The sequence below is a fragment of the Clostridium sp. DFI.5.61 genome, assembly GCF_024462915.1.
In the GTDB taxonomy this organism is placed as follows: Bacteria; Bacillota; Clostridia; order Oscillospirales; family Oscillospiraceae; genus Lawsonibacter; species Lawsonibacter asaccharolyticus.
The window spans coordinates 160,002-212,755 of the sequence record NZ_JANGBZ010000001.1 but is presented as its reverse complement, the minus strand read 5'-3'; the positions used below and the strand labels follow the sequence as shown (position 1 = coordinate 212,755).

Below are 52,754 nucleotides of genomic sequence, written 5' to 3'. Positions count from 1 at the left end.
CAATACATAGGTAAATTACTCGATAATCGATATGAGATCCTGGAGATCATCGGCACCGGGGGCATGGCCCGGGTGTACAAGGCACGCTGTCACCGGCTCAACCGGCTGGTGGCCATCAAGATCCTTCGGGAAGATCTGGCCCAGGACGCGGAGTTCCGCCGCCGCTTCCACGACGAGTCCCAGGCCGTAGCCATGCTTTCCCACCCAAACATCGTGGCCGTTTATGACGTCAGCCGCTCCTCCGACCTGGAATACATCGTGATGGAACTGATCGACGGTATCACCCTGAAGCAGTATATGCAGAAAAAGGGGAACAAGCTGAACTGGCGGGAGGCACTCCACTTTATCACCCAGATCGTCAAGGCATTGGGGCACGCCCACAGCCGGGGCATCATCCACCGGGACATCAAGCCCCACAACATCATGGTGCTGCGGGACGGCAGCGTGAAGGTGGCCGACTTCGGGATCGCACGGGTGGCTTCAGGCGGGCACAGCACCCTGACTCAGGAGGCGCTGGGCTCCGTCCATTATATCTCCCCCGAGCAGGCCAGAGGGAGCCATATTGACGCCCGCTCCGACCTGTACTCTGCGGGGGTGGTGCTCTATGAGATGATAACTGGCCGCCTGCCCTTTGAGGGGGACACTCCGGTCTCCGTGGCCATCCAGCACATCAATTCCATCCCACTCTCCCCCCGTGAGCTGGACCCTACCATCCCAGAGGCGCTGGAGGCCATCACCATGAAGGCCATGGCTCCCAACCCGGACAACCGATATCCCTCCGCAGACGCGATGCTGGCCGACTTGGAAGAGTTCCGTAAGAACCCCAGCATCAACTTTGACTACGACGTGAGCGAGTTCGTGCCCGAGGAGCCGGAAGAGGGCGCCATGACTCAGATCCGCACGCCCCATACGCCGGTGCGCAGCCGTGTGCCGGAGCCTGAACCCCGCAGGCGCCGCTACGAGGAGCCGGAGGAGGAAGAGGAGGAGCCGGAGAACCGTCCCAGGCGCCGGGACCGCCGGCGGGGAGGGACAAACTGGCCCATCATCGCGGCCATCGTTGTCATCCTGGCCTTTGTGGCGGGACTGTTCTACTTCATGTATCAGTTCTTCATCTCCTCCATCCTGATGCCCTCGCCGGACTATACCATCCCCAAGCTGACGGGCTACACCTATGAGGAGGTCCTTCAGGACCCGGAGCTGAGACAGGAGTTCAACATCGTCGTTGGCCAGACGGTGGAAAGCGAGGAGGCTGCGGGGACGATCCTCAGGCAGGACCCTGCTGCCGGGAGCACCGTGAAGTCCAACAACGCAGAAATCACGGTGACGGTGAGCGGTGGACCCGAGGTGATCCAGATGATCGATGTCACCAACCAGGAATATCTGAAGGCCCTGGCCACCCTGCGGGACATGGGGCTGAGCGTGGAGGCCCCCGAATATCAGTTCGATGATGAGGTGCCCGCCAACTATATCATCTCCTATACCCCTGCGGAGGGGACCGAACTCAAGGCGGGGGACAGCGTCCATCTGGTGGTCAGTAAGGGGCCTGAGGCGTCCAAGGTCACGCTGATCTCTTTCGCGGACATGGCCCAGAGCGACGCGGAGAGCCGGATCCGTCTGATGAACCTGGAGGTGGGTGAGATAGAGCATGTCTCCAGTGAAACAGTACCGGAGGGAAAGGTAGTGGAACAGTGGCCGGAGGCTGGTACAGAGGTGGAAGAGGGGAGCAAGGTCAACCTTACCGTCAGTACAGGGCCTGAGAACCCGGACATTCCTCAGACATCAACCAAGACACTCACCATCAACCTGCCGGTGGTGGATGAGACGGACCCTGTCCAGTCCATCAATGTGATGGTCACCAGCGACGACGGAAAGGAAGTTTATAACCGGGATGTGAACCCTCTTATGGAAGTGGCTGTGTCAGTACCGGTCAGTGGGACAGGGAAAGTGACATACAACGTCTATTTCAATGGGAGATTGGACCACGGCGTCACGGTCAACTTTGACGAGTGATATGGCAGAAGGAATGATTTTAAAAGCCCTCAGCGGCTTCTACTATGTGGACGACGGGACTCAGCTGTTCGCCTGCCGGGGGCGGGGGAAGTTCCGCCATGAGAAGGTGACCCCTCTGGTGGGTGACCGGGTGCTGTTTACCCCGCTGGAACACGGGAGCGGCTCGCTGGACGGGATTCTCCCCAGAAAGAATGAGTTCCAGCGCCCGGCGGTGGCCAACGTGGACCAACTGGTCATCATCGTGTCCCAGGCGGTCCCTGCCACCGATCCCTTCCTCATTGACCGCGTGATCTCCATCGCGGAGCGCCGGGGATGTGACAGCGTCATCTGCGTCAACAAGTGGGACTTGGTGCCGGGGGAGGACCTGTACCAGATCTATACCTCCGCCGGCTTCACCACCCTGAAGGTGAGCGCGGAGACCGGCGAGGGGATCGAAGAGCTGCGGCAGGTCATTTCTGGAAAGGTGTCTGCCTTCACAGGAAATTCCGGCGTCGGTAAGTCCAGCATCCTAAATGCACTGGAGCCTGGGATCGCCCTGCAGACAGGGGAGATCAGCGAAAAGCTGGGGCGGGGTCGGCACACCACCCGCCATGTGGAGCTCTACCGGCTGAGCGGCGGGGCTCTGGTGGCCGACACCCCGGGGTTCTCCTCCTTTGATACGGACCGCATGGAGCTTTGCCGCAAGGAGGAGTTGGAGGGCTGCTTCCGGGAGTTTGCCCCTTACCTGGGAAAATGCCAGTTTACCGGCTGCTCCCATGTGAAGGAGAAGGGCTGCGCGGTGCTGAAGGCGGTGGAGGCCGGAGCGATCCAGCCCAGCCGCCACGCCAGCTATATACGCCTGTACGACCAGGCCAAGCAGATCCCGGACTGGGCGCGATAAAATTTTATCAGTGGAACAGTGACACATCGCCTCCCCGTGCATAGACTGGATTAGCCGGAAAACGGCCAGTCTATGCGGAGGGGAGGCTTTCTTATGGGCATCGTCGTGGTACGTTCTCCCAGATGTCTGCGGGGTCTGCTGCGGAAGCTGTTTGGCCTGAAGTGATCCCGGGGCCCAGGGGGCACTGAGTCCTTTTCTGAGGGTGGCATATTTGTCCCTGCCTGTACATATAGTGGTCCCAAAGCGGAATGGCTGACCCGGCGCGGCGGCCCAGGCCGCGCCGACTCGATTTGTAAGGGAGAGGACGATTATGGAGCTTGAGCTCAAACGAGATGCGATCCACTGCTTTGAGACCGTAGCAGACGTCACCATCTGTCAGGAGGAGACCCAGGAGGCTATCGTTCCGGATGCCTGTCCGGACATTCTGCGCATCGTTGAGGTATGCGGTCAGGCGTGCCTCACAGGAAAACAGGCCCGGGAGGGAATGGCCACCGTCTCCGGCATGGTGCGCGCCTCGGTGCTGTATCTGCCGGAGACGGGGGGATGTCTGCGCCATATGGAGCTCAGCGTCCCCTTCACCTGCCAGGTCGAGGCCCCCGGCCTGACCTCCCAGGGGACCATTTTGGCCGATCCCCGCCTGCGGTGGGCGGAGGCCCGGGTGCTGAATCCCAGAAAGATCCTGCTCCGGGTGGACCTGGCCGTGGAGATCAGGGCCTGCCAGCCCTGTGAGCGCACCATATGCCAAGGGGTAGAGGCGGCGGAGGAACATGGTATCCGCCAGCTCCAGGAGGAGCAGACCACCGATCAGATCATAGCCGTGCAGGAAAAACCCTTTACATTTACAGATGGTGTGGACTTGGGGCTATCAGAGGGTGGTGAGCTGCTCAGCCTCCGGGGAGAGCCATCCTGTGAGGAGAGCCGTCTCATTGGCAGCAAGCTGATCTTCAAGGGCAGTGTGGAGCTCCACGCCCTCCTGCGGGACGCGGACGGGACCCTTCGGACAGCCAGGGAGTCCATGCCCTTTTCTCAGATCATCGAAGTTCCTGGGGCCGGAGAGGACGCGGAATGTGAGGTGCGGGTCGTCCTCACCGATCTGAATGCCCCCGCCATTGGGACAACGGTGGGCTCCGCCGAGGTGACGCTGGAGCTCCTGGCCCAGGCGGTGGTGAGGAGCCAGCGGCCGGTCACCATGCTTCAGGATATTTACAGCACCGGATGGATGCTGGAGGTCCAGACCGAGGAACACACCATGCGCCAGGTGGTGGATCAGTCCATTCGGCCCCAGAGCGTCCGTGAGATCCTGGAGACCACCACCCTGGTACGAAACGCCATAGACGGGTGGCTGTCCCTAGGGGAGATCCGGCAGAGCCGGGAGGGCGACCAGATGATCCTTTCGGCAGAGGTACTCATCACGGCCCTGTATCTGGATGACGGGGAGGAGCTTCAGTCTATCCAGCGCACCGTCCAGACGGACTGCAGGCTGGACTGCCCGGTCCAGGCGGTGTGTCAGTGCTGGTGTACCGCCCCAGGCGAACTGGCCGTGGTGCCGGCGGCCGGCGGACTGGAGGTGCGCTTCACTCTGGAATTCCACTGCCTCTGTCTGGCGGAGCGCAGGCAGGCCGCCATCTCCTCCGCGCGTCTGGGGGAGGAACGGGCCAAGCCGGACGGGACACAGCCCTCGGTGGTGCTGCGTATGGCCGCTCCGGGAGAGCGGCTGTGGGACATTGCGAAAGCGTACGGTACTACCACAGAGGAGATCACCCAAGCCAATGAGCTGGAGGAGGGCTGCCTGCCCACGGGCAGGATGCTCCTGATCCCCCGGGTACGCTGATCTCATCGGCAAGGAGCCGGACCGGGCCTGTCGGCCTGCGGTCCGGCTCCTTTTTCAAACAAAGGCTGGAAAAGCTATGCGGCAAGGTCATATTCCACAGCTTATCCCCATACACTGTAAGGAAATCACCGGCTTGCTCGGCCGAAGGAGGAATTTCAGTGGAAGATCGCAAAATCTACGAGGATATCGCGCTTCGGACCGAGGGCGATATCTATATCGGCGTCGTGGGGCCGGTCCGGACCGGAAAATCCACATTTATCAAGCGGTTCATGGAGACGCTGGTCATCCCCAACATTGAAAATGTGTACCGCCGGGAGCGGGCCAGGGATGAACTGCCCCAGAGCGGCTCCGGGCGTACCATCATGACGGCGGAGCCCAAATTTGTCCCGGAGGAAGCGGTAGCTGTCACAATGGAGGGGGGCGCCGCCTTCCAGGTCCGGCTCATCGACTGCGTGGGCTACATGGTGGAGGGAGCGGTGGGACATCTGGAAGGAGAGACCCAGCGGATGGTGACCACCCCGTGGTTCGATCACGAGATCCCCATGTCGGAGGCGGCGGAGATCGGCACCCGGAAGGTCATTGCGGAACATTCCACCATCGGCATCGTCATCACCACGGACGGGACCATCACCGAGATTCCCCGGGAGGACTATCTGGAGGCGGAGGACCGGGTCATCACGGAACTGAAGGAGCTGGGGAAGCCCTTTCTGGTCCTCCTCAACTCCGCCTATCCCAACTCGGAGCGGGCCCAGGCCATCCAAGCGGACATCAGCCAGCGGTACGGGGTGGCCTGCCGGGCACTCAACTGCCTGGAGCTGAGCGAGGGGGACATCAACACCGTCCTGAAGGATGTGCTCTACGAGTTCCCGGTGAAGGAGCTGGACCTGTTCCTGCCCCCCTGGGTGGACGCCCTGGCTCAGGACCACCCCATCAAGTCCGCCCTGTACACCGCCATCCGGGAGGGGGCCTCCGACCTGTACCGCATCCGGGACGTGGAGCAGACGGTCCGCTCCATCAAGGAGTGCGAGGAGGTGAGCGACGCCCGGGTGACCTCCATCGACCTAGGCACCGGGCTGGCCGCTGCGGTACTGGACCTGCCCAGGGCCCTGTTCTACCACACTCTGTCCCAGCAGTCCGGCTTCCAGATCCAGGACGACGGAGATCTGGTCTCTCTGCTGACCCAGCTGGCTGGAGTCAAGGCAGCATATGACAAGGTGGCAGACGCTCTGAAGGAGGTGGAGGAGACCGGCTACGGCATCGTGGTGCCCTCCATCGATTCCCTGGTGCTGGAGGAGCCGGAGATCGTTCGGCAGGGGGGACGCTACGGCGTCCGACTCAAGGCCAGCGCCCCCTCCATCCATATGATCCGCGCGGATATTGAGACCGAAGTTGCCCCTATCGTGGGTACGGAGAAGCAGAGCGAGGAGATGGTCCACTATCTGCTCCAGGAATTTGAGGGGGACACCTCCAAGATCTGGCAGTCCAACATTTTTGGGAAATCCTTCTACGAGCTGGTGGGGGAGGACCTGAACACCAAGGTCAAGCGGATGCCGGAGGACGCCCGGGAAAAGCTCCGGGAGACCCTCCAGCGCATCATCAACGAGGGCTCCGGCGGACTGATCTGCATCATCCTGTAACAAATAAGAGGGCAGGGCGCTCCAATCGCGCCCCGCCCTCTAATATTATGTCAACTGGGAGAAAACTGCTTCATAGTCCTTTCCAAAATACTGCAGCTAATGTGAGCATGAGCCTTTGCCTTTTGGACCTATCTGCGGTATAATAACATGAAAGCGGCCTCCCGGCCATAGGATGGACGGGAGGTGTATGCCAATATGAAACATGTCATTTCGGTCCTGTGCGTCCTAGCGGTACTGCTGTGTATGGCCCCCTTCGTGTCTCCGAACGGAGAGGGAGAGGCTGTCTCCGCCGCTGCCCGCACGGAGACAGGCCCCTTCATCGTGGATGCCGGCCACGGAGGAGAGGACGGCGGTGCGGTCTCGGCAGACGGCACCCAGGAGAGCGGCATCAACCTGGCCATAGCCCTTCGGCTGGAGGACATCCTGGCTTTCTGCGGTGCCGCCCCCGTCATGCTGCGCCGGGAGGATATCTCCCTGCACGACCCGGAGGCCGGTTCCCTGAAGGAGAAGAAGTCCTCGGACCTGCGCAACCGGACCCGGGCCGTCCAGGATCTGTCCGGCGCCACCCTGATCAGTGTCCACCAAAACAGCTACCCGGAGAGCCGCTACGACGGTGCACAGGTGTTCTACGCACCCACAGAGGGCTCCCAGGCACTGGCCGAATACACCCAGGAGATCCTGCGCCAAACGCTGGACCCGGACAACGGCAGGCAGGCCAAGCAGATCCCAGACACAGTATATCTGATGAATCACATTGACAACCGGGCGATTTTGGTGGAGTGCGGCTTCCTCAGCAATCCACAGGAGGCCGCCAGGCTCCGAGACCCGGTCTATCAGACCAAGATCGCCGCAGCCTTGGCCAGCGCCTGCCTGACCTTTCAGGGGGAGCGGATCACGGCCCATACCACAGAGATTTGAGGATGAAATATGAAGGCCAAGACGGTATTTTATTGTACGGAATGTGGAAATGAGACGCCCAAGTGGCAGGGGAGATGCCCGGCCTGCGGGGCCTGGAATACGGTGGTGGAGCGGCCCGCAGAACAGGCCCCCAGGAAGGGAGGGCCCGCCCGGGGGACATCCGGTATCGGCGTCCCTCTCAGCCGTCCTAAGTCCATGGAAGAGGTGGAGGTCACCGATGAGCTGCGCTTCCGCACCGGGATGGGAGAGCTGGACCGGGTGCTGGGCGGCGGAGCGGTGCGCGGTTCATTGGTGCTGGTGGGCGGCGCACCGGGCATTGGAAAATCCACCCTGATGCTCCAGATCTGCGACAACCTGTGCCGGTTCGCCAAGGTCCTGTATGTATCCGGTGAGGAGTCAGAGCGGCAGATCAAGCTGCGGGCCCAGCGGCTGAACGTGGCCGGCGAGGGGCTCTATCTCCTGTCGGAAACGAACCTGGAACACGTGCTGGACGCAGTCCACAGCCTCCAGCCCGATGTGCTCATCGTGGACTCCATTCAGACCCTCTATCACGGGGATATCAGCTCGGGGCCGGGAAGCATCTCCCAGGTGAAGGAGTGTACCATGTCCCTGATGCAGCTGGCGAAAGGGGAGGGGATCACCGTCTTTGTCATCGGCCACGTGAACAAGGAGGGATCTATCGCCGGCCCTAAGGTACTGGAGCATATGGTGGACTGCGTTCTCTATTTTGAGGGAGAGCGGCAGATGGCCTACCGCATCCTCCGGGCGGCGAAAAATCGCTTTGGCGCCACCAATGAGATCGGCGTCTTTGAGATGGCAGACGCGGGACTGACGGAAGTGCCCAACCCGTCGGAGGCCCTGCTGGCCGGGCGGCCCACCGACGCCCCCGGGACCTGCGTCACCTGCGTGATGGAGGGGGTGCGGCCAGTGCTGGCGGAGGTACAGGCGCTGGTGGTGCCCTCCAGCCTGGGCAATCCCCGCCGGGTGAGCAACGGGGTGGACTACAACCGGGCCATGCTACTGCTGGCGGTGCTGGAAAAGCGCGGCGGACTGATGCTCAGCGGCTGCGATGCCTATGTGAACGTGATCGGCGGCCTCTCACTGGAGGAGCCCGCCGCTGATCTGGCCGCTATGATCGCTTTTGCCTCCAGCTTCCGGGACAGGCCTGTTCCCAGCGACTTGGCCGCCATCGGAGAGATCGGCCTGACCGGCGAGCTGCGGGCGGTGAGTGCCCTGGGACAGCGGCTCAGTGAGGTGCGGCGCCTGGGATTTACCAAATGCCTGATCCCGAAACGGGTCCAAGGAAAGCTGTCTGTTCCGGAGGGCCTGGACGTGATCCGGGTGGCCAACATCCGGGAAGCACTGGCCGCCATTTTGTAAGCGGGGAACAAAGTTGACACAGCCGCTCCCGCCGGTACTCCCGCAGGATGCCGCCCGGGCCAGAGAGCAGTAGCCGTCCTGTTGGTAGACGCAGGGGTCGGTGCAGACGATCAGGCTCAAAAGATCACACCTTTTTCTTTTTGTTTGGCTGAAATGCGGGCCATGATATCATGGTCATCAGTGTGCCCAGATGAGAGATATCTATGCGAAAAGACCGCATCAGAAAGACTCTAGCTTCCTGATGCGGTCTTTTCGTGCGCATGATCTATGCGATGGCCGACCGGCTCTTGCAGGCGTCCCTGGAGGCCAAGGCGGCAAAAGCCGGCCGCAGGGCTTGCGACCGCTCCGCCGGTGTGGTATGATGCAGGGGAAGCACTGCGAAGGGAGGTACTGCGGGAAGACTCTCAGGTCAACAAAATAAAAATTTTGTTGACCTGAGAGGAGGAGCAATAGGAGAAAACCGTGTTTTCACCCATCCCAGGCCCGCAGGCTGCGATTTGGACTACCGCTCAGAATCACCACCCATCCTTCGGGATTTTCTGGTCTATCATGAGACCATCCAGGGCCACTCCCCAAAAACCGTGGACGAATACTTTCTGGATCTGCGCAGCTTTTTCCGCTATCTCAAGCTGGAAAAACGGCTTGTCCCCAAGGATACGCCCATGGAATCGATCCCCATCGATGATGTGGACATCCAACTCATCCGCTCCGTCACTCTGACCGACGTCTACGCCTATATGAGCTATCTCAGCCGAGACCGCGCGGCCCATCCGAACAGCCCAGACACCAGCTATGGATTGTCTGCGTCCTCCCGGGCACGCAAGGTGGCGACCATCCGCTCATTTTATAAGTACCTCACCAACAAGGCCAAGCTGCTGACTGAGAACCCTATGCAGGATCTGGATTCCCCCCGCCTCAAGAAGTCACTGCCCCGTTACCTGGATCTGGAAGAGAGCGTGGAATTGCTGGAGTCGGTAGACGGAGCTAACTCTGTGCGGGATTACTGCATCCTGACCCTGTTTTTGAACTGCGGCCTGCGGATCTCAGAGCTGGTCGGCCTGAACGTGACCGATGTCCGGGGCGATCAGCTCAGAGTCCTGGGCAAGGGCAACAAGGAACGGGTCCTCTTTCTCAACGAAGCCTGTCAGCAGGCTCTCCAGGATTGGCTGACAGAGCGGAACATGCTGGCACTGATCGATAAGGAGGCCCTCTTCATCACCCATCAGAACCGCCGGCGCATCTCCCGCGCTGCGGTGCACAAGCTGGTGAAAAAGCATCTGGCCGCTTCCGGGCTGGACAGCACCCAGTATTCCGCCCATAAGCTGCGCCACACTGCCGCCACTCTGATGCTTCAAAACGGCGTAGACGTACGCACTTTGCAGGAGGTCCTGGGCCACGACCACCTGAACACGACCCAGATATACACCCACGTGGACAGCGATGATCTGCGCACCGCAGCCCGTGCCAATCCTCTGGGGATGGTAAAGAAGAAAAAAAGGGGAAGTGAGGACGAGACATGAACCGATATTCCTGGCTGGAGGGCTATCTGCTGTCCATGCCCGGTGCCGTCACCGACTACAAATTGGAATGGCAGTGGCAGCGTTATTTGGTAGGCGGGCGGATGTTTGCAGCCGTCTGCACCCCAGGACCGGAACACGCCGCCCATGCTGGGCGGACTATGGTGATCCTGAAGTGCGATCCCAGGCTGGCCGAGGCATTTCGCGAGCAGTACCCGGAGGTAGTGCCCGGTTTTTACAGCGATAAGCGGAATTGGAACTCGGTCTATTTGGACGGGGCTCTCCCGGACGACGTGCTGCGGGACTTTTGCGGCATGTCCTATGAACTGGTATTCCAGAAGCTGACCAAGCGGGCCCAAAGAGAGATCATGGAACAGGAAGAAAAAAGGAGTTCGTGACCCATGTATTATGTACTGTTCGTCTTTGCCATGCTCACGCCGGTCCTGATGGCGGTGGTGGGGCTGATTTGGCGCATCCATCCCCCCAAGCGGGACGGTGGCTTTCTAGCCTACCGCACCGCCCTCTCCAGCAAAACCGAGGAGACCTGGGCCTTCGCCCACCGGCACATCTCTAAGCTCTGGCTGCGCATCGGACTCCTTCTCAGCATCCTGTCCGCAGTGCTTATGGTTGTGTTCCGGGAGAGTGCCTCCTCCTTTGTACTGTGGCTGATCGGCGGACAGATGGTATTTCTGTGTATCTCCGCATTTCTGGTGGATGCCCTGCTGAAAAACACCTTTGATGAAAATGGCCTCCCCATAGAGCGTTAAAGCGATAGACCTCCCAAAACCAATTAGGAGGTCTATCGCTTATCTGGGGCGGACCCCCAGAATATGGATGCCCCGCAGGGCTTGATATGGGTAGGTGCTCAACGGCCGGAAGTCGGCGTCCTGGCTGTGGGCGGCCACCAGAATGGTGTCGGGAAAGGCCGGCTGCCGGATCTCCACCACGATAGGATCATGGGCAAAGACGCCGCCGGCAAAGCTGAGCTGGATAAAATCCCCCGGCTCCAGTTCACCCAGTCCGGCTTCCGTGCCAAAGGGCCCCGGCCTGCTGTCCTTTCGGGTCAAAAAGTTATAAAAGTAGGGCACGCCGCTCCAGGACGGAGATTTCTGATTTCCGCTGATGTAGTACCATCCGAAGGTAGGCGTATGGTCCATCACGCCGCTCCCAGCATAAAGGCATTGGGATGCGAAGTTGGTGCAGTCTCCCCCCAGTTCAGAGAAATCGTAGTACGCCGGATTCCGATCATACGCCCACCGGTGGGCATAGCGCACCGCAGCCCCGCGGTCATAGGGCAGGATATCGTGCAAAGGACCTCTCCCCTCTCCTGCCCCCATTCTATGCAGAAAACGGTCCCGGGTTCATCTCACCTGAAAGTTCTGTCTCCTTCTTCTCACCATGGGCCTACGGGGCGGCTTTGGCGAACTAGGTATGAAAAAAGGGAGCGCCGAAGCGCTCCCTTTTCAAAAGGCAGAAGTTCGATCAGGCCTTGCCGTCGCAGCCCAGCACGTTGATCAGCTTATGCTTGACCAGCTGCTTGATGTTCTCACGGGCGGGCTTCAGATACTGCCGGGGGTCAAAGTCGGCGGGATGCTCGGCAAAATACTTGCGGATGGTGCCGGTCATGGCCAGACGCAGATCGGAGTCGATATTGATCTTGCACACGGCGCCCCGTGCGGCCTGACGCAGCTGATCCTCGGGGATGCCCACAGCGTCAGGCATCTTGCCGCCATTCTCGTTGATCATCTTCACAAACTCCTGAGGCACGGAGGAGGAGCCGTGGAGCACGATGGGGAACCCAGGCAGGCGCCTGACGATCTCATCCAGGATGTCGAAGCGCAGCGGAGGGGGAACCAGCTCCCCCTTCTCATTGCGGGTGCACTGAGCGGCAGTGAACTTGTAAGCGCCGTGGCTGGTGCCGATGGCGATGGCCAGGGAATCACAGCCGGTGCGGGAGACGAACTCCTCCACCTCTTCAGGACGGGTGTAATGGGAGTCTTCGGCAGACACATTGACCTCGTCCTCCACGCCTGCCAGAGCGCCCAGCTCGGCCTCCACCACTACGCCGTGGTCGTGGGCATACTCCACCACCTTCTTGGTGATCTCGATGTTCTCCTCAAAGGGCTTGGAGGAGGCATCGATCATCACGGAGGTGAAACCGCCGTCCACGCAGGACTTGCACAGCTCGAAGCTGTCGCCGTGGTCCAGGTGCAGGCAGATAGGCAGGCCGGTCTCAGCGATGGCGGCCTCTACCAGCTTGATCAGATAGGTATGGTTAGCATAGGCCCGAGCGCCCTTGGAGACCTGGAGGATCAGGGGGGCGTTGACCTCTTTGGCCGCCTCGGTGATCCCCTGGACGATCTCCATGTTGTTGACATTGAACGCGCCGATAGCGTATCCGCCGTCATAGGCCTTTTTGAACATTTCAGTGGTCGTTACCAGTGGCATAATGACCATCTCCTTCTTCAAATTTACATGTTATATTGTACCATTTCCAATTGCGAAATACAATAGGACATGGTATGATTTACTTTGGAATTTTCAATAAAGAAATGTGCAGTTTTCCAATCCCGCTGCAAGATTTTTGAAGGAGGCAACCAACATGAATCAACTGACTGGAGCCTGTATCATCGGCCAGTCCGGCGGCCCCACCGCCGTCATCAACGCCAGTGCCCAGGGCGTCATCCAGACCGCCCTGAAGACTCCCTGCATCACTCAGGTGCTGGGCGCCGCCCACGGCATCAAGGGTGTGCTGGAGGACAAGCTGTACGACATGGCTCAGGAGGACCCCGCTGAGCTGGACCTGATGAAATACACCCCCTCCTCTGCCCTGGGCTCCTGCCGCTACAAGCTGGCGGATCCCGACGTAGATGATACCGATTACCAGCGTATCCTGGAGATCTTCAAGAAGTACAATGTCCGCTATTTCTTCTACAACGGCGGCAACGACTCCATGGACACCTGCAACAAGATCTCCAAGTATATGCAGAAAGTGGGCTACGAGTGCCGCATCATGGGTGTTCCAAAGACCATCGACAATGACCTGAACGGCACCGACCACTGCCCCGGCTTTGCCTCCGCGGCCAAGTATATCGCCACCTCCTGCGCCGAGGTGTGGCAGGACGCCCACGTGTATGACACCGGCATGGTCACCATCATCGAGATCATGGGCCGCCACGCCGGCTGGCTGGCCGGCTCCGCCGCCCTGGCCTCCCTCACCGGCTGCGGTCCCGACCTGGTCTATCTGCCCGAGACCGACTTTGACATGGACCGGTTCCTCTCCGATGTGAAGGCCGTCTACGATAAGACCGGCAAGTGCATGGTAGCCGTGTCCGAGGGCATCCACTACGCCGACGGCACCTTCGTCTCCGAGGCTAAGACCTCCGCTACTGACGGCTTCGGACACGCCCAGCTGGGCGGTCTGGCCTCCATGCTGGCCGAGACCGTGAAGCAGAAGCTGGGGGCCAAGGTCCGCGGCATCGAGCTCTCCCTGCTCCAGCGCTGCGGGTCCCATCTGGCCTCCAAGACCGATGTGGAGGAGGCATATCTGGCCGGCCAGGCTGCGGTGGAGGCCGCCGCTGAGGGCTTTACTGACAAGATGGTGGCTTTCCAGTGCACTCGGGATGGCAGCTATGAATGCAAGACCGTCCTGGAGCCCCTGGATATCGTGGCCAACTTTGAGAAGAAGGTCCCCCGCGCGTGGATCAACGAGGCCGGGAACGGTGTGACTCAAGAGTTCATCGACTATGTGCTGCCCCTGATCCAGGGAGAGACCGATGCCCCCAAGGAGAACGCCCTCCCCCGTTTTGCCCGCCTGAAAAAGGTGCTGACCACCAGCCTGTAATAGGTTTCCAGTAAAGAAGCCCTGCATGGCATTGCCATGCAGGGCTTCTTTCTATCTCGCTGAATCAGGCCATATGCCGCGCCAGAAAGGCGTCCACCGCGGGCCAGTACAGCTCCGGCGCCACGGCGGCGGACTCCGCGTGAGCGGCGCCGGGGACGGCCAGCTTCTCCTTCTCGCAGGAGGCGGCCTGATACAGCTCCTCCAGCATCCAGAAAGGAACAAAGGTGTCCTCCTCTCCGTGGATGAAGAGCGTGGGGGTGACAGAGCGCTCCACCTGTCTCAGGGCACTGGCCTCTGTGATGCTGTAGCCGGCCCGGATACGGCAGACCAGATCCGCAGCGTTGAGAACGGGGAAGGGCGGCAGGCCGAACAGCTCCTTCAGCTGGCCAGAAAATTCATCCCAGACAGAGGTATAACCGCAGTCCTCGATCACACACCGGACCTGGACAGGCAGATCCGCCTCACCGGAGGCCATCATCACGGTGGCAGCGCCCATAGAGACGCCGTAAAGCACGATCTCCGCCTCCGGGTCCTCCGCGATCAGCTGTTGACACCATCGGACCACATCCCGGCGCTCCGGCCACCCCATCCCGATGTAGTCTCCCTCGCTCTCTCCGTGCCCTCTGGCGTCGGGGAGCAGCACCGTGTAGCCCAAATCAAACAGATGTTTGCCATAGGAGGCCATGCCGGTGGCGTTGTTTTGATAGCCATGGCAGAGGACAGCGTAGCGGTGAGGGACGCTTCCGTCCACCCGGTAGGCGTGGAGCTCCAGGCCGTCATCACTGATGAGGGACACGTCACGGCTGTCCTTCAGCAGCCAGCGGGTGTACTCGCTGTCCACGATCCCGGCGGCGGAGCCGAAGCCGCCCTTGGCGTTAGGGTCCAGGGCAAAGGTGTAGAAATAGTTTCCCACAAGGATCAGGGCACCCAGTGCCAGCAGGATCAAAAGGAAGACGATCACCAGGGCCGCCCTGAGGCCGCAAATCGCTGTTTTATTCACAGGGGGTCACTCCTTTGGCCTGGAGAGAGGCCCGGTCCGTCCCAGATACTCCTGGGTCTCCACCGGGAGCTTCCGCTTCCCCAGCCCATAGCGTACCAGACGGTTGACCACGCTGTAAAACATGGCAAAGACCGGGACACCCAGCACCATGCCGGCGAATCCAAACAGCCCGCCGAACAGCAGGATCGAGAACAGCACCCAGAAGCTGGCCAGTCCCGTGGAGTCCCCCAGGATCTTGGGGCCCAGAATATTCCCGTCAAACTGCTGGAGCACAAGGATAAAGATCACGAAATAAACACACTGGATAGGACTGATGATGAGGATCAGCAGGGCGCATGGAATGGCACCGATAAAGGGGCCAAAAAAGGGGATGACATTGGTCACACCGATGATGACCGCCAAAAGGGCGGGGTATGGGAAGTTAAAGAGATTGCAGCACACCAGCGCGATGATCCCAATGATGAGGGAGTCCAGCAGCTTGCCGTTGATAAAGCCGCTCATGATGCGATAGGCATTGCGCACCTCCTCCACGATCAGGTCTGCCCAGCGGGTCTCACACACACTGTACACGATCTTTTTGGCCTGGGCAGAGAAGATATCCTTTCTGGCCAGCAGATAGACGGAGACGATAACGGCGATCAGCAGGTCCTTGGCCAGCATCAGCAGGGCGATGAACACAGCGGACACACTGGAGAACATGGAGGTGAGCCGGGGAACGATCTCCTGCTGGAACCAGGACAAAGAGCTGTTGACGGACTCCAGATTGGGGAGCAGATCGGACTGGAGCCACTCCTCCACCGACACAGCTACCGAGTTGTAGTAAGGCATGACCGCTGTCTGAATGTCCGGGTTATTGGCCAAAAATTCCATCAGCCGCTCCTGGAGGGTCATAAAATAGCCGGGGATGGACTGGACCAGCCCTACCACGCTCTCATAGACCTGGGGCAGGACCATGGCCAGCAGGATATAAATGACTAGGGCGGCGAACAGAAGGCTGAGGATGATGGCCACTGCGTTGAGAAAGCTCAGGTTCCGCCGGTCTGACAGGCGGCTGTCCGGGGTGAGTCCGGTGAGAAATCTTAAAATGGCCCGGTGGATGGGCAGCAACAGGAAAGCCAGGACCGCTCCGTAGTAGATGGGACGGAGAATGCGGTTGACCGTGGAGAGAAAGCTCAGGATGCCCTTGAAGTGAAAGACGGCAAAAAAGACGAGGATAGCGGCGGCGATGACCAGAAATGCAGTCACGCCGGCAAAAAAGTATGGATTTTGCGGCTTCTTGTTCACGTGGGCAGCTCCTTTTTCTCAGACTTTCAGCTCTGTGTCCTCATCCTTCAGGCAGTCCTGATATTTGGCCAGAGCGGGGGCGACCTGCTCCTTCAGGAACTCCTCCACCTGCTGGGGGCAGCGGCCGATGTAGCGGCTGGGCTCCAGATGGGCGGTGAGCTCCTCCCGGCTCATACCAAAGGCCGGGTCCTCTGCGATCAGATCGATCAGATTGTTGGGCAGGCCCAGGTCCTTTACATTCCGCCCGGCCTCCTGGGAGAGCACGCGGATACGCTCGTGGAGCTCCTGGCGGTTGCCGCCTCGCTTCACCGCATCCATCATGATGTTCTCGCTGGCCATGAAGGGCAGCTCCTCCAGAACGTGGCGCTCAATGACCTTGGGATGGACCACCAGACCGGAGGCCACGTTCAGGTAGATGTTCAGGATGGCGTCCACAGCCAGGAAGGCCTCTGGCACAGACAGGCGCTTGTTGGCGGAATCATCCAGGGTGCGCTCGAACCACTGGGTCGCGGTGGTGACAGCGGGGTTGCCCGCGTCCACCATGACGTAACGGGCCAGGGAGCAGATACGCTCGCAGCGCATGGGGTTGCGCTTGTAGGGCATGGCGGAGGAGCCGATCTGGTTCTTTTCAAAGGGCTCCTCCACCTCCTTCAGGTGGCAGAGCAGCCGCATGTCGGTGGCAAACTTGCTGGCGGACTGAGCGATGCCGGACAGGGTGGACACCACGTTGTAGTCCATCTTCCGGGAATAGGTCTGGCCGCTCACCGGGACCACGGCGTCAAAGCCCATCTCACGGGCTATCTTCCGCTCCAGCTCCTTGACCTTCTCGTGATCCCCCTCGAACAGCTCCAGGAAGGATGCCTGGGTACCGGTGGTCCCCTTGGAGCCCAGCAGCTTCAGGGTGGAGATGCGGTGCTCCACCTCCTCCAGATCCATGAGCAGCTCGTTCATCCACAGGGTGGCCCGTTTGCCTACCGTCACCAGCTGGGCAGCCTGAAAATGAGTAAAGCCCAGGGTGGGCAGGGCCTTATACTCCTCTGCGAACTTGGCCAGCCGGGCGATGACCTTTACCAGCTTGGCCCGGACCAGCTCCAGTCCCTCCCGCATGAGGATCACGTCGGTATTGTCCCCCACATAGCAGCTGGTGGCCCCCAGATGGATGATGGGCATGGCTTTGGGGCACAGCTCACCGTAGGTGTGGACATGGGCCATCACGTCATGGCGCAGCTTCCGTTCCCACTGGGCCGCCTTCTCATAGTCGATATCAGTGATATGGGACTCCAGTTCATCCACCTGCTCCTGGGTCACCGGGAGCCCCAGCTCCATCTCGGCCCGGGCCAGCGCGACCCACAGACGTCTCCAAGTGGAGAATTTCTTGTCAGCGGAAAAGAGATACAGCATCTCGTCGCTGGCATATCGGGAGGACAGCGGACTTTCATAGGCGTTGGTCGGCATTTGCATCAAACCTCATTTTATTTAGAATCTGGGCAGCTCTCCCCTGCCCGCTTGTATCAAATATTATAACGTACTCCCCGGGGGATTGCCAGTGCTTTCCCAAATTTTCACGAAAACTTAAGAGAGGAAAGCGGGAGCGCGGACATGGGTCTGTCCGTGCTCCCGCTCTGTTTCGTCATGTTTAGATGGTCTCGCCCTTCAGGAAACGCTCCAGCCGGTTCAGGCCCTCCTTGATGTTCTCAATGGAGGTGGCATAGGACCAGCGAACAAAAGTGGGGGCACCAAAGCCAGTACCGGGCACCACAGCCACCTTGCCGTACTTCAGGAAGAGGTTGCCGAAATCGTCCGCGTCCCGGATGACCACGCCGTGGAGCTCCTGGCCGATGAGCTTCTCGATGTTCATCATCACATAGAAAGCGCCGTGGGGCTTGATGCAGCTGACGCCCTCGATGCTGTTCATCCGCTCCACCATGTAGTCACGGCGGCGCTCGAAAGCCTTGCGCATGACCTCCACACTCTCCTGGGAGGCAGTGAGGGCGGTCACAGCGGCCTTCTGGGAGATGGAGCTGGGGGAGCCGGTGCAGTGGCTGAGGTAGTTGGCGATCACCTTGGAGACCTGGTCGTTAGCGGCCACATAGCCGATGCGCCAGCCGGTCATGGCATAGGACTTGGAAACACCATTGACCAGCAGGGTGCGTTCCTTGATCTCCGGGCTGATGGAGGCAAGGCTGACGAACTCCTCTCCATCATACACCAGATGATAATAGATCTCGTCGCAGATCACGTAAATATCCTGTTCTACGCAGACCTTGGCGATCTCCTCCAGCTCCTTGCGGCTGTACATCATGCCGGTGGGGTTGGATGGGTTGTTCAGGATCATGGCCTTGGTCTTGGGGGTGATGGCGTCCCGCAGCTCCTGGGCGGTGAGCTTGAAATGGTCCGCCTCCCGGGTCTCCACAATAACAGGCACGCCGCCGGTCATCTTGATGAGCTCAGAGTAGCTCACCCAGTAGGGAGAGGGCAGGATGACCTCGTCCCCGGGGTTGATGAGGGCCCTCAGGGCCACATAGACGCAGGGCTTGGCGCCGTTGGACACGGAGATCTGCTGGGGGGTGTACTCCACGCCGCAGTCGGCCTTCAGGCGCTGGCAGATGGCCTTGCGCAGCTCCACCGTGCCGCTGGAGGGAGTGTAGCGGGTCTCGTTGTGCTCGATGGCGGCAATACCCGCCTCTTTGATATAGTCCGGCGTATTGAAGTCGGGTTCTCCGGCTCCAAACCCGATCACGTCCTGCCCCTCGGCTTTCATCTGCTTGAACAGAGTGTCGATGGCCATGGTGCTGGACGGCTCAACAGCCAGTGCGATCTTGGAAAGCTCTTTCATATCAATGTTGTCCTCCTTCTGGCGAATCACGCATGGCATATTATATGCGCCGACTTGCAGGATTGCAAGTGGTTTCCGGTTATTTTCCTGAAATTCTGAACAATTTGGCAGGGGACGGTGCAAGTCAGGGGTAGAGCTCCCTCCATTCTGTGCTTTTTCACCAAATTCTCCTCTGCCCTGTTCCCACTCCCGTTCCTCCAGAGGGCAAAAGGACCCGGGGCCCCCCTCCCGGATCTGGCTTGGGGGTCCCGGGTCTGTGTGTTTTCTCTGAGTCAGAGCTTTTCCCGGATGCGCCGGCCCATCTCCCGGGTCCCGATGGGGATGACGCCGGGCTCGGCGATGTCGGCGGTGCGCCAGCCCTCAGCCAGCACCGCGTCCACGGCGTTTTCGATGGCCTGGGCCTCCGCGGCCAGGTGGAAGGAGTAGCGGAACATCATGGCCACAGACAGGATGGTGGCGATGGGGTTGGCCTTGTCCTGGCCGGCGATGTCCGGAGCGGAGCCGTGGATGGGCTCATACAGGCCGGGGGCGGCGTCCCCGATAGAGGCGGAGGGCAGCAGGCCGATGGAGCCGGTGACCATGGAGGCCTCGTCGGAGAGGATGTCCCCGAACATGTTCTCGGTGACCACCACGTCGAACTGGCCGGGGTCCCGGACGAGCTGCATGGCGCAGTTGTCCACCAGCACGTCCTCATAGGACACGTCGGAGTATTCCTCCGCCAGCCGGTGCATCACCTTCCGCCACAGGCGGCTGGTCTCCAGCACGTTGGCCTTGTCCACGCTGGACACCTTGTTCCGGCGCAGGCGGGCCAGCTCAAAGGCCCGGCGGCCGATGCGCTCGATCTCCTGCTCTGAGTAGGCCATCAGGTCGGTGGCCTCCTCCCCCCTGTCCTCAGTCTGATAGCGGTCCCGCTTGCCGAAGTAGATGCCGCCGGTGAGCTCCCGGACCATCATCAGGTCGATGCCTTTCTCGGCGGTCTCCTTCTTCAGGGGGCAGGCGCCGGCCATGGCGGGACGCAGGGCGGCGGGGCGCAGGTTGGCGTACAGCCCCAGGTCCTTTCGGATGGCCAGCAGGGCCGTCTCCGGGCGCTGTTCCGCTGGCTTGTCGCTGCCCCACTTGGGACCGCCTACGGCGCCCAGCAGCACCGCGTCGCAGGCCCTGCACTTCTCCGCGGTGCCTTCGGGGTAGGACACCCCCACTGCGTCAGTGGCGCAGCCGCCCATCAAAATGTCCTCAAAGGTAAAGCTGTGGCCGAACTTCTTCCCCACGGCTTCCATGACCTGGACCGCCTCACCCACTACCTCTGGGCCGATGCCGTCGCCCCGGATCAGCGCGATCTTGTAGTTCATTTCGCCACCCCCCGGTCCTTCAGGGAGTTGAGCAGGCCGCCGCTTTTGATAATTCCGTCAATAAACTCCGGGAAGGGGGCCGCCTGGTAGGTCTTGCCGGTGGTCTCATCGGTGATGACACCAGTGGCAAAATCCACCTCCACCTGGTCCCCGGCCTGGATCTCCTCCGCCGCTTGGGCGCACTCCATAATGGGGAAGCCAATGTTGATGGCGTTGCGGTAGAAGATGCGGGCAAAGGAGGGGGCGATGACGCACTTCACACCGCAGGACTTGATGGCCAGAGGGGCGTGCTCACGGCTGGAGCCGCAGCCAAAGTTAGGACCGGCCACGATGATGTCGCCGGGCTGGACGGTGGAAGCGAAGTCCTTATCGATGTCCTCCATGCAGTGGGAGGCCAGGGCCGCGGGAGAGGGGTCGTTCAGGTGCCGGGCGGGGATGATGACGTCAGTGTCCACGTTGGCACCGTATTTGTAAACCTTCATTGGTTCGTCGATCCTTTCAAATTAAGAATTAGGAATGAGGAGTTCGGGACCTTATATTCCCCATTGCGCCTGAGGCGCCGTTCGCTTTAGATGCGGGGGTCGGCCACGCAGCCGGCCACTGCAGAGGCGGCGGCCACGGCGGGAGAGGCCAGGATGACTTCCGACTGCACATGCCCCATGCGGCCCACAAAGTTGCGGTTGGTGGTGGAGACGCAGCGCTCCCCCTCCGCCATGACGCCCATGTGTCCACCCAGGCAGGGGCCGCAGGTGGGGGCGGAGACAGCGCAGCCGGAGGCGATGAAGATCTCCAGCAGCCCCTCCTTCATGGCTTGGAGGGTGATCTCCTGGGTGGCGGGGATGACGATGCAGCGCACATTTTCCGCCACCTTTTTCCCCTTCAGAATAGCAGCGGCCTCCCGCAGGTCCTGGATGCGCCCATTGGTGCAGGAGCCGATCACCACCTGGTCGATGTGCAGGCCGGCCACCTCGCTGACCACCTTGGTGTTCTCGGGGAGATGGGGCATGGAGACGGTGGGTTCCAGCTTGTCCAGATCGATGACTACCTCCCGTGTGTAGACCGCATCGGGATCGGCCTCAAAGGCCTCGCAGGGACGGCCCACCCGGCCGTTGATATACTCCATGGTCTTCTCGTCTACGGGGAAGATTCCGTTCTTGCCGCCGGCCTCGATGGCCATGTTGGAGATGGTGAAGCGGTCGTCCATGGACAGGGAGGACACGCCCTCCCCGGCGAACTCCAGGGACTGATACAGGGCACCGTCCACCCCGATCTCGCCGATCAGGTGCAGGATCACATCCTTGCCGCTGACGCAGGGCTGGAGCTTCCCCTTCAGGGTCACCTTGATGGCAGAGGGGACCTTGAACCACAGCAGGCCGGTGGCCATGCCCGCAGCCATGTCGGTGGAGCCGATGCCGGTGGAGAAGGCACCCAGCGCGCCGTAGGTGCAGGTATGGGAGTCGGCCCCCACGATGACCTCTCCCGGGGCGGCCAGCCCCTTCTCGGGGATCAGGGCGTGCTCTACGCCCACCTGGCCCACGTCGTAGAAATGGGTGATGCTGTGCTTATGGGCAAACTCCCGTGCCTGCTTGCACAGCTGGGCAGACTTGATATCCTTGCAGGGGGTATAGTGGTCCAGCACAATGGCGATCCTGTCCTTGTCAAAGACCTGGGTGAAGCCAGCCTTCTCAAACTCCGTGATGGCCACAGGGGTGGTGATATCGTTGCCCAGGACCAGGTTCAGCCTGGCTTCGATCAGCTGGCCCGGCTGGACTGAGGACAGCCCGGCGGCCTTTGCCAGAATTTTTTGTGTCATCGTCATTCCCATGGAATGTGCCTCCTCACTTTTGTGGGTGATTTTTTCCTGTCCAGTATGACGGTTCTCTTGCCAAAAGAATGTTAACTATGATACAATTAAGAGGATTTCTTGGGAAAAGAGGAGAGATCGATGGAATACGCCAACACCTTTTCGCTGGACTTCCCTGTGGAGCTCTGGCGTCCCTTCGCCCAGGACCGCCCCTCGGTCCGCTGCTCCTCCGGCTATCTGATCTACCTCCAGGGGACAGAGGCCACCTGCTTTTATTATTTGAAAAAGGGAAAGGTAAAGAGCTTCATCCAGTCGGAGGACGGGGCGGAGCGCACCCTGAACCTGTATCAGCAGGGCTCCATCTTCGGGGAGGCATCCTTTTTTGACGAACTGCCCCGGGTGTCCTCCGCCGTAGCCCTCACCCCCTGCGAGATCGTCCCCATCGACCGGGAGCAGGTCACGGCGGAATTTACCCGGAATCCAGGCATGGCCATGGCCATGCTGAAATATCTGGCCCGGACGGTGCGGCTGCTGTCCGCCCATGTGGACGACATGGCCTTCCGCCCGGCAGAGTGGCGGGTGGCTCAGTACCTGCTCTCCGCAGCATCTGGGCAGGATCAGGTGTCCTGCACCCAGGAGGAGATCGCCTCATCCATCTCTGTTAGCCGGGTGACCGTCAGCCGCATCCTGAACCAATTCTCCCGCAGGGGGCTGGTCGCTCTGGGATACCGGAGCATTTCTCTTTTGGACCGCAGGACTCTGGAAACGCTCTGCACACCCTAAAGCTGGAGCGGCGCATTTCTGATGCGCCGCTCCAGCTTTTTAGGTCTCTAATGTATCCATAAGCTGCAGAAGCTGCTCCAGCTCCGGCTGACAGCCATAGTCCTCTAAGTCCCAGGGGTCCAGCTTCTCACAGAGCAGCGCACGCCCCAGCTGCCGGGCCGTGTCCGGATCACGCGGCGTTCCGATCCCCAGAGCATAACATCGAATCAGGCGGCAGCGGCAGTTGACGTTTCCCTTTTCCGCACCCGCCTGGTAGAGCGCAAACGCCTGCTTCGGGTCCTGCTCTACTCCAATTCCGATCTCATAAAAACGCCCCAGTGCCCAAAAGGCAGCCTCATCCCCGGACTGCTGGGCCTGTCGGTAGCAGTCCAGCGCCTCTGCGATGCGGCCCGCCTGTTCTGCATGCCAGCCCATGTTATAGAGCGCACAGACACTCCCTGCCTCCGCTGCACGCTGATACCAAAACATAGCCTGTTCGAAATTTCGGGGCCCTCCCCTTCCATTTGCCAGCATCTCCGCCAAATTGTTCATGCTGGAGGCATTCCCCTTCTCTGCCGCACACCGGTAATATTCGACTGCCCTGGCGTAATCCTGTTCTGTCCCGATGCCGTATTCATAAGACCAGCCCAAAAGCCCCAAGGAGTCGGCATCCCCCACTTCGGCGGACTTGTGAAACCAGATCAACGCCTGCTTCAGGTCCTCTGCAACTCCAATGCCGCCCTGACAGCACCGGCCCAGTTCATACATGGATCGGACGGAACCCCGCTCTGCTCCCTGCCTGTACCAGCTTACCGCAGCTGCCGGGTCTTTTTCCACACCTTTTCCCTTTTCATAGCACCAGCCCAGATTTCCCATCGCAACAGTATTTCCGGCCTGTGCCGCCCGCCGATACCACTCCACGGCCTGCTTCCAGTCCTGGGGAACACCGTGTCCACGCTCATAGCACCACCCCAGGTTGCACATGGCGTTGTCCTGCTCTTGTTCCGCAGCCCTTCGCAGCCAGATGACTGCCTGCTTGTCATCCTTCCCAATGCCGCTGCCGTGGAGGAGCCGGTATCCAAAGCTGCTCATAGAGCGGGGGTTGCCCGCTTCCGCGCCTCTGCGATACAGCTCTGTTGCCTGGACCTGGTCCTGCTCTACCCCGATCCCTTCAGAATAGCACCAGGCCAGATTTCCCATGGCGCGGATGCTGCCCGCCTCCATTGCACGGCGGTACAAAGCTGCGGCCTTTTTCCCGTCCTGATCCACGCCCTGCCCTGTCTCATACAGCCACCCCAGGCAGCGGCTGGCTTCCGCGTCTCCGGCCTCAGATGCCTGTTCATACCAGTGCGCGGCAAGAGGGAGGCTGGCCTCTACGCCCTCCCCATGCTCATAGTCCCAGGCCAGGCAGTACATGGAACGTACGTCTCCAGACTCGGCTCCACGCTGGAACCACCGGGCGGCTTCGGCGTGGTCCTGCTCCACGCCTTTTCCGTTGTCATAGCACCAAGCCAGGTTGCCCATGGCCCGGCCGCTCCCGGCCTCGGCGCTCCGCAGATACCACTCCGCCGCCTTCTCCCAGCTCTGCTCCACGCCCTGGCCCGCCTCATAGAGCCAGCCCAGGTTGCACATAGCATCGCTGTCCCCTCCGTCCGCAGAGCGGCGGTACCAGTAGGCGGCCTGAGCATAGTCCTGTCCGATCCCCCGGCCCTTCTCACAGCACCATCCCAGATCATACTGGGCCGTGGAGTCCCCCTTCTGAGCCCCCAGGGTCCACCAGCGGACCGCCTCCTGGTCATTCTGAGGGACCCCATCCCCCTTCAGGCACATCTGTCCCAGCTCGCAGGCCGCAGACTCGGCCCCCAGCTCCCATGCCCGGACCAACAGGTCCCAGGCCCGGTCTGGGTCCCGGGGCATCCCGGTCCCATTGAGGCAGCAGATCCCCAGAAGCAGAGCGGCCCGGCTGTGCCCCTGCTCCGCCGCCTGCGAATAGAGCTGGACCGCGCCGTCCGCGTCCTGCTCCACCCATTTTCCGTGTTCCATCAGCCAGCCCAGACAGCACTGTCCGTCCGCATCCCCTGCCTGAGCCGCACGGCGGTACCACTGTACGGCCTGCTTGGGGGAGATCTCCGTCCCGATGCCAAACTCATAGTGCCGGGCCAGCTCCGCCTGGCTGGAGGCGTCCCCCTGAAGGGCGGAGGTCCGCAGCCATTCCAGGGCAGCCTTTTGGTCCTGGGGCAGTCCCAGCCCCTGTTCCAGACAGCGGGCCAGCAGCCTCTGCCCCCGGGAGGAGCCGTGCTCCGCCGCTCGCCGGAACAGCTCCACCGCCTTTTTCTGGTCTGAAGTGGTGCCGATCCCCTGCTCATAGCAGACGCCCAGATTGCACACCGCCGACAGGCTCCCCATCTCCACGGCCTGCTGATAAAGCCAGAAAGCCTGGCGGGGGTCGGCCTCCACTCCGAGCCCCTGTTCCATACAGATGCCCAGGTTGCAGGTCCCCCAGCCGCTTCCCATTCCGGCGGAGCGGCGGAAGCAGGCCAGTCCCCTCTCTTTCCTATCGGGCCGGCTGATCCAGAAGACACCAAGGGCGGACCAGTCATCTCCGGTCATCTCCCCCTCCGCCGCCTGGAGCATCCGCTTGCCGCAGCGGGGACAGAACTCCGGCAGCCGGGGCCCCTCTCCAAAATAGCCGCACCCCTGGTCTGAACAGCGAAAAATCATACTGCTCTCCTTTCTCTGGCCAGCCTACTCCAGGCCCTGCTCCAAAATTCGATAGATGGCCTCCATGTCCAAGCTCCGCCGCAGCATGTCAGCCAGCCGGTCATACTGCCGTTCCTTAAAGGTACGGGCGTCCTCGGTGCAGGACTGTTCTCCGTTCCACTCCACCCCCTTCTCATCCAGGAGCAGATCCACCAGCCCGCAGGTGAACGCACCGCTGTCAAACAGTCCGTGGAGATAGGTCCCAAGCACCCGGCCCTCCACGGTGAAGATGCTCTCTCCCCCGCTGGTCCCCATATGGATCTCATAGCCCTCCAGAGGACACCCCCTGAGCCGTCCATAAAATCCGTCAGGTAGATCCGCTTGACAACACTTCTGTTCTCTAGACTTTTTACGAGAAAAGGTGGTGGCCACCGGCAGGAGTCCCATCCCATGCATGGAGCCGCCTCCCTCCACGCCCTGGGGGTCCTCCAGAGTGCGGCCCAGCATCTGGAATCCGCCGCAGATCCCGATAACTGGGACACCCTTTCCCACCAGCCGGAGGATCGTCCCCTCCAGCCCGCTCTGCCGAAGCCAGGACAGGTCGGCCAGGGTGCTCTTCGTACCTGGGAGGATGACCAGATCCGGCCTTCCCAGTGCCTGGACCCTGTCCACATAGCGCAGTCCTACCGCCGGATGGCGCTCCAGAGGGGCGAAATCGGTGAAGTTGGAGATGCGTGGCAGGCGGATCACCGCCACGTCCAGGGGCTTCCCCTCCCGTCTAGCAGAAAAGTGCTGGGAGAGGCTGTCCTCTTCATCCAGATCCAGCTCCATCCAGGGCACCACCCCTACCACCGGCACATGGGTCAGCTCCTCCAGCTGGGTCAGACCGGGGCGGAGGATCTCCACGTCGCCCCGGAATTTGTTGATGATAGTCCCCTTCACCATAGCCCGCTCATCAGGCTCCAGCAGGGCCATGGTCCCGTAAAGGGCAGCAAAGACACCGCCCCGGTCGATGTCACCCGCCAGCAGCACAGGCGCCCCCGCCATCCGGGCCATCCCCATATTCACGATGTCCTCCGCCTTCAGGTTGATCTCTGCGGGGCTGCCGGCCCCCTCCAGTACGACGATATCGTGGGTCTGGGCCAGGGCGTGGTAGGACTCCAGAATAGTGGGAATCAGCTGCTTTTTGTAGGACAAGTAGGCAGCGGCGGACATGCTGCCCACCACCTCCCCGTTGACGATCACCTGGCTCCCCACATCGCTGGTGGGCTTGAGCAGGACGGGATTCATCCGCACAGAGGGCTCCACGCCGGCCGCCTCCGCCTGCATCACCTGGGCCCGCCCCATCTCCAGTCCCTCCCGGGTGATGAAACTGTTCAGCGCCATATTCTGGCTCTTGAAGGGAGCCACAGAGTACCCGTCCTGCCGGAAGATACGGCACAGCCCCGCCGCCAGAACGCTCTTTCCCGCATTGGACATGGTCCCTTGGATCATAATGGATCTAGCCATGGAAAGCCTCCCTCTCCTGCTGAATGGCCTGGATCAGCCTCTGATTTTCCCCGCGGCTCCTGACGCAGACGCGGTAGAAGCCAGGACCCAGCCCCTGGAAGTCGGCGCAGCTCCGGATCAGGATGCCCCGGTCCAGCAGGCGCTCCCGCCAGCCCTCCTCCCCCTGGAACAGCAGGAAATTGGAGTCGCTTGGGTAGACGTGGAACCGCAGCCTGCTCAGTTCCTGAGAGAGATAGCAGCGCTCCTCCTCCAACTGCTGGTGGACGCGAAATGGCCAGTCCGGCGCATTCTGTAAAGCAGATATCCCTGCCTGTTGTGCCAGCTGTGACACCGGCCAGGGCGGGCCCTCCTCCGCCATAGCGGCCAGCAGCGTCCGGTCATCGGACAGGCAGTAGCCCAGCCGCAGCCCGGCCATGGCATAGCTCTTGGTCAGGGCCCGCAGCAGCAGCAGCCCTCCGCCCTCCAGCTCCCGAACCAGCCGGTCCGGCTCCCCTGGAGACAACTCCAGAAAGCACTGGTCCACCACCAGCAGTGCTCCGGCCTCCCGGCAGCGGGCCAGAAGGACCCGCAACAGCTGGTGAGAGATCAGTGTGCCTGTGGGGTTGTTGGGATCACAGAGGAACACAGCATCAATTTCCTGGGAAATTTTTCCGAGCAGAGCGCTGGAAAAGCGGAAATCTTCGTGCATATTTGCGTAATGGAATTTAACTTTACAATTATTTTTGTACAGGGCCCTGTGGTACTCCGAAAAGGTCGGGGCCAGGACCAGGGCGTGGTCCGGACGCAGGGCTCGGACCAGCCGGTCGATCAGGTCAGAGGCCCCGTTCCCACACAGCACCCAGTCCTCTGGAACGCCGTCCCGGGCGGAGATGGCCCGCCTTAGGCCACGGCAGAGGGGGTCAGGATAGGCGGGAGAGCGCTCCAGCGCCTCCCGCGCCGCCTGGATGGCGCAGGGCGGCACCCCCAAGGGGTTCAGGCTGATGGACAGATCCAGCACAGACCGCTCCAGTCCATAGATGTCGCCACCGTGGGTCCTCTCCTCCATTTCGCTCCCTCCTATCTGAATATGTGAGAACACAGCACTGCCGCTGCGGCGCACAGGGCCAGACACAGGACCTCGGTCCCGTACATCAGTCGGTTGGCCGTCGGGATGTCCTCCGGCCGGATGGGCCGCTCCACCTCCCCGATGGTGGGCTTTCGGACCAGCGTCCCAAAATAGCTGGCATCCCCGGCCAGCTGGACCCCCAGCGCCCCGGCACAGGCCGCCTCCGTCTGAGCGGAGTTGGGGGACTTGTGCTTACGCCGGTCCCTGCGCCAGATCCGCAGTGCGTCCCGCCCCCGGAATCCAGGCAGCAGAGCGGCGGCCAGGCACATGAGCAGGGCGGACAGCCGGGCTGGCAAATAATTGGCCGCGTCGTCGGTGCGGGCCGCAGCCCTGCCGAAAAAGAGGTATCGCTCGTTTCGGTATCCCACCATGGAGTCCATGGTATTGACAGCTTTGTACACCATGCCTAGGGGCAGCCCGCCCAGAGCCAGCCAGAACAGGGGAGCGATCACGCCGTCAGAGGTGTTTTCTGCCACCGTCTCCACTGCGGCCCGGGTCACGCCGTCCCGGTCCAGGCACTGGGTATCCCGTCCTACAATGCGGCCAACCGCCCTCTGCGCGTCCATGAGGCTCCTGCCGGTCAGGGCCCGATACACCGCCATACTCTCATCCCGGAGGCACCGGGCGGCCAGCAGCTGATAGCTGAGCCAGACCTCCGCCGCAGTCCCCGCCGCCGGAGAGAGGGCATATAGAGCGGCCAGGAGCAGCAGGCTCCCCCCTCCGAAGAGCAGGACCATGGTCAGCACCAGCACCCCGCCAGCCAGCAGTTCTCCTCCCGGCGTCCTGGGAAAAAGCCGCCGCAGGCCGGTCTCCAGGCGGCTGATGGTCCATCCCATCAGCCGTATGGGGTGGGGCATCCACGCCGGGTCCCCCAGGAGCCAGTCCAGCGCGGCAGCGGCCAGAAGGACCCACAGGCGGCTCACAGCGTCTCAATCAGGGTGAAGGCCATGTCCTCCCCCTCCTCCACCCGGACCAGATATCCGCCGCAGTTGCTGGGCAGCCAGCTGTAAAAATCCTGATGTGGCACCGCAAAGCCGGACATAGCGGACATCAGGGTCCCGCCGTGGGCCAGAATCCCGGGCCGGGACATGCCCAGGGCACGGGCCTGCTCCACCACATGGGCCACCCCTCGGCGGCAGCGGGCGATGTGCTCCCCCAGCACCTCTCCTCCGGGAAAGGCGATGTGGGGGTCCCCCGCCAGCCACGCCTGATAGATGGGGTCGTCCTTCAGCTCTGCCCAAGTCTTGCCCTCAAAGGTTCCGAAATCGCACTCCTTCAGCGCGTCCACCAGCCGCTGCTCCACGCCGGGAAACAGGATCTCAGCCGTCTGCCGGCACCGGAGCATAGGTGAGACCCACAGCCCATCGATGGGAGGCATCTCCCCCCGGCGGCGCTCCGCCAGCGCCACGCCCTCCGGGGCCAGGGGGTGGTCCTGGGAGCCTACATACTGCCGCAGCAGATTCCCTCTGGTGGAGCTGTGGCGGATCATCAGCAATTCCATGTCTATTCCTCTCTGTCTGTTCTATTTTAGTCTTATAGCCAGCCCGCAGGAGATCCGGTACACCGCCTCGGCCCTCTCCGCCAGCTGGCAGCAGAGGCGGCCCACCGCCTCCCGCCGCTGCCGTTCCTCCGCCTGGATGGGGACCAGGCCGCAGCCCACCTCGTTGCAGATCACTGCCCGCAGTCCCATCAGCTCCTCCAGATCCGGGAGGGGGTCCAGCGCATGGAGGTCGTAGAGCACCTGTGTCCCAGGCCCCAGGACCGGGGACAGCTCCTCCTCCCGGACCCCCAACTCACGCCGGGCGAAGTCCCGTTTTCCTGCCCCAAGGCCGCCCACGATCAGGATCATATCAACACCTCCGCTATCTCTCTCGCCAACACCATCGCCGCCAGACAGCCCAATTCGCACACCTGAAGGAACCACCCCGCCAGGTCACCCGTCAGACCGCCGAACTCCCGACGGGCCATTTGGATATACCAGAGATAGACGAGGATGGCGGCGGCCACAGCGGCGCAGCCCACCCCCAGCATCCCGATGGCCAGCGCCAGCAGAGCGCACAGAAACAGCAAAAACCGCTGCCGCCCCCTCCCCTGCTCCTGCTCCGTAAAGGCGGCCAGCAGGCCGTCCGCCCTGGCCCCCGGCTGGGTCAGCGCCCCGTACCCCGACATGGCCCGGGAGAGCACGGGGACCAGAGCCAGTACCCACAGATCCTCCTTCTCCCAGCCCGGCTGGCACCACAGGGCGTATTGCAGGAGGAGATAGGACACACAGCCCAGCACCGCGAAGGCCCCCACGCGGGAGTCCTTCAGGATCTCCAGCTTCCGGGCCCGGTCCTGGTGGGAGGCCAGCGCATCACAGGTGTCGCAGAAGCCGTCCATATGGATACCACCTGTGTAGGCCAGCGGCAGGAGGACCGCCCCCGCTGCCCGGAGCTGCGGCGTCAGCGTCAGCAGATCCGCCAGCGCGGACCAGGCCAGCAGGAGCAGACCCAGGACAGCCCCCACAAGGGGAAACGCGCACAAAACCCAGGCCCGGCAGTCGTCGGACCACCGGACCCAGGGCATGGGAAGACGGGAGTACATGGAGAAGGCCATAGAGACCGCCCGCAGATACCTCAACAGCACTCCTCCTTCCAGATCACCGGCAGTCCGCAGACCACCTCTATTACCCGGCCGCACCGCCCTGCAGCCAGCCGGTGCAGGCGGGCCAGCCCGTCCAGATAGACCGCCGTCTCGGGAGAACAGGGGACCTCCTCTCCGAACACATCGGCGCTCACCACCACCAGGTTCTGGGCCTGGACGCTGAGCCGCTCCAACCCCTCCGCCGTCCGGAGCAGGGCCCCATCCGGGTCGAAGCCCGAAGGGGAAAACAGCTCATTGGCCCACAGATTGCCCAGATCCTCCAGCAGCACGCTGCTCCCCACCGGGATGGTCAGCCCGCCCAGGTCCCGCGGGCACTCCAGGGTGGAGAAGCCCTTGTTCCGCCGCAGGGCCCGGTGGCGCCGGACCCGCGCCCGGCTCTCCTCATCCATCGCCTCCATGGTGGCCAGATAGATCCGAGGCCCCTCACAGGACAGTGCACACAGAAGATCTTCCGCGTACCGGCTCTTGCCGCTGGCCGCGCCGCCGTAAACCAGTGCCTCCATCTCAGCTCTGGCGGCGATAGGGCGGGATGCCCAGGCCCTGGAAGGTGGCCATGTCCCGATAGATGGACATGGCCATATCCAGCATGGGCATGATGGTCACGGCGCCGGTCCCCTCTCCCAGCTTCAGGTCCGCCGAAACAATAGGGCGCAGCCCCAGGGCGTCCAGGAGCAGGCCGCTGGAGGGCTCCGCTGACCTGTGGCTGGCGATGAGGGCCTTGGCCGCGTCCGGGCAGAGCCGCACAGCCAGCAGGGCGGCCGCGGCGGAGATGGCGCCGTCCAGTACCACAGGCACATGGTGGAGGGCGGCCCCCAGATAAAAGCCCGCCATACCGGCGATATCCAGCCCTCCCACCTTGGAGAGCACATCCAGCGGGTCCCGGGGGTCAGGGGCGTTGACTTCGATGGCCCTGCGGATCACGGCGATCTTCCGCTCCAGCCCTTCATCTGACAGGCCGGCGCCCCGGCCCGTCACCTCCTCCACCTGCCGCCCCAGCAGCACTGCTGTCACGGCGGCGGCGGTGGTGGTGTTGCCGATGCCCATCTCCCCTGCCGCCAACAGGCGATATCCCCTGCCCTTGAGCTCCTCTGCCAGCGTGATGCCGGTGACCACTGCGGCCACCGCCTCGTCCCGTGTCATGGCAGGGCCCTTGGCGATGCTCCTGGTCCCACGGGTCACGTGGCGGCGCAGCAGGCCGCCCTCCTCCACCGGGTGGGCGATCCCGATGTCCACCGGGAACACCTGTGCTCCAGCGGTCCAGGCCATGCGGCAGACACAGGCCTCCCCCCAGGCCATGGAGGCCGCCACAGAGGCCGTCACCTCCGGCCCGGTCTGGGTGACCCCCTCCTCAGTCACACCGTTATCTGCGCAGAAGACGGCCAGCGCCTTTCTGTCCAGACTGACATCCGCGGTCCCCTGGACTCCGGCGGCCCGGATCACCGCCTCCTCCAGAAGACCCAGGCCCCCGATGGGCTTGGCGATGGAGTCCCAGCGGCGGGCCGCCTCCGCCATAGCCCCCTGATCCGCCGGCGTGATGCCGGAGATCGCGATACTCAATACGCTGGTCGTCATAATGCTCCCTCCTGAAATCGCCCGCACGCCGCCACGAACCGGGACGCAAAGGCCGGATTTGACCGAAAATACAGGTGCGGAAATCCCGCGAACAGGGCTCCCTCACACCGGACACAGAGCCACGCTTCGCCTGTCACAGGCTTTTGCGCCCGGCAGGCCGTTCCGTTGTCCCCACTGTCCCAGCGGTGGAACTCGTGGGCTGCGATGGTCTCCCCCCGAGGAAGATAAGGGGTGTCCTGCTCCGCCGTCAGGGAGATATAGCCGAAGCGGCCGGTTCCGGATGCCCGTTTCCCCCTGCCGGACAGGACCCCCGCCATGGGCCAGAAGACACCGTTTTCATCCTCCAGCTCTTCCTGGAGATAGAGAAAACCGCCGCACTCCGCCAGCACTGGCATCCCGGCGCGGGCTGCCGCACAGATCTCCGCCCGCAGAGCCCTGTTCCGGCTCAGCTGCCGGGCATACAGTTCCGGATAGCCTCCGCCCAGATACAGGCCCTTTACCCCGGAAGGCAGGTGCCGGCTGGTCAGGGGGCTGAACTCCACCAGCTCCGCCCCCAGCTCCTCCAGCAGTTCTAGGTTATCCTCGTAATAAAAGGAGAAAGCCCGGTCCCGTGCTACGGCGATGGGTATCCCGCCGCCGCTCCGGGGCCTCGCTGTCTCCAGCGATGCAGTCAAAGGGGGGGCTGAAGCCGCAATGGCGAACAGGGTGTCCAGGTCCACGCTCTCCTCCATCTGGCCGGCCAGACGCAGGATCTTCTCCTGAAGCCCCTCTACCTCGGCCGCCGTGATGAGGCCCAGGTGGCGGCTGGCCAGCGCACAGTCCGGCATCCGCGGGATATGCCCCAAAACCTGCAGGCCGGTCTCCCTCTCCAAAATGGGTGTGAGATGGCGGCAGAGCTTCGGGGAGCACTGATTCAGGATGACGCCCTGTATCATGTCGGGCGCCCGGAATGACCGCAGCCCCTGCAAAACAGCAGCCAATGTGAGGGAGGTGCCCCCTGGAACGACGGTGAGAACGACCGGCGTATCCGTAGCCCTGGCCAGGTGCCAGCTGCTGGCCCGTTCCGTTCCGGCGATCCCATCATAAAAGCCCATGCAGCCCTCCAGAACGGCCAGGCCATGGCCCGCACCGGCACGGGCCATCAGCCCCCGCACCGTGGGCTCGTCCGAAAAAAACAAGTCGAGATTGCGGCTGGGCAGACTCAGCACCTCCCGGTGGAAGAGAGGGTCAATATAGTCCGGGCCGCATTTGAAGGCACAGGGGTCCACTCCCCGGTTCAGGGCGGCCTGGAGCAGCGCGCAGGTCAGAGATGTCTTCCCGCTGGAGCTGGCAGGGGCCGCCACCATCACTCTGGGGAGCGATACGGTCTGATGTTCCATGGATCAAGTTCCTCCCAGTGGGTTCCTCGGATTCTCATTATAGCGGCTCTCCAGACAAAATGCAATCTGAGAATCCAGACATTCCTGCCCTTTCCAGGCCCGATCCAGAAAGCTCCTCGAAAAAAAGAGGGCGATCCGCCGCGGACATGCTCTGGGACGCCTGTGTCCCGCCGGGGCCGCCGCTCTCCCCACGGCATAGGATGGTGCGGAGGAGCAATCCTCCAATCCACACAAGGAGGAATCCTGCATTGAACAAAGAAACTTGCAGCGCGGCCGGATCGGCCAGCTGCCCGGACTATTTCGGCACACTCCCCTCTTGTGCCGGGCTGGCTGTCCCCTATGTCCCCTTTCAGCAGAATGGGTCTCAAAAATATTCTCAGGGGGATGCCCTGAGTAACGGTACGCTGTTTCCCGGTCTGAATCTGCCCTTCCATCTGAAAGTGGAAGGCAGCACCCTTCCCTCCAATCCGCTGGTAGAGCTCCAGGCACTGGAGTTCGTGGTGCTCGAGCTGGGCATCTATCTGGATACCCATCCGGATGACATGGAGGCATTCCAGCTGTTCCAGCAGTATGCTGCCATGGAAAAGTCCGCCAAGGCGGCCTATGAAAAGCGGTTCGGGCCGCTGATGAAAAGCACGGCGGCCACGGAGGACACCTACCGTTGGCTCCAGGACCCATGGCCCTGGAACTACCAGCAGAATGAGGTGAAGTGACATGTTTATTTATGAAAAAAAGCTCCAGTTCCCGGTAAAGATCGCCACGCCTAATCCCAAACTCGCCGCTTTTATTATCAGTCAGTACGGAGGACCAGACAACAATAGCCTATAAAAAATAATGCCGCAGTCAGATGTTGACTGCGGCATTACCTATTCAATGTTCAGACATAAGCCTGCTTTTCATAGAACTTGGCTTTCCCCTGGAACAGATTATTCAGATATGTGGTCTTGAGCCAGGTGGCGACCTGAGACTTCTGCTCGGCGTTCAGCTCGTCGGTGCTCACCAGCTTGTCGCCGATGTGGACGAACGACACCGTCTTGATTTTCTTCTCTGCCACCTGAATCACCACCCATTACACTCTATTCGGAAAGGCCCGTTTCATTTCATATTTCCATAATGCTATTTTATATTACCGATCGGTAATTTGCAAGTAAAAAATAGGAGGGGCAGAAAATCCCCCTCCTCTCAACTAGTCATGCTTTCAACCTTGACGATCCCATACCGCTCCGGGAAACCCGGGTCCTGCTCCGCCATCCATAGCAACCTGAGCGAAGGCCCGTTTGGGATGTTCTGTCCAGACTCCCATGCCTCTACAGTCTTTTTCGATACGCCCATGAACAGAGCGAATACCGCCTGGGTCATATTCAGTCGGTTGCGTATTCCCTTGATTTCTTCTGCACTGTACTCTTGGAGCGGGGCTGTGTCAAATCGCTTCATGTTGCTCTCCTCTTCAGATATCCTTGGGTCATGCAGGAACACCCTTGCTGTAAAGTTCAGCAGGGTCGATGTCAATATCACCATCGTTCCATACGGTCACACCATAGTCGATATAAACCCCGTCGAATACCGCTCTGTCGGTCAGAGGGGCAAACGCTGGGAAAGAAAACAGGGGCGAAAAATCGAAGATCTTCGCCTCGCCTGTGTTGAAACGCACCCAGAGTTTATGCCCATCAATCGGCCTGACGCCGCACACACGGATGGCGGGAGTGGTTTCCCCGGCATATGCAATACCATCTTTGATATACATTTCTTCTCCTCCTTATCTTAGCGGCTCAATCTTCCCAAACGGGATGTTTCTGACCGCATTGTTCCAAGCCTTGTAAAGCTCATCCTCATGGATAGCCGCCCATGCTTGGACTAGCTTCAGCTGTTTTACCGGCAAGCTACCTGCCAGCAGTTCTCCGTCTACGCCTACGGATGCTTCGTATTCGGCAAAGTACACGTGGAAATGCGGCTTGTTGTGTTGTCCGTTGTCGCTGTAAATCATTTTGATGATGATGTTGTAGAACCGGCAAAGTTCAGGCATTTTAGTTCCTCCTGTCTTGTTCTTCATACTTATCTTACCCTATTAAATAGGGTTTGTCAATAGTGATTTCACTCTAGGCAGAAAAAATGGGCCGGGGAACCCCCCGGCCCGGCAGTCTCACTCTTCGGTTTTCAAGGTGCCACACCGCTTCTTCATATCGTTGGCAGCATAGATGGCATCGACGACCCGGCAGTCTCCAGAAAGCAGATCCAGTTCGTCGGCCACCTCACGGATTTCGTCCCAGAGGACGTAGAACGCATATGTCCCCCTGTTCAGCCTCTCTTGTTCCTCCGGCATAACCTCGAAGTCGAGGTAGAGCTGTTCGATGGAGTGCATCAGGGCGTCAACCTTCCCGATGCCGAAAATCGCCTTATCAAGATGTTTGTTCATTGCCTTTTCGTCCTTTCGGTTAGATGTTATAGACACCCAACCACCGGAGTAAAAGGCCTCATAAATCAGGCAATGAAGGGTGGGGAGCTTTACGGTCCCGTGTGGGCATCTGGGCATCAGCCCTTGTGCTTCCCGCCACCATATTTTACAACTTTTTTCCATATCGTCAAAGGTATAACACCTTTCTGAATCTGACTGCAATCGACTCTGCTCTGTCCCACTCTTCGCTCATGCAAAGCTCCAGAACATATAGGCTGTCCCTGGTGGTGAAGCTTCTGCGAGGAGTTGTGTCATCGTGGATCATCGTGAGTAGCAGTTCTTCCACATCATACTTCGATGCGCCTACCGCTACCGCCGCTTTTCGGATGGAAGATACAAGCTCCCGGTCAATAGCCGGAATCGCTTCTCCGCAATTCAGCATGACATAGAACTCTAGGAGGAGGACCTTCAGTTCATCGGCATGACGGCCCTCCAGATTCAGGATCTCGGACATTTGCCGGAGATCCCGCATATATTCGACCATCAATCCCGCCCGCAAATGCCTTGCACTTGCCTTGGACAGTTCTGCGAAATCTCTGGTGCTCCCCTTCCCCGTCATGACTGCTCCCCTCTTCTAATCTTCGTCTCCAGCTTTGAAGATATCATCACCTGAGTTTCATTATATCAGTTGTCCTCGCTTTCGCAAGCCTTTCTTAAATCGCATGGCCGCCTGGAGGAACGGGTTTCCGTCTCTCCTGGTGTTGTGGGATGGTCTATCGTACTGGGCTCTTGTGCGGCCTCTGAGCGGCTTTCCTGGGGTAACTCTGGGGCGAATCTCAGCGTGGCCGTTCTCGGGCCTCCAAAGCAAATTTCAAGGCTGCCGATCCCAGGCCCGTTGAAATCAAGGTAATCCTTGCGGTCACTCATCTCCATCCTCGAAGTAGTCCCGGACGAAATCTCCGGCGCCAAAGTCCTTCAGCTCTTCGTAGGTGAAGATCTCCGCCAGGGCATCAATGATGTCGGCGTCGTTATGGCAATTCTCCAAACCGAGCTTGATGTATGCGTCAATGAGCCGGCTCACCTTATCGCGCAAGCAGGTGCCCGCCTTTTCTTCGCTTGTCTTCCTCCCATCCATTACCGCTCGAACATCATCCTGGAACCTGACCCATTCCTCGCCGTAGTCAGCAAGCCCATGTTTTTCCCTTTCAAGCCATTCCGAGATGTCCCGGTCGAAGCACCACAGGGTCTTGTCGCTGCAATTTTTCAGCATGGGCCGGATCACGTCCATGACTAGGCCGGGCATATAGGACATACGGCCAAGGGCGTACCGAACGGCGCAGTTCAGAACAGCGCCTCCGAAATCGTCTTCTCTCTCAATCTTCATATTTGCTCTCCCTCTTTTTGTACTGCTTCGGCGCAGTCATCACAAATAAACTGATTTTTCGCCCCTTTGATTAGTGCCAAGTTTGGGAAATAGTCATCATCAAATTTCTTTCCACAAACAAAGCATCTGTCCAGCCCGCTATTTTTAAGTCCTTTCCGCTCTCGTGCCGAGATGGTATCTCTTACGGTCATGCCCCATTTTACGCAATCGTAAATATCGTAGGTTTTCGTGATTGTTTTCTTAATTATCATCTATTGTCCTGCCCTTCTAGTTCATCTTCAAGTTCCTGGCAGTAAACCATTCTCCTGCCACATCTGCCGCACCACGCTTCATCAATCCCAGCTCGGCCGGACGCCCACGTTACTCGTGTCCACCCATGGCAATATGGGCATCGCCATCTATCGGACAGCTCTCCGGCATATTTGCGTTCAATATGTCGGTATCTATCCCCGGTCAAGTTCCAAACCCTCAATTCCAGATTCTCAATTTCTTCTTTGTGTTTGGCTGCCCTCTTTTCCGCTTCTTTCTGCTCATGCGCCTCTTGCCTCCATTTAAGCTCCTGCGGTAAATAGGTGATATTTGAGTACATACCTTCGGAAATCTCCTCGTCTCCATTCCAGGAGCAGCACGGCGGCTCAATGGGGCCGTTCGGGCCACCAGTCCACCCTCCCGGGCAGTCGTTCCCATAAAGCGGGCAGCCATCACAATCTTCAATCTCTCTGGCTATTTTCTCTTCGTCCATAATGCCCTCCTAAAACCGCTGGAAATTGCCGGAGAGGAGTAAGTATTGCTACGATCCGCTGGAACCGCTGGATTCGGGTGATTCCGGCTTTGCACCGTCGAAAGCCTCTGCCAGCTCCCGATACTCCTCCAGCGATATATACCCACGCTTTCGCTGCTGCTTCCAGTAGTTCATTATCCTGTCGTACTGCTCTTTCAGGGCAATATACTTGGCGAAAACGGGGTTTAGCTCCCGGCAGACATCGTCGAGAGCCTTCTGTTTCTCTTCAAAATTTGAGAGCAATTCAAAGCTCGGTGCCCTGCCGATGTTCTTGGAGCCGCAGGCACAGCAGAACTTCGGCGTTTTCCCCTGGACACTGAAATCGCTCTTGCAGTCCTTGCAGATCCATTTCTGCTGTCTGCCCCTCGCCATTTACACCGCCTCCCTTCTATTTCTTTTTGGCGTTATCTTCAAACCATCTGCACTTGAGGCAGTGACACCCTGGGGTTCCCTTTATGGTCATTTTCCCGAGGCAGATACCCGGGCGATATGCCTCATAGCAATCAGGTTTCTTCTTGCGGGTTTTCTCTTTCATGCTCCATCACCCTTACCTCCGATGATCTCGTCAAGGGTGTAGAACTGGCCGGGTTGAAAAGATAAGAACAAATTCACATCTACATGGGCTAAAAGTTTTCCTTCTTTATCCCAAACACGAATAAGCGGATCAGCCTCTTCCAGTCGGTAGGCGGCTGGATAAATCAATTTGATAGCCTTCGCCCTCTCCACCTCCTGCTCCGTCCAGCGGGGCTTACGGATGATGCGGTCGGGGTGGTTGATGGCATTTATGAGAACGGAAGTGGCTGTAATTTTGCACGAAAGAGAAGAAATTATGACCCGACCATCTTCACAAACGCAAAGATTTTCTTCCGATCCGTCCGTGTGCCGATATTTAACGTCTTCTCCCACCTCAACCCCCAGCACCCGCGCAATTCTTGGTTTATCCATGTTGGCCTCCTCCTTAATGGTAGAAAAATGGTTTTTCTCCATTTCTTTATCCATTTCTCCCTCATTTAATTGCGGATCTCGCATTTCCTCCACCACCTCGTAGCCCATCAGGTGGGCGGCTTCGTGGGGATGATTGAGTATCCACGCCTGACATGACTGGTTATCGTGTTTGAGAACGTCCGCTATTATCGGACAGTTATCACACCCGCTTTTGCAAAGTACAGGAATAATATCCCGGTATCTAAGCACTTCCCCCGTCTTACTCCGAAACTTCATGATCGTTCTCCTTCCTCTCCCACTCCCTGCACCGCTGATCCGGTTCTATGAAGTCGGCGCGGTGTGGGGAATCTCCGTTACAGCACACGCCCTGGAAGTCCTCGTACCATGTGCAGTTGGCGCAGCACTTAGTCATGCTCGTCCTCCTTGTCCATGCGAACGCCGCACCACGGGCAGAAAGTAGCGCCCTTGTCTCCATCGTCGCTGTACTCTTCGCACTCCGAACAATACGGGATTTTTCCAGGTTCAAAAACCCATCTTCCGTGCCGCACCTCCGCAACCTCGTCGGCGGGGATAGACGTAATATCCTTGACAATATGTAGTCGCTCATCTACTCCAGGGTAATATTCCTCCAGGACTTTCAGCACGGCCGCCCTCTCGATATATGTCTTCATATCAATACCCCTTAATGCTCCTTCAAATAAAGTGCAATTTGAATAAGGCCGACTCCAAAAATAAAAACAGCTGCTGACCAGTTAATGGCAGTATTCCCATTCCCTTTTAGACCGAAATAAACATTTATTGCCGCCAGGAAGAAATTCACACCAGCGTAAAATATCATTCTGAGCTTCCTCCTTTTTCATCCTGCCCCCTCCGTAGTGCGGCCCGGCCCAGTTCGCGGAGGTGGTCAATGGCGCTGAGAGCACGATATTGCTCCAGCTCTTGCTTGTCCACTTTCAATCCGAAAACCTCACCCTTGAGTTGTTCGATTTCCTCCGGCTCCAGTCCCGTGTCTTCGTAGGCGGCGAGGCGGTCAGCATGTTCCCCGTAGAGGTATTCTGTGGGCGCATCACCCATCCCGGCAGAGCAGATTACCCATTTGGTTTCCCCGTTCTGTTTCAAAGGGATAACATTTTGTCTGTCTCGCTTTTTTGTCAGCCGTTCCATGTCAGTCCTCCTCGTGCCAATTTTGTAATGCATCTTTTAGGGTCTCATTCTCCCGATTCACCTGCTCCAGCTCGGCCTGCGTAGCATGGCAAACCGCCTTTTCTTTCTGATACATTTCCCGCAACCTCTCGTTTTCGGCCTTGAACCCGCTGGCCGCATTTCTAAGTGCCTGATTTTCAATCTGGAGCGCGGAGAGGGCGGTGGCGGCATATCCACAAAGGTTTTGGCATTCTTCTTCGCCATATTCTAATTCGCATTTATTACACGCCTTTGAGTTATCATCGGCACAACATTTTAGGCAACGCTTAAGTTTCTCAATGTCCATCAGGTGTCCTCCTCTGCTGGCTGCTGGAGCCAGAAGCGCATATAATCCGTGCTCGGTATCCCGTCCTCGCATAGTTCTTCAAACAGAGGTAGCAGTTCTGTTCCCATCTCCTCGTCACTCATGGCCCGGATGCGGTCGGCGTTGGTCGGCGGTTTCTCCGGTTTCTGTATCCAGTTCCCACACGTCTCCCACCCATTCCAATTGTGGTCACATACAGGATCACAAGCACAGTTATGGCATGTTTTCATGTGTCCTCTTCTCCCTCCGGCGGGCGGCGGTAAAAGTACCCAAAAAGGTTTTCCACTTTATGTGGCTCGCTTCCAAACACCAAAACTGACCCTCTACGTACCAATACCCAACACGGAATATAATCCCACCAGACGGGGGTTGACTGCTCCATCTCTCGCAGTTCCTCCAGCGTCAGCGGCTCGTTCGGCGGGGTGAGGGTAGTATCTCCCTCCAATGCAGAGATCAGCATATCAATGATTTGAGCCGCTTGATGATATGTGTCAGTGGTCCTCCATGCATCAGCAGCTTTCTTTGCCAGCCGAATAGTTTCATTGTTCCGGTCCATCTTTTAGCGCCTCCTTCTCTCCACTTTAACTCCATACTCTTTTTCAACGGCTCTGATGTGCATGGGGCAGTTTGGATTTACCTTACAATTAAGGCATCGTCCTGTTTCCTCATACATTTCTAGGCGGGTAAATGCCTCGTCATAATCACACATCTTTGTCATATAATGCCTCCAATCTCTTCATCTCCATCTCCTCCGCGCTCAGAATCGGCGCGTGGGTGTGTCTACATCTTGCCGCTTCCAAACATTTTTCGCATTTCTGATACTCCCCAGGGAGCCATTCATCAAATAGGGTGCATTTCGGAACCCGCCGCTCCACCGGAGCTTTCTTTCCGTGGGTTCGATCTCGGTGGGTGTGGTACTTGCAAACATCCTTTCCCCAGAAATCTCCGGGGTAAAGGCACTCCCCTTCCATCCCCTTTTCGCACGGGACCTCATGCTCGACGAGTATCTTCATTGCCTATCACCTTCCTTATTTCTCTGTTGCCTATCAAGTCCCAATAAAAATACCAGAGTAGACCGGCCCTTCGATAAAATAGTGGCAGAACTCAAGCCCCTTCGGGACGCCCTCCCTGTCCAGCTTTGTCGGTCTGAGGACAAGAACGTGGTTATCGACCATGATTTGGTACTTCCCGTCGGGGATGAGCCTCTTTGCTTCGCTGCTCACTGGCGTAGCAACTCTGCGCTCTGTGATGTAGTTGCACAGGCATTCAGCTGGTATTCCCTGTTCCGGAAGCAAGTCGAAGATGGAAATTTGACCTATCATCTCGGCCCCTCCTTCTTTCTGACCTGCCCACGAGCCACCTGTACTGCTCCATACAGCCATCCCTCAATATACTCCCTGGTCCCTCTCTGGACCTGGTTCTCTGGCTCCGTCCCGCCGTAATAGGCGGCATAATCATCCCGGCCAACCTTCAGGATCACTACCGGCTGATAGTGGAGCACAAACGCCTGGTAGTTCCTGAACTCGTTTGCAATGTCCTTCATCTTGCACACCCTCAGTTGTCGATGAACTCGCAGAGATAGAACTGGACTGTATTGCCGTTTACCTCATGCTGGCAGCATCTCCATCGCCCCTGGAACAGGAACCATACGGTTCCATCGAAGGTGTTGAGGTAATCGTACCCGTGCTCCTGAAGAAAACTCCGCAACAGGTCATTTGTGGATTTCCGCTCGTCGTTCCATTCAGCTTTGAAGAAGGGAATCCGGCCGATTACTTCTCCTCTTGGATGGCGCTTGTCAAAGTCTTTGCAGAACTGGTCGAAATTCACTCCTGCTGCCTCCCCTCCAGAGCCTTCTGGATGATTACTTCCATGTTCTTCTCCAGCAGGAACATCATGTCCTGCCGTTTCTGGGACAAGATCTGATTCAATTCCGCATGGACTGTTGCCCGGTTCACGACTCTGCACTGGTGTACGGCCAGAATCAGGTCATCGAAGGTAATCCCGTCGAGAATGTTGTCCTCCGGATACAGGTCCTCGCCAAGTTTCCATTCACGCTCCATCTTCACCTCTCCAATCTCCCAATCTTTCTTCCGGTCAGCTCCTCGTAGAACCAAGCCCGCTCCACGCAGGTCATTGTCCCGGCGGTGATATTCCGCAGGACGATGTAGTGGCAACCGGTTCCGCCGGAACCGACCCCAGCGTCCAACAGGTCAATGCCAACGAACTCATATTCGTATTCATCTCCCAGCTTCGACTTTGCGGTAAATCTGTCTCCAGTTTTCAAAACGTCCATTTCCGAAACCTCACATTCTAATTCCAAGTGGTAATTTTGGTGTAACTTTACGATACAATACCTACCGCCTAAGTCAATAGATTCAGCGAAATTTGTTGAAAATATTTAATTTTGTTGATTTCAGAAGTCGAAACCGCACATGGCCTCCACCGCCATCAGGTCTTCCGACCGAATCTCGTAACTGATCCACCGTTTCCCACAGTCGGTGTGCCTCTCGGTCTGACAGGCGAGCCACACGGTTTTCCCCAAGAAGCTCAACTTGGCGACCTTCTCGACGGGGCCCCGTTCCACCTTGGCGTAGAGCCAAGTGTCGTTCTCACCAGTGAACCCGACTTCATCAGCGGATTTCAGCAGCCATTCCTTCCACCCATAGTAATCGCGCAGGCGGAGCTTCATAGCCTGTTCGCCAGCCATAGCCCCGATGGCCTCCCAACTGAACGGGGCAATCTTTTCCGCTACGGTGTCAGAGTATCCCGGGGCTTTGACGATGGATTCCCGGAACAGCGGAGAGCCATCCTTGCCTACGATATGGAGCTCCAGGCCCTCCCGCATAGGGCAACTGGCCTCGTAGCCGCCGATCCATTTGTTGGAGGTGAGCCAGCGCACATATTCCTCGTCGCACTCCTGCCGGATATATACTTTCCCGGTTTCCTTACAGCGGTACAGGTCTTCTCCAACACCTCTCTGGTCGGCCATGAACACCACAGTTCTGATGCTATCCATCTCTTCTCCGCCTCCTTAGTACCAGACCAGGTTGATACCGCCAATGGCAGCCACCCGATTCTGCATCTTATTTACATCGGCGCCTTTCTTTGGGAGCCTATCATCTCCGTTCCAGGCCAGGATCATCCACTCAAGCTCCGGGTCCTTTTTCGGGACACAGAAAGTACCAGCGAAGTTGTAGACCGGCCCATCCGTGACCTCCTCAAAGATGCTTTCCTCGCCAGCTAGAATTCGCGCTCTCTTTTCTCCATAGTAGTTCACGTCCACCAGATATACAATTCCGTAGATCTGCCTCATGGCGGCGATCTCTTCCCGGTTTAGGTCGTCGTTGACCGCATCGGCTTCTCTCAGTGCCAGGTAGCCGCCGCTGCCGGCTATATGGAGGTACTGGAGCTTTTTGGCGAGAGCGAGGCGCACATGGCCCTCCAGTACATCCACCCACCGGTTCGTTCGTAGATCCAGCTTACCGTAGTTAGCAAAACTGTAATCCAGCATACCGTTCACATCGCTGTTCTCGAAGCTCCAGAACGGATCTCTCCAGATGTATCGGTCCGGGATATTGACTTTACCATACTTCATAAGGTCATGCGCTTCGGATCTGGTGTAGTGGGTAGGCTCCCGATCCACCTTGCGGTTATGCTCGGCATCATCTGGAAGATAGAACAGCACCGTGTTCTTGTCCCGATCCTTCCGGTGGTAGTCCGGTCGGTATGCGACCACCCCCAGCCTGGAAGCGATCTCGTCCAGCGTCCGCTGCTGGATGTCGTACCGCCAGTCCGCCGGCTCCTTTTTGCTCCAGTTCATTTTTGGCACCCCCTCAATACCATTTCAGCTTCCGCATGAACGGAAGGGCAGTCTTCATCCGCTCTACTTCAAGCTGCCTGTTTGGCTTCTTTTCATTCTTCTTGATGTACCGCTCCATCTCATCCAGCGTCTCGGGTCCCCATCCGGCAGCGGCCAAAATTTCCTGGGCGCCTTCACACTTGATAGCTTTCAGGGTGTCTACCTCGATGCTTCTTCCACCCGGAAATGGCTGCACCGCCGCCAGTCTACACAGCGGAAGGTATCCGTCTGCCATGTTCTCCCCGATGTTCCAGATCGAATATCCGAGCGGAACACGATCCACCAACTCGAAGGTGTGGCTCACACCAAATTGCGGGCCTACTACGGTGAGCCATTTCCCGTCTTCTGATAGGACTGCCACAGGCTTTTGCTTGCTCATCCCAAATCCTCCATTTCCACTACTTCTGCGTAACCTGCTCCGGCCATTTTCTTCCTTCCGCAGATTTTAGCCTCCCGGACATATCGCATAAGTTCACTGACGCCTCCAATCCGAAGGGCGCCCATGAAACACCAATACATCCACCGTTCCTGCTCCTCTCCATATTCGGCACCTGCCTCGGTGTATCTTCGGGCAACGATTTCCTTGGCTTTCTCAACCGCCGCTTTTTCCTCATCTGACAGGGCAATACATTCAATTGTGGCGCCCTTATCATCAAAACTGCTCACTATCTGCATCGCCATCCTCCTCCGGTTCTAACGCCCGTTCAAATGTCGGCTCATACTCTTCCTCATAGTAGGGAAGCTCCCCGTCATACCCATTCACATGGGTAAAAATAGGCTTTTCACTGTCATCACGGTAAACGAGGGTTCTCAGGCCCTTCGGGTCATCGTACTCAACGCTGCACAAAAGCGATTCGCTTTCGTCCTTCCTGACCAGCGTTACATCAAGTGCGCTCCAGTCATCCGGCCCTGCCTCAGCCCCTTCTCTACCAGTTCCGGTCGTCTCGACTTTGATATAGGAGCCGTCCGGCAATGTAAAGGCAATCGCCCTTTCAACCTTTAACATTTCTGACTTCATCCTTCCTTTTCTTTTCAAAACACTCCTGGGTCAACACATTCGGCCGTCTGCCGGTATCTTCAAAGAGCCGGCAACACGGAAACGGATTGTATCCGTGCCCGTTCTGGTCAACCATCCGTCGGTAGAAGTGCCGGCACTTCGGGCACTTCATATGCCGTACCCCACAAACGGGTCGAGCCACCCGGCCTGATACCGTTCGATGTATGCGGAAAGCTCGTCATCGGAAAGCTCCCCCAGCTTTTCCAACCAGACTTCGGCCCGTATCTGGCAGAGGCCGCACATTGAGTCTGCCGTTTCGAGCCGTTCAAAATCCTTCAAAAACGCCCCGAATCCGGTGCATCTGGAATTCTCCAGTACCCTATTTTTCAGGGCCTTCATCACCGCTCCTCCTCATGGGCATCACTATCAGTTTTCAGTTCCTGTTCCTCTGTATAGCACTCACATCCGCAGCTAAGGCATTTGAAGTGGCAATCCGGCAACTCTTTCCACTCTGTTTCCCCACACGCAGGACAGGCCGCGAGGATTTTCATGTGTGCACTACCTCCTCAATACTCAAAGTGTCTGGGCGTAGGCTTCACGGCGGAGATAGTGCCCAAACGCCCAGCCTGCTTCATCCAGCTTTTCCCGTCCCGAATAGCTGACGCTTCACTCTTGAAGACATCGCCACTCCGACAGCAGCAGCATGAATATGGCTTTCCGGTGGCCGGGTCCTCCAGATAGGCCGGATCTCCGGCATCCGGTGTGAACAGCCACTCAAAGCCTTTCACGTTGGAGCCGACATATCCCCAGCCGAAACTCTTCATGCTACCCTCAAACATCTTTCATGCCTCCTTAATCTCCAATGCTGAAATAGTTCGAGTAGACCGTATCATCTTCCTCGCAGTAGTAGTAGGTTCTGTCGCCATAGGCTTCCTGGTCGTAGAAGAGATACACCAACTTCTTCCCGGCCTGTTCTGCCTTATAAGCCGATGTGGAGCTGTACTCGTGCTGCTTCAGGAACTCCTGGAGGGCTTCCCGGTTGGGAAGCCCATCCTTCGGGATGATGACGCTCATGGTCACCCCTCCTTCCCGACTATCAAGTCATACAGCTTTGCCTTGAGCCGAATTATCTCGGCCTCAGCTACCTCGGCCCTACACTCAGCATCATCTCTTAGACTGACCAGTTCGCTCTCCCTATCCAGTAGGTCGGCCACCTGACATTTGAGCGCATCTCGCTCAGATTCAATCATCTGAATGGTCGCGTTCTCCTGCTCCTGGGTCTTCTTGATTGCCTTACCAAGTTCCTCACCGCATTCCTTTTCCTTCCGGAGATCGGCCTTCAGCCTATCGACCTCTTCCTGGAGGTCTTTGGCTCTTTTTCTCTCGGTCTCGTATCGATCTTTCATGCAGAGGGCGAAGTCGTTCTCAATGTTCTCCCGGGCATCCTCGAAGCACCCGTCAAAGGCGGTGGCGATATAGCTGTCAGCTCCAAGGCTGTCCACGATCTTCTTGATCTGCTCCAGGGCCTTCCGCTCCTGTTCCTTCGTTACCATATCTGTTACTCCTTTTCTTATGGCCGGGGGGGCTTTCCAGAACTGTTGCTCCGGCTACCTCCCGACCGGTATTGATTTACCGTAACTTAACTATACATTACCGTTTGGTAAAGTCAAGATAATTTTCAGTATTTTTAGAAATTTTTTTACTTATAAACGATTTAGATGATTATGCTCATAGAAGCCCTTAGAATCAGTTTTGGCGGGTTTTCCGTCCGGTGGTATAAGTATATCTGGAGTTTCTAAAATGCCCGTGGGAACATTTTGTAGAGGCGGGCTTCCCATTTTTGTGCAGAATGTAGAGCTTATAGAAAAAGCAAATCTCCCTCTCGACCGTAGCCAAGAGGGAGTTCAGCAGATCATATTCGGTTCTGGTCGCTTTCTTCGGCAGCCTTCGGGCCACGGTGTAGATCGGTTCCATACTTGTCGATGAAGACGGCCGCATCCCTGGCGGATACCGGCGTGATCCGATCCTTCACGCCTTCCCAATTCGTGTATTCGGCGAAGAAGTAACGGCCTTCATCGTCTACATACAGCTCCATAGCCTTCCCGTCGGTGTATTCGTTCACACCGTCGGCATAGAAGTTGTTCGCAAGGGCGCTGGCGGCCTCAGTGTCGTACTTCACCTTATCCACCATGGCACGGACGCGGCGGCCCGCACCGGCGATATGGGTCTTCAGGGCCTCACCGCTCTCTCTCACGGTAAAGGTCACGTCGATCCCGATGGCGTCCATAAAGTCGAGGAATTCATCAGCCCTCATGGAGTTCCGTATAAGCCGGCCGCTCAGTTGCTGCGCCGACCAGCCGAGCCTGGTGGCCGCTTCGGCCTGCGTGGTCCCCGTCGCCTTCAATCCGGCGATGATCGCTTCCTTTGATGTCATTGATACACCTCCGTTCGATGCTGCATTTTCTGTATCATACACCGAAACGGAAATAAAATCAACAATTTCCTCGACAATGCCCATTCGTTTATTCTTCTCCGTCGTCTCCTGCAATCTTCGGAATCGAGCCTTTGTATAGGCCCATAATCTTGAGCTTTTTCAGAGCGATGATCTGCCTCTCTGTTACCGCCGGAGCCTCACACCCGCTGGTCCACACCGCAATAGCGCCAGACATCTTCAGGAGCCAGACCATATAGTCAAGGTAATATTCTCTCGGGCACATCGCCACGAGCTCATCCCGGGATAATCCGTGCTTCTCGCAGGCTAAAGCGATGGCTTTCTCCTGATGTGACGGGATGGCATATACGACGGTCCCGTCCTCCAGAATCAGCACCTCTAGGTAGTTGCTGTACTTGGCTTTGTGTTTCTCCGCATCAAACGGACGGTAGATGTCGTACTCATTCTCCATTTTTAACGCCCCCCGCAATTATTGCCATATCTGCGAGCTTTTCCACGACCATTTCATACATTTTTCGATATGTATCCCTCTTCACCCGAAGAGCTATCATTTCTTCGCTTTCCTTCTGCGTGTTTCCCATCGGAGGAACGTAGGCCGGATTCGACTTCACGGTTTTATCCTCCTGAAGACCGAGAGATACCCGGATGCAGCGGTCGATTTCACGCATTTCCTTTTCTGTGCAGCGCCCGATATAGTTCCCGAGGCGGCTGATGTCCACAGTGGTCACCTGCTCACAGAGAACCGTGCTCTCATATGGCGTGCTCAAAACAGTTGTATGGGTCGGCAGATTCGGCTTATACCGAGTGGTACAGTACACAACCTCCACTGTCTCGCTATGAAGGTTGTTCTGGTCGTTCGATACGATGATGCCAGGCCGCCCAGCCAACTGCTCCCGGCCCGTAACGAACGGGGTCAAGCCGACATAGAAGATGTCACCCCTCTCGATTCGCAGATCGCTCACTCTATCCGCTCCCCTCTCCAGATTGCGCTTCGCTCTTCAAGTTCCTCTTCACTGCTCGGCCAATTAGGGTCAAGGCCCCGGCGCCGGCGGCTTCTTTGCCAGCCCTGGTAGACCTTCATGTCTCTCTCATCAATGCTGTACCCACAGCCTCCAGATGTCCGGTCATATATGATGAGGGGCCGGGGATAGCCCTTCCGCCGTGCCCGCAGCACCTCATACTGCCCTACCAGCTGTTCCAGTATCCAACCGCTCTGCATCAGGTATGCCTTTAGATCCCTGAGCATCCCATGGCGCACTGTGATTCTGTTCTTCAAAACGGCATCAGCTCCTCTTCGCATTTCTTGCATAGCCTGCCTCTCCCGGGCTTCGCCTATTTTTTACAGGTTGGAGAGTACATTCATTAGGGGACCTCTGTTTTTCCCCCGGCGTCGTTTCCTTTATGCAAGCAGGGCAAAGGGATTTCTTCCCAAGCCTCCATCCAGCGGCCCGGAGACTCTTTTCCATGTCGCTCCTCTTCCCTTTGCTCCAGATCCACAGCCTTTTCTGGCCGCAGCGGTCGCACATTACCCCTTTTACCATCGGCATATCAATCATCCTCCAAATACTTCCGGGCGAGGTCATCCTTGCCCCGGTCGGTGAAATAGCCAAACAGGAACTCTTTCTGTGCCTTCGTGAGCCTCACGCCCTCCTCCGGGGTTATGAAGGCCACACCCATGCCTGGGTTATGCAGAAGCACCCACCCCTTGCTCGCCAGGAAGTCTCCAGCGCCGTCAAATAGGACGGTCTTGCTCCAGGATTGGAAATCCTCGGCCCAATCCGGGCGTTCCTCTGTGATGTACCGGTGCGCCCATCCCTGGTGCTCCGCAAATTCTACCGGGTGGAACGTCCCGTTCGGCTCCAGCCAGCCATAATTGTCGTCGTGCTTATCTTCGATCTCCCGCTGCTCCAGGAAGCTCTTGAGACGCGGGTTCATGTCCATCTCCTGCGGCCGCCGATCCTCAAGTAGCCACTCGCAGTCTTCGTCGATGATCCGGTCCATCAGGTTCTCCATCTGGGTCTCCAGACTCCGTCTCCCTGCCTTCTCGACCTCCAGCCTCTTCATCAGGCTTTCGGCCGCCACGATTGCATACTCCCCGTCATCCGCTACCATACAGTAGCTCCCGTCGGCAGTGTCCCCGGTGAATTTTGCCCTTCCAAGCACTACATCCCGGGCAAGCGAGACAAGTTCTTCCCGGCCCTTATCCGTCCCGCACATACAGGCCAGAAGGAATTCTTCGACTTTCTCCCATGGCTTGTGCTCGTCCCAAAACCATTCCCTTGCGGTCTTGGTCACAAATGCTCCAGTTACTGTGAAGGATAATCGCTTGCTGCCCATTAAATCACCTCACTCATAATACCCGCACACCGAATCCTTGCAGTTGGCCGACCGGTCGTGCTCCTCGCACCAGCCATCACCCTCTGTATCCTCGTCAACAAAACGCTGACAACTGCCACAAATCATGCACTCCGGTGAATCCAGGGCGCTCAGGGCCATCCAGATCGCCTCAATCTGCTCATCGGTCATGCTGTCACGGAAACCGTATGTATCTTTTTCCAGGATCTCATGGATGATTTTTACTGCATCAGACCTTTTCATTCTGCTCACCCTCCCTAATTGCGTATCTGAAAGCCCCTCTCTGAATCTGTTGTGCTACCCACCAAAATCTCCAAGATCCAAACCATCCGCAGTGGTATATCTTTCCGTAGAAGTAGATGTGCTCCTGGCGGGCCACCTCATCGAGAGATACGATTTTGCCTCCCGGCTTAAACTTCCGCTTCCCCATCGTAATGGTCCTCCAGCACCCACTCCATCTGGTATTTTTTGATTTCCTGCTCTGTAAGGCCGATTTCCTTGCGTAAAGCACGGCGCAGCGTCGGCTTCGGCAGTTCATTGGTGAGATAGGTGAAGCAGGAGTTCAGCAGCTCGTGCTCCCGGTCTGTCGCTCCAAGGTCAGCGGTCAGATCCTCAATCAGTCGAGCCGCCGAGTGATACCCGTCCCGGTACAGAATCTCGACGACCTTCTGCGGCGGGAGCGAGGCTCCGGTTCCCCACCCGGTCAGGTATCCGTCCATCCGCAGCAGCATATTCTTGGAGTCCCCCAACTTCTGGGCCAAGGGGGAATATGGATTAAGCGGTGCCCGCCGCTCGCTCAGGATGCAGGCCGCAAACTTCAGATCCGTGGTCTCACTCAGCTCTTTTATCGTCCACCGTTTCATTTTCTTCTTCCTCCTTCATCTGCTTTCTCAGCTCATCCATGTTGATGCCGATGCAATGCGTTCGGTTGTGGATAGTGTCAGCAAGGCTCTTCCCATGGTCGTCCAAGACCATGTAAATCGAATTTGCTGCGGTCCTCATGGCGGCTACTACAAACGGCAAGTCTGTGTAGTCATACCCATGTGCCACATCCAGGAATTTCGTCACCATCTCTCCAATGCACTCAGCCGCAATTCGGTCAACCGCTTGGCGGTCTCCAGATAGAATTGCAAGGGTCATTTTCATAGAAAACGGCATTTTCGGTTTATTCTCCATCGCTATCGTCCTCCTTGTCTTCATCATCCTCCTTCGGGTACCAGTGGTAGTAGCAGTCAGGGTTCTCGCACCGGCCATTCCAGAGTGTTTCTCCGCAAAGTGGGCAGGGTTCAGCGTAGTACATCCCGCCACCTATGTAGCTCATTCAATCACCCTCCTGGTAGTCATAGTCGATACACCCGTCGGTGTGTTGATGCGGGGCTTTCTCTCGTGTACCAGGGCAAACCGGCACTCCCCGCCGTGATTGAACTGGCAGGAGGTCGATTCGCACTCGATGCAGAGGTTTTTCAGGTACACCAGCTTACTGAACTGGTCAGTGCGGTCGATGCCGTCCCGGTACAGCAGGTAGGCTACCCCTTTGCTGTGGCGCTTGTCGAACCAGTGCCACAATTCCTCCCGGTTTGTCCCGGCGGGGAAGCCCAAGAACGGCTCCTCAATGCACTCAGTCTCGGGGTCCATTGGCACATCCCCAAACTCTTTCCATATTTCTTCAAGTGCGGCGTCTCGGTCGCGGGTCGTTTCCATTCCGCTCCGGCTATCTTCTGGTGACCTCAACAACTTTCCATCTGCCGGTCTCCAGATGTGCAGACAGAATTCGTGTTGATTTACATATTCGCTATGTTTCGGGTGGAATTCCACCGCCTCTTCATCCGGGAAAAAGAACAAGTCCTTAATTGCGGACATCTCCTCCCAGGTGGGGCACCACTTCTGATTCTTCGGTGTCACACTGACATGCTCCCACGCTACTCCATCTCCGATTTGGTCAACGCTGGCGAGCACATGGAACGAGCGGCCATTGACATAGACCTTGAACGCCCCGGATTTATCAGTCTGGGGCCATATCGGATGTTTTACCCGGTATTCATCTAATTCTCGTAGGTTCTTCATAGGTTTTTCAGAGCCTCCTCCATAAACCAAATTCCTTTCGGCTTCAAAAAGTCCCCGT

At 58.6% G+C, this 52,754-nt stretch carries 76 protein-coding genes and 1 pseudogene (2 of these 77 cut by a window edge); 13 read left to right on the top strand and 64 right to left on the bottom strand.

What is annotated here, in order from left to right:
• From pknB to NE584_RS01415, 9 genes are all read left to right on the top strand, one after another.
• On the top strand, positions 1–2,010 hold the 3' portion of the coding sequence (pknB, locus tag NE584_RS01455) for a Stk1 family PASTA domain-containing Ser/Thr kinase (protein WP_108981211.1). Its footprint begins 6 nt before the window's first position; 2,010 of the gene's 2,016 nt are visible here — the last part of the coding sequence; its start codon lies off the left edge, out of view; it ends in the stop codon at positions 2,008–2,010.
• A gap of 1 nt (position 2,011) precedes the next feature.
• Positions 2,012–2,890 carry a ribosome small subunit-dependent GTPase A gene (rsgA, locus tag NE584_RS01450; RefSeq protein ID WP_050624824.1) on the top strand — a complete coding sequence of 293 codons (879 nt, stop codon included), beginning with the start codon at positions 2,012–2,014 and terminating at the stop codon, positions 2,888–2,890.
• A 310-nt stretch (positions 2,891–3,200) separates the two neighbouring features.
• Positions 3,201–4,721 (top strand): SPOCS domain-containing protein, encoded by a 1,521-nt coding sequence (locus NE584_RS01445; RefSeq protein WP_256181491.1) that lies wholly within the window; start codon positions 3,201–3,203, stop codon positions 4,719–4,721.
• Between the two features lie 158 nt (positions 4,722–4,879).
• Positions 4,880–6,358 (top strand): stage IV sporulation protein A, encoded by a 1,479-nt coding sequence (gene spoIVA / locus NE584_RS01440; protein WP_050624822.1) that lies wholly within the window; start codon positions 4,880–4,882, stop codon positions 6,356–6,358.
• Between the two features lie 195 nt (positions 6,359–6,553).
• The gene (locus NE584_RS01435) at positions 6,554–7,276 is read left to right on the top strand and encodes an N-acetylmuramoyl-L-alanine amidase (RefSeq protein WP_050624821.1); all 723 of its coding nucleotides are present in this window, start codon (positions 6,554–6,556) and stop codon (positions 7,274–7,276) included.
• A gap of 9 nt (positions 7,277–7,285) precedes the next feature.
• Positions 7,286–8,656 (top strand): DNA repair protein RadA, encoded by a 1,371-nt coding sequence (gene radA / locus NE584_RS01430; protein WP_108981213.1) that lies wholly within the window; start codon positions 7,286–7,288, stop codon positions 8,654–8,656.
• A 497-nt stretch (positions 8,657–9,153) separates the two neighbouring features.
• Positions 9,154–10,176, top strand: a complete 1,023-nt coding sequence (locus NE584_RS01425; protein WP_050624819.1) for a tyrosine recombinase XerC — start codon at positions 9,154–9,156, stop codon at positions 10,174–10,176.
• Complete coding sequence (locus NE584_RS01420; protein WP_050624818.1) at positions 10,173–10,571, top strand: MmcQ/YjbR family DNA-binding protein; 399 nt, start codon at positions 10,173–10,175, stop codon at positions 10,569–10,571. The genes NE584_RS01425 and NE584_RS01420 overlap by 4 nt, the downstream gene beginning before the upstream one ends.
• A 3-nt stretch (positions 10,572–10,574) precedes the next feature.
• Positions 10,575–10,940 carry an SdpI family protein gene (locus tag NE584_RS01415; RefSeq protein WP_050624817.1) on the top strand — a complete coding sequence of 122 codons (366 nt, stop codon included), beginning with the start codon at positions 10,575–10,577 and terminating at the stop codon, positions 10,938–10,940.
• A 39-nt stretch (positions 10,941–10,979) separates the two neighbouring features.
• Here the strand turns inward: NE584_RS01415 and NE584_RS01410 are convergent, their stop codons facing one another.
• Positions 10,980–11,483, bottom strand: coding sequence for an amidase domain-containing protein (locus NE584_RS01410; protein WP_108981214.1), 504 nt, complete (start codon positions 11,481–11,483; stop codon positions 10,980–10,982).
• A gap of 172 nt (positions 11,484–11,655) precedes the next feature.
• Positions 11,656–12,621, bottom strand: coding sequence for a class II fructose-1,6-bisphosphate aldolase (gene fba / locus NE584_RS01405; protein WP_050624815.1), 966 nt, complete (start codon positions 12,619–12,621; stop codon positions 11,656–11,658).
• Between the two features lie 154 nt (positions 12,622–12,775).
• Between fba and NE584_RS01400 the strand changes: the two genes are divergently transcribed.
• Positions 12,776–14,017, top strand: a complete 1,242-nt coding sequence (locus NE584_RS01400; RefSeq protein WP_256181488.1) for a 6-phosphofructokinase — start codon at positions 12,776–12,778, stop codon at positions 14,015–14,017.
• Between the two features lie 64 nt (positions 14,018–14,081).
• On the opposite strand, the gene NE584_RS01395 is transcribed toward NE584_RS01400, so the two are convergent.
• From NE584_RS01395 to leuC, 7 genes are all read right to left on the bottom strand, one after another.
• A complete protein-coding gene (locus tag NE584_RS01395) occupies positions 14,082–15,017 on the bottom strand; it encodes an alpha/beta hydrolase (RefSeq protein WP_108981215.1) in 936 nt (311 codons plus the stop codon).
• Between the two features lie 6 nt (positions 15,018–15,023).
• Complete coding sequence (locus tag NE584_RS01390; RefSeq protein ID WP_050624812.1) at positions 15,024–16,301, bottom strand: AI-2E family transporter; 1,278 nt, start codon at positions 16,299–16,301, stop codon at positions 15,024–15,026.
• An 18-nt stretch (positions 16,302–16,319) separates the two neighbouring features.
• Positions 16,320–17,756: an adenylosuccinate lyase gene (gene purB, locus NE584_RS01385; protein ID WP_256181487.1), complete on the bottom strand. Its 1,437-nt coding sequence runs from the start codon at positions 17,754–17,756 to the stop codon at positions 16,320–16,322.
• A gap of 181 nt (positions 17,757–17,937) precedes the next feature.
• Positions 17,938–19,137 (bottom strand): pyridoxal phosphate-dependent aminotransferase, encoded by a 1,200-nt coding sequence (locus NE584_RS01380; protein WP_050624810.1) that lies wholly within the window; start codon positions 19,135–19,137, stop codon positions 17,938–17,940.
• Between the two features lie 272 nt (positions 19,138–19,409).
• A complete protein-coding gene (leuB, locus tag NE584_RS01375) occupies positions 19,410–20,486 on the bottom strand; it encodes a 3-isopropylmalate dehydrogenase (protein WP_050624809.1) in 1,077 nt (358 codons plus the stop codon).
• Positions 20,483–20,968 (bottom strand): 3-isopropylmalate dehydratase small subunit, encoded by a 486-nt coding sequence (locus tag NE584_RS01370; RefSeq protein ID WP_050624808.1) that lies wholly within the window; start codon positions 20,966–20,968, stop codon positions 20,483–20,485. Before NE584_RS01370 ends, leuB begins: the two co-directional genes overlap by 4 nt.
• 86 nt (positions 20,969–21,054) lie before the next feature.
• Positions 21,055–22,311 carry a 3-isopropylmalate dehydratase large subunit gene (gene leuC, locus NE584_RS01365; RefSeq protein ID WP_050624807.1) on the bottom strand — a complete coding sequence of 419 codons (1,257 nt, stop codon included), beginning with the start codon at positions 22,309–22,311 and terminating at the stop codon, positions 21,055–21,057.
• 120 nt (positions 22,312–22,431) lie between these two features.
• Between leuC and NE584_RS01360 the strand changes: the two genes are divergently transcribed.
• Positions 22,432–23,073 (top strand): Crp/Fnr family transcriptional regulator, encoded by a 642-nt coding sequence (locus NE584_RS01360; RefSeq protein WP_050624806.1) that lies wholly within the window; start codon positions 22,432–22,434, stop codon positions 23,071–23,073.
• Between the two features lie 39 nt (positions 23,074–23,112).
• Here the strand turns inward: NE584_RS01360 and NE584_RS01355 are convergent, their stop codons facing one another.
• The 10 genes from NE584_RS01355 to NE584_RS01310 are packed head-to-tail and all read right to left on the bottom strand — an operon-like array spanning position 23,113 to position 33,960.
• Entirely contained in the window at positions 23,113–25,773 is a 2,661-nt protein-coding gene (locus NE584_RS01355; protein ID WP_256181484.1) for a sel1 repeat family protein, read from the bottom strand.
• 24 nt (positions 25,774–25,797) lie between these two features.
• Complete coding sequence (locus tag NE584_RS01350; protein WP_256181483.1) at positions 25,798–27,261, bottom strand: cobyric acid synthase; 1,464 nt, start codon at positions 27,259–27,261, stop codon at positions 25,798–25,800.
• Positions 27,254–28,306 carry a histidinol-phosphate transaminase gene (locus NE584_RS01345; protein ID WP_256181481.1) on the bottom strand — a complete coding sequence of 351 codons (1,053 nt, stop codon included), beginning with the start codon at positions 28,304–28,306 and terminating at the stop codon, positions 27,254–27,256. Before NE584_RS01345 ends, NE584_RS01350 begins: the two co-directional genes overlap by 8 nt.
• 11 nt (positions 28,307–28,317) lie before the next feature.
• Positions 28,318–29,280: an adenosylcobinamide-phosphate synthase CbiB gene (cbiB, locus tag NE584_RS01340; protein WP_256181513.1), complete on the bottom strand. Its 963-nt coding sequence runs from the start codon at positions 29,278–29,280 to the stop codon at positions 28,318–28,320.
• Between the two features lie 5 nt (positions 29,281–29,285).
• Positions 29,286–29,867, bottom strand: coding sequence for a histidine phosphatase family protein (locus NE584_RS01335; protein WP_256181479.1), 582 nt, complete (start codon positions 29,865–29,867; stop codon positions 29,286–29,288).
• A gap of 21 nt (positions 29,868–29,888) precedes the next feature.
• A complete protein-coding gene (locus NE584_RS01330) occupies positions 29,889–30,215 on the bottom strand; it encodes a bifunctional adenosylcobinamide kinase/adenosylcobinamide-phosphate guanylyltransferase (protein ID WP_256181477.1) in 327 nt (108 codons plus the stop codon).
• On the bottom strand, positions 30,212–30,985 hold the full coding sequence (locus NE584_RS01325) for an adenosylcobinamide-GDP ribazoletransferase (RefSeq protein ID WP_256181476.1): 774 nt from the start codon (positions 30,983–30,985) through the stop codon (positions 30,212–30,214). Before NE584_RS01325 ends, NE584_RS01330 begins: the two co-directional genes overlap by 4 nt.
• Positions 30,982–31,512: a bifunctional adenosylcobinamide kinase/adenosylcobinamide-phosphate guanylyltransferase gene (locus NE584_RS01320; RefSeq protein ID WP_256181475.1), complete on the bottom strand. Its 531-nt coding sequence runs from the start codon at positions 31,510–31,512 to the stop codon at positions 30,982–30,984. The genes NE584_RS01325 and NE584_RS01320 overlap by 4 nt, the downstream gene beginning before the upstream one ends.
• A gap of 1 nt (position 31,513) precedes the next feature.
• Entirely contained in the window at positions 31,514–32,581 is a 1,068-nt protein-coding gene (cobT, locus tag NE584_RS01315; RefSeq protein WP_256181473.1) for a nicotinate-nucleotide--dimethylbenzimidazole phosphoribosyltransferase, read from the bottom strand.
• Entirely contained in the window at positions 32,578–33,960 is a 1,383-nt protein-coding gene (locus NE584_RS01310; protein ID WP_256181472.1) for a cobyrinate a,c-diamide synthase, read from the bottom strand. The genes cobT and NE584_RS01310 overlap by 4 nt, the downstream gene beginning before the upstream one ends.
• Positions 33,961–34,208: 248 nt before the next feature.
• Between NE584_RS01310 and NE584_RS01305 the strand changes: the two genes are divergently transcribed.
• Positions 34,209–34,673: a spore coat protein CotJB gene (locus tag NE584_RS01305; protein WP_050624796.1), complete on the top strand. Its 465-nt coding sequence runs from the start codon at positions 34,209–34,211 to the stop codon at positions 34,671–34,673.
• 1 nt (position 34,674) lies between these two features.
• Positions 34,675–34,773, top strand: a pseudogene (locus NE584_RS01300) (manganese catalase family protein); the annotation flags it as partial.
• A gap of 64 nt (positions 34,774–34,837) precedes the next feature.
• On the opposite strand, the gene NE584_RS01295 reads toward NE584_RS01300, so the two are convergent.
• From NE584_RS01295 to NE584_RS01075, 45 genes are all read right to left on the bottom strand, one after another.
• Positions 34,838–35,014 (bottom strand): hypothetical protein, encoded by a 177-nt coding sequence (locus NE584_RS01295; RefSeq protein ID WP_256181470.1) that lies wholly within the window; start codon positions 35,012–35,014, stop codon positions 34,838–34,840.
• A gap of 128 nt (positions 35,015–35,142) precedes the next feature.
• Positions 35,143–35,394 carry a DNA-binding transcriptional regulator gene (locus NE584_RS01290; protein WP_256181468.1) on the bottom strand — a complete coding sequence of 84 codons (252 nt, stop codon included), beginning with the start codon at positions 35,392–35,394 and terminating at the stop codon, positions 35,143–35,145.
• Between the two features lie 28 nt (positions 35,395–35,422).
• Entirely contained in the window at positions 35,423–35,704 is a 282-nt protein-coding gene (locus NE584_RS01285) for a DUF2442 domain-containing protein (RefSeq protein ID WP_256181466.1), read from the bottom strand.
• A 12-nt stretch (positions 35,705–35,716) separates the two neighbouring features.
• Positions 35,717–35,983 (bottom strand): DUF4160 domain-containing protein, encoded by a 267-nt coding sequence (locus NE584_RS01280; RefSeq protein ID WP_256181464.1) that lies wholly within the window; start codon positions 35,981–35,983, stop codon positions 35,717–35,719.
• Between the two features lie 117 nt (positions 35,984–36,100).
• Entirely contained in the window at positions 36,101–36,373 is a 273-nt protein-coding gene (locus NE584_RS01275; protein WP_256181463.1) for a hypothetical protein, read from the bottom strand.
• 166 nt (positions 36,374–36,539) lie between these two features.
• Positions 36,540–36,866 (bottom strand): hypothetical protein, encoded by a 327-nt coding sequence (locus NE584_RS01270; protein WP_256181462.1) that lies wholly within the window; start codon positions 36,864–36,866, stop codon positions 36,540–36,542.
• A gap of 405 nt (positions 36,867–37,271) precedes the next feature.
• Complete coding sequence (locus NE584_RS01265) at positions 37,272–37,736, bottom strand: hypothetical protein (protein ID WP_256181461.1); 465 nt, start codon at positions 37,734–37,736, stop codon at positions 37,272–37,274.
• Positions 37,733–37,987 carry a hypothetical protein gene (locus NE584_RS01260; RefSeq protein ID WP_256181459.1) on the bottom strand — a complete coding sequence of 85 codons (255 nt, stop codon included), beginning with the start codon at positions 37,985–37,987 and terminating at the stop codon, positions 37,733–37,735. Before NE584_RS01260 ends, NE584_RS01265 begins: the two co-directional genes overlap by 4 nt.
• Positions 37,984–38,478 (bottom strand): hypothetical protein, encoded by a 495-nt coding sequence (locus tag NE584_RS01255; RefSeq protein WP_256181457.1) that lies wholly within the window; start codon positions 38,476–38,478, stop codon positions 37,984–37,986. Before NE584_RS01255 ends, NE584_RS01260 begins: the two co-directional genes overlap by 4 nt.
• Positions 38,479–38,526: 48 nt before the next feature.
• Positions 38,527–38,889, bottom strand: coding sequence for a hypothetical protein (locus tag NE584_RS01250; RefSeq protein ID WP_256181456.1), 363 nt, complete (start codon positions 38,887–38,889; stop codon positions 38,527–38,529).
• A 159-nt stretch (positions 38,890–39,048) separates the two neighbouring features.
• Positions 39,049–39,738, bottom strand: coding sequence for a hypothetical protein (locus NE584_RS01245; protein ID WP_256181454.1), 690 nt, complete (start codon positions 39,736–39,738; stop codon positions 39,049–39,051).
• Complete coding sequence (locus NE584_RS01240; RefSeq protein WP_256181453.1) at positions 39,722–39,874, bottom strand: hypothetical protein; 153 nt, start codon at positions 39,872–39,874, stop codon at positions 39,722–39,724. The genes NE584_RS01245 and NE584_RS01240 overlap by 17 nt, the downstream gene beginning before the upstream one ends.
• Entirely contained in the window at positions 39,867–40,133 is a 267-nt protein-coding gene (locus NE584_RS01235) for a hypothetical protein (RefSeq protein WP_256181451.1), read from the bottom strand. Before NE584_RS01235 ends, NE584_RS01240 begins: the two co-directional genes overlap by 8 nt.
• Before the next feature lie 11 nt (positions 40,134–40,144).
• Entirely contained in the window at positions 40,145–40,300 is a 156-nt protein-coding gene (locus tag NE584_RS01230; RefSeq protein WP_256181449.1) for a hypothetical protein, read from the bottom strand.
• Positions 40,297–40,626, bottom strand: coding sequence for a hypothetical protein (locus tag NE584_RS01225; protein WP_256181448.1), 330 nt, complete (start codon positions 40,624–40,626; stop codon positions 40,297–40,299). Before NE584_RS01225 ends, NE584_RS01230 begins: the two co-directional genes overlap by 4 nt.
• Before the next feature lies 1 nt (position 40,627).
• On the bottom strand, positions 40,628–40,951 hold the full coding sequence (locus NE584_RS01220) for a hypothetical protein (protein WP_256181446.1): 324 nt from the start codon (positions 40,949–40,951) through the stop codon (positions 40,628–40,630).
• Complete coding sequence (locus NE584_RS01215; protein ID WP_256181445.1) at positions 40,951–41,199, bottom strand: hypothetical protein; 249 nt, start codon at positions 41,197–41,199, stop codon at positions 40,951–40,953. The genes NE584_RS01220 and NE584_RS01215 overlap by 1 nt, the downstream gene beginning before the upstream one ends.
• Entirely contained in the window at positions 41,196–41,525 is a 330-nt protein-coding gene (locus NE584_RS01210; protein ID WP_256181443.1) for a hypothetical protein, read from the bottom strand. Before NE584_RS01210 ends, NE584_RS01215 begins: the two co-directional genes overlap by 4 nt.
• 3 nt (positions 41,526–41,528) lie before the next feature.
• Positions 41,529–41,687, bottom strand: a complete 159-nt coding sequence (locus NE584_RS01205; RefSeq protein WP_256181441.1) for a hypothetical protein — start codon at positions 41,685–41,687, stop codon at positions 41,529–41,531.
• A gap of 328 nt (positions 41,688–42,015) precedes the next feature.
• A complete protein-coding gene (locus NE584_RS01200) occupies positions 42,016–42,291 on the bottom strand; it encodes a hypothetical protein (protein ID WP_256181439.1) in 276 nt (91 codons plus the stop codon).
• The gene (locus tag NE584_RS01195) at positions 42,288–42,512 is read right to left on the bottom strand and encodes a hypothetical protein (RefSeq protein WP_256181438.1); all 225 of its coding nucleotides are present in this window, start codon (positions 42,510–42,512) and stop codon (positions 42,288–42,290) included. Before NE584_RS01195 ends, NE584_RS01200 begins: the two co-directional genes overlap by 4 nt.
• 11 nt (positions 42,513–42,523) lie before the next feature.
• A complete protein-coding gene (locus NE584_RS01190) occupies positions 42,524–42,796 on the bottom strand; it encodes a hypothetical protein (protein WP_256181437.1) in 273 nt (90 codons plus the stop codon).
• A complete protein-coding gene (locus NE584_RS01185; RefSeq protein WP_256181436.1) occupies positions 42,793–43,029 on the bottom strand; it encodes a hypothetical protein in 237 nt (78 codons plus the stop codon). The genes NE584_RS01190 and NE584_RS01185 overlap by 4 nt, the downstream gene beginning before the upstream one ends.
• A gap of 2 nt (positions 43,030–43,031) precedes the next feature.
• Entirely contained in the window at positions 43,032–43,262 is a 231-nt protein-coding gene (locus NE584_RS01180) for a hypothetical protein (protein ID WP_256181435.1), read from the bottom strand.
• A 120-nt stretch (positions 43,263–43,382) separates the two neighbouring features.
• Positions 43,383–43,985, bottom strand: coding sequence for a hypothetical protein (locus NE584_RS01175; protein WP_256181434.1), 603 nt, complete (start codon positions 43,983–43,985; stop codon positions 43,383–43,385).
• A gap of 15 nt (positions 43,986–44,000) precedes the next feature.
• Positions 44,001–44,789, bottom strand: coding sequence for a hypothetical protein (locus NE584_RS01170; RefSeq protein ID WP_256181433.1), 789 nt, complete (start codon positions 44,787–44,789; stop codon positions 44,001–44,003).
• Between the two features lie 13 nt (positions 44,790–44,802).
• Positions 44,803–45,207: a hypothetical protein gene (locus NE584_RS01165; RefSeq protein ID WP_256181432.1), complete on the bottom strand. Its 405-nt coding sequence runs from the start codon at positions 45,205–45,207 to the stop codon at positions 44,803–44,805.
• Complete coding sequence (locus tag NE584_RS01160) at positions 45,204–45,503, bottom strand: hypothetical protein (RefSeq protein WP_256181431.1); 300 nt, start codon at positions 45,501–45,503, stop codon at positions 45,204–45,206. The genes NE584_RS01165 and NE584_RS01160 overlap by 4 nt, the downstream gene beginning before the upstream one ends.
• A complete protein-coding gene (locus NE584_RS01155; protein ID WP_256181430.1) occupies positions 45,481–45,834 on the bottom strand; it encodes a hypothetical protein in 354 nt (117 codons plus the stop codon). The genes NE584_RS01160 and NE584_RS01155 overlap by 23 nt, the downstream gene beginning before the upstream one ends.
• 159 nt (positions 45,835–45,993) lie before the next feature.
• Complete coding sequence (locus tag NE584_RS01150; RefSeq protein WP_256181429.1) at positions 45,994–46,224, bottom strand: hypothetical protein; 231 nt, start codon at positions 46,222–46,224, stop codon at positions 45,994–45,996.
• Between the two features lie 167 nt (positions 46,225–46,391).
• Positions 46,392–46,664, bottom strand: a complete 273-nt coding sequence (locus NE584_RS01145) for a hypothetical protein (protein WP_256181428.1) — start codon at positions 46,662–46,664, stop codon at positions 46,392–46,394.
• Positions 46,665–46,677: 13 nt separating this feature from the next.
• Positions 46,678–46,899 (bottom strand): hypothetical protein, encoded by a 222-nt coding sequence (locus tag NE584_RS01140; RefSeq protein ID WP_256181427.1) that lies wholly within the window; start codon positions 46,897–46,899, stop codon positions 46,678–46,680.
• A gap of 2 nt (positions 46,900–46,901) precedes the next feature.
• Positions 46,902–47,378 carry a hypothetical protein gene (locus NE584_RS01135; protein WP_256181426.1) on the bottom strand — a complete coding sequence of 159 codons (477 nt, stop codon included), beginning with the start codon at positions 47,376–47,378 and terminating at the stop codon, positions 46,902–46,904.
• 359 nt (positions 47,379–47,737) lie between these two features.
• Positions 47,738–48,343: a helix-turn-helix domain-containing protein gene (locus NE584_RS01130; RefSeq protein ID WP_256181425.1), complete on the bottom strand. Its 606-nt coding sequence runs from the start codon at positions 48,341–48,343 to the stop codon at positions 47,738–47,740.
• Between the two features lie 4 nt (positions 48,344–48,347).
• A complete protein-coding gene (locus NE584_RS01125) occupies positions 48,348–48,728 on the bottom strand; it encodes a hypothetical protein (protein ID WP_256181424.1) in 381 nt (126 codons plus the stop codon).
• On the bottom strand, positions 48,718–49,239 hold the full coding sequence (locus NE584_RS01120; protein WP_256181423.1) for a type II toxin-antitoxin system PemK/MazF family toxin: 522 nt from the start codon (positions 49,237–49,239) through the stop codon (positions 48,718–48,720). Before NE584_RS01120 ends, NE584_RS01125 begins: the two co-directional genes overlap by 11 nt.
• A complete protein-coding gene (locus tag NE584_RS01115) occupies positions 49,236–49,553 on the bottom strand; it encodes a hypothetical protein (RefSeq protein WP_256181422.1) in 318 nt (105 codons plus the stop codon). Before NE584_RS01115 ends, NE584_RS01120 begins: the two co-directional genes overlap by 4 nt.
• 272 nt (positions 49,554–49,825) lie before the next feature.
• Complete coding sequence (locus NE584_RS01110; protein WP_256181421.1) at positions 49,826–50,614, bottom strand: hypothetical protein; 789 nt, start codon at positions 50,612–50,614, stop codon at positions 49,826–49,828.
• 9 nt (positions 50,615–50,623) lie between these two features.
• A complete protein-coding gene (locus NE584_RS01105; RefSeq protein ID WP_256181420.1) occupies positions 50,624–50,875 on the bottom strand; it encodes a hypothetical protein in 252 nt (83 codons plus the stop codon).
• Positions 50,862–51,062, bottom strand: a complete 201-nt coding sequence (locus NE584_RS01100) for a hypothetical protein (RefSeq protein ID WP_256181419.1) — start codon at positions 51,060–51,062, stop codon at positions 50,862–50,864. Before NE584_RS01100 ends, NE584_RS01105 begins: the two co-directional genes overlap by 14 nt.
• Positions 51,043–51,495 carry a hypothetical protein gene (locus NE584_RS01095; RefSeq protein ID WP_256181418.1) on the bottom strand — a complete coding sequence of 151 codons (453 nt, stop codon included), beginning with the start codon at positions 51,493–51,495 and terminating at the stop codon, positions 51,043–51,045. The genes NE584_RS01100 and NE584_RS01095 overlap by 20 nt, the downstream gene beginning before the upstream one ends.
• The gene (locus NE584_RS01090; protein ID WP_256181417.1) at positions 51,464–51,808 is read right to left on the bottom strand and encodes a hypothetical protein; all 345 of its coding nucleotides are present in this window, start codon (positions 51,806–51,808) and stop codon (positions 51,464–51,466) included. The genes NE584_RS01095 and NE584_RS01090 overlap by 32 nt, the downstream gene beginning before the upstream one ends.
• The gene (locus NE584_RS01085) at positions 51,798–51,953 is read right to left on the bottom strand and encodes a hypothetical protein (protein WP_256181416.1); all 156 of its coding nucleotides are present in this window, start codon (positions 51,951–51,953) and stop codon (positions 51,798–51,800) included. Before NE584_RS01085 ends, NE584_RS01090 begins: the two co-directional genes overlap by 11 nt.
• A complete protein-coding gene (locus tag NE584_RS01080) occupies positions 51,950–52,267 on the bottom strand; it encodes a hypothetical protein (RefSeq protein WP_256181415.1) in 318 nt (105 codons plus the stop codon). The genes NE584_RS01085 and NE584_RS01080 overlap by 4 nt, the downstream gene beginning before the upstream one ends.
• 425 nt (positions 52,268–52,692) lie before the next feature.
• Positions 52,693–52,754, bottom strand: the final stretch of a protein-coding gene (locus tag NE584_RS01075) for a class I SAM-dependent methyltransferase (RefSeq protein ID WP_256181414.1). It continues 310 nt past the right edge of the window; 62 of the gene's 372 nt are visible here — the last part of the coding sequence; its start codon lies beyond the right edge, outside the window; its stop codon occupies positions 52,693–52,695.

Coding starts and splice junctions, on each gene's coding strand:
- rsgA (WP_050624824.1), top strand. CDS start 2,012: ATGGCAGAAGGAATGATTTTAAAAGCCCTCAGCGGCTTCTACTATGTG.
- NE584_RS01445 (WP_256181491.1), top strand. CDS start 3,201: ATGGAGCTTGAGCTCAAACGAGATGCGATCCACTGCTTTGAGACCGTA.
- NE584_RS01435 (WP_050624821.1), top strand. CDS start 6,554: ATGAAACATGTCATTTCGGTCCTGTGCGTCCTAGCGGTACTGCTGTGT.
- radA (WP_108981213.1), top strand. CDS start 7,286: ATGAAGGCCAAGACGGTATTTTATTGTACGGAATGTGGAAATGAGACG.
- NE584_RS01420 (WP_050624818.1), top strand. CDS start 10,173: ATGAACCGATATTCCTGGCTGGAGGGCTATCTGCTGTCCATGCCCGGT.
- NE584_RS01415 (WP_050624817.1), top strand. CDS start 10,575: ATGTATTATGTACTGTTCGTCTTTGCCATGCTCACGCCGGTCCTGATG.
- fba (WP_050624815.1), bottom strand. CDS start 12,621: ATGCCACTGGTAACGACCACTGAAATGTTCAAAAAGGCCTATGACGGC.
- NE584_RS01400 (WP_256181488.1), top strand. CDS start 12,776: ATGAATCAACTGACTGGAGCCTGTATCATCGGCCAGTCCGGCGGCCCC.
- purB (WP_256181487.1), bottom strand. CDS start 17,756: ATGCCGACCAACGCCTATGAAAGTCCGCTGTCCTCCCGATATGCCAGC.
- NE584_RS01380 (WP_050624810.1), bottom strand. CDS start 19,137: ATGAAAGAGCTTTCCAAGATCGCACTGGCTGTTGAGCCGTCCAGCACC.
- leuB (WP_050624809.1), bottom strand. CDS start 20,486: ATGAACTACAAGATCGCGCTGATCCGGGGCGACGGCATCGGCCCAGAG.
- NE584_RS01370 (WP_050624808.1), bottom strand. CDS start 20,968: ATGAAGGTTTACAAATACGGTGCCAACGTGGACACTGACGTCATCATC.
- leuC (WP_050624807.1), bottom strand. CDS start 22,311: ATGGGAATGACGATGACACAAAAAATTCTGGCAAAGGCCGCCGGGCTG.
- NE584_RS01360 (WP_050624806.1), top strand. CDS start 22,432: ATGGAATACGCCAACACCTTTTCGCTGGACTTCCCTGTGGAGCTCTGG.
- NE584_RS01355 (WP_256181484.1), bottom strand. CDS start 25,773: ATGATTTTTCGCTGTTCAGACCAGGGGTGCGGCTATTTTGGAGAGGGG.
- NE584_RS01350 (WP_256181483.1), bottom strand. CDS start 27,261: ATGGCTAGATCCATTATGATCCAAGGGACCATGTCCAATGCGGGAAAG.
- NE584_RS01345 (WP_256181481.1), bottom strand. CDS start 28,306: ATGGAGGAGAGGACCCACGGTGGCGACATCTATGGACTGGAGCGGTCT.
- NE584_RS01335 (WP_256181479.1), bottom strand. CDS start 29,867: ATGGAATTGCTGATGATCCGCCACAGCTCCACCAGAGGGAATCTGCTG.
- NE584_RS01330 (WP_256181477.1), bottom strand. CDS start 30,215: ATGATCCTGATCGTGGGCGGCCTTGGGGCAGGAAAACGGGACTTCGCC.
- NE584_RS01320 (WP_256181475.1), bottom strand. CDS start 31,512: ATGGAGGCACTGGTTTACGGCGGCGCGGCCAGCGGCAAGAGCCGGTAC.
- cobT (WP_256181473.1), bottom strand. CDS start 32,581: ATGACGACCAGCGTATTGAGTATCGCGATCTCCGGCATCACGCCGGCG.
- NE584_RS01310 (WP_256181472.1), bottom strand. CDS start 33,960: ATGGAACATCAGACCGTATCGCTCCCCAGAGTGATGGTGGCGGCCCCT.
- NE584_RS01290 (WP_256181468.1), bottom strand. CDS start 35,394: ATGAAGCGATTTGACACAGCCCCGCTCCAAGAGTACAGTGCAGAAGAA.
- NE584_RS01285 (WP_256181466.1), bottom strand. CDS start 35,704: ATGTATATCAAAGATGGTATTGCATATGCCGGGGAAACCACTCCCGCC.
- NE584_RS01280 (WP_256181464.1), bottom strand. CDS start 35,983: ATGCCTGAACTTTGCCGGTTCTACAACATCATCATCAAAATGATTTAC.
- NE584_RS01275 (WP_256181463.1), bottom strand. CDS start 36,373: ATGAACAAACATCTTGATAAGGCGATTTTCGGCATCGGGAAGGTTGAC.
- NE584_RS01270 (WP_256181462.1), bottom strand. CDS start 36,866: ATGTCCGAGATCCTGAATCTGGAGGGCCGTCATGCCGATGAACTGAAG.
- NE584_RS01265 (WP_256181461.1), bottom strand. CDS start 37,736: ATGAAGATTGAGAGAGAAGACGATTTCGGAGGCGCTGTTCTGAACTGC.
- NE584_RS01260 (WP_256181459.1), bottom strand. CDS start 37,987: ATGATAATTAAGAAAACAATCACGAAAACCTACGATATTTACGATTGC.
- NE584_RS01255 (WP_256181457.1), bottom strand. CDS start 38,478: ATGGACGAAGAGAAAATAGCCAGAGAGATTGAAGATTGTGATGGCTGC.
- NE584_RS01250 (WP_256181456.1), bottom strand. CDS start 38,889: ATGGCGAGGGGCAGACAGCAGAAATGGATCTGCAAGGACTGCAAGAGC.
- NE584_RS01245 (WP_256181454.1), bottom strand. CDS start 39,738: ATGAAGTTTCGGAGTAAGACGGGGGAAGTGCTTAGATACCGGGATATT.
- NE584_RS01240 (WP_256181453.1), bottom strand. CDS start 39,874: ATGACTAAGTGCTGCGCCAACTGCACATGGTACGAGGACTTCCAGGGC.
- NE584_RS01235 (WP_256181451.1), bottom strand. CDS start 40,133: ATGAAGACATATATCGAGAGGGCGGCCGTGCTGAAAGTCCTGGAGGAA.
- NE584_RS01230 (WP_256181449.1), bottom strand. CDS start 40,300: ATGATATTTTACGCTGGTGTGAATTTCTTCCTGGCGGCAATAAATGTT.
- NE584_RS01225 (WP_256181448.1), bottom strand. CDS start 40,626: ATGGAACGGCTGACAAAAAAGCGAGACAGACAAAATGTTATCCCTTTG.
- NE584_RS01220 (WP_256181446.1), bottom strand. CDS start 40,951: ATGGACATTGAGAAACTTAAGCGTTGCCTAAAATGTTGTGCCGATGAT.
- NE584_RS01215 (WP_256181445.1), bottom strand. CDS start 41,199: ATGAAAACATGCCATAACTGTGCTTGTGATCCTGTATGTGACCACAAT.
- NE584_RS01210 (WP_256181443.1), bottom strand. CDS start 41,525: ATGGACCGGAACAATGAAACTATTCGGCTGGCAAAGAAAGCTGCTGAT.
- NE584_RS01205 (WP_256181441.1), bottom strand. CDS start 41,687: ATGACAAAGATGTGTGATTATGACGAGGCATTTACCCGCCTAGAAATG.
- NE584_RS01200 (WP_256181439.1), bottom strand. CDS start 42,291: ATGATAGGTCAAATTTCCATCTTCGACTTGCTTCCGGAACAGGGAATA.
- NE584_RS01195 (WP_256181438.1), bottom strand. CDS start 42,512: ATGAAGGACATTGCAAACGAGTTCAGGAACTACCAGGCGTTTGTGCTC.
- NE584_RS01185 (WP_256181436.1), bottom strand. CDS start 43,029: ATGGAGCGTGAATGGAAACTTGGCGAGGACCTGTATCCGGAGGACAAC.
- NE584_RS01180 (WP_256181435.1), bottom strand. CDS start 43,262: ATGGACGTTTTGAAAACTGGAGACAGATTTACCGCAAAGTCGAAGCTG.
- NE584_RS01175 (WP_256181434.1), bottom strand. CDS start 43,985: ATGGATAGCATCAGAACTGTGGTGTTCATGGCCGACCAGAGAGGTGTT.
- NE584_RS01170 (WP_256181433.1), bottom strand. CDS start 44,789: ATGAACTGGAGCAAAAAGGAGCCGGCGGACTGGCGGTACGACATCCAG.
- NE584_RS01165 (WP_256181432.1), bottom strand. CDS start 45,207: ATGAGCAAGCAAAAGCCTGTGGCAGTCCTATCAGAAGACGGGAAATGG.
- NE584_RS01160 (WP_256181431.1), bottom strand. CDS start 45,503: ATGCAGATAGTGAGCAGTTTTGATGATAAGGGCGCCACAATTGAATGT.
- NE584_RS01155 (WP_256181430.1), bottom strand. CDS start 45,834: ATGTTAAAGGTTGAAAGGGCGATTGCCTTTACATTGCCGGACGGCTCC.
- NE584_RS01150 (WP_256181429.1), bottom strand. CDS start 46,224: ATGAAGGCCCTGAAAAATAGGGTACTGGAGAATTCCAGATGCACCGGA.
- NE584_RS01145 (WP_256181428.1), bottom strand. CDS start 46,664: ATGTTTGAGGGTAGCATGAAGAGTTTCGGCTGGGGATATGTCGGCTCC.
- NE584_RS01140 (WP_256181427.1), bottom strand. CDS start 46,899: ATGAGCGTCATCATCCCGAAGGATGGGCTTCCCAACCGGGAAGCCCTC.
- NE584_RS01135 (WP_256181426.1), bottom strand. CDS start 47,378: ATGGTAACGAAGGAACAGGAGCGGAAGGCCCTGGAGCAGATCAAGAAG.
- NE584_RS01130 (WP_256181425.1), bottom strand. CDS start 48,343: ATGGGCATTGTCGAGGAAATTGTTGATTTTATTTCCGTTTCGGTGTAT.
- NE584_RS01125 (WP_256181424.1), bottom strand. CDS start 48,728: ATGGAGAATGAGTACGACATCTACCGTCCGTTTGATGCGGAGAAACAC.
- NE584_RS01110 (WP_256181421.1), bottom strand. CDS start 50,614: ATGGGCAGCAAGCGATTATCCTTCACAGTAACTGGAGCATTTGTGACC.
- NE584_RS01105 (WP_256181420.1), bottom strand. CDS start 50,875: ATGAAAAGGTCTGATGCAGTAAAAATCATCCATGAGATCCTGGAAAAA.
- NE584_RS01100 (WP_256181419.1), bottom strand. CDS start 51,062: ATGGGGAAGCGGAAGTTTAAGCCGGGAGGCAAAATCGTATCTCTCGAT.
- NE584_RS01095 (WP_256181418.1), bottom strand. CDS start 51,495: ATGAAACGGTGGACGATAAAAGAGCTGAGTGAGACCACGGATCTGAAG.
- NE584_RS01090 (WP_256181417.1), bottom strand. CDS start 51,808: ATGGAGAATAAACCGAAAATGCCGTTTTCTATGAAAATGACCCTTGCA.
- NE584_RS01085 (WP_256181416.1), bottom strand. CDS start 51,953: ATGAGCTACATAGGTGGCGGGATGTACTACGCTGAACCCTGCCCACTT.
- NE584_RS01080 (WP_256181415.1), bottom strand. CDS start 52,267: ATGGACCCCGAGACTGAGTGCATTGAGGAGCCGTTCTTGGGCTTCCCC.